The sequence below is a fragment of the Rhodanobacter hydrolyticus genome (assembly GCF_044904645.1).
Genome location: NZ_JADIKK010000007.1, coordinates 461374 through 519044 on the forward strand (window position 1 = coordinate 461374; position 57671 = coordinate 519044).

50 protein-coding genes and 1 riboswitch (2 of these 51 only partly in view) are annotated in these 57671 nt (G+C 64.5%); of the genes, 20 read left to right on the plus strand and 30 right to left on the minus strand.

Annotation, left to right across the window (positions count from 1 at the left end; genetic code table 11):
* The 13 genes from ISP25_RS02130 to cmk form a co-directional block, all read right to left on the minus strand.
* Positions 1-70: the 5' end (the start) of a GNAT family N-acetyltransferase gene (locus ISP25_RS02130; protein WP_404611982.1), read on the minus strand. Its footprint begins 359 nt before the window's first position; only the first 70 of its 429 coding nucleotides appear in the window; the start codon lies at positions 68-70; its stop codon lies beyond the left edge, outside the window.
* Position 71: 1 nt separating this feature from the next.
* On the minus strand, positions 72-413 hold the full coding sequence (locus tag ISP25_RS02135; protein ID WP_404611984.1) for a tRNA-binding protein: 342 nt from the start codon (positions 411-413) through the stop codon (positions 72-74).
* Positions 410-1708, minus strand: coding sequence for an NAD(P)/FAD-dependent oxidoreductase (locus ISP25_RS02140; RefSeq protein ID WP_404611986.1), 1299 nt, complete (start codon positions 1706-1708; stop codon positions 410-412). Before ISP25_RS02140 ends, ISP25_RS02135 begins: the two co-directional genes overlap by 4 nt.
* A gap of 60 nt (positions 1709-1768) precedes the next feature.
* Positions 1769-4186 carry a penicillin-binding protein 1C gene (pbpC, locus tag ISP25_RS02145; RefSeq protein ID WP_404611988.1) on the minus strand — a complete coding sequence of 806 codons (2418 nt, stop codon included), beginning with the start codon at positions 4184-4186 and terminating at the stop codon, positions 1769-1771.
* A gap of 49 nt (positions 4187-4235) precedes the next feature.
* Complete coding sequence (locus tag ISP25_RS02150; protein WP_404611990.1) at positions 4236-10307, minus strand: alpha-2-macroglobulin; 6072 nt, start codon at positions 10305-10307, stop codon at positions 4236-4238.
* Positions 10308-10503: 196 nt separating this feature from the next.
* Complete coding sequence (gene galU, locus ISP25_RS02155; protein WP_192157235.1) at positions 10504-11379, minus strand: UTP--glucose-1-phosphate uridylyltransferase GalU; 876 nt, start codon at positions 11377-11379, stop codon at positions 10504-10506.
* The gene (locus tag ISP25_RS02160) at positions 11380-13275 is read right to left on the minus strand and encodes a polysaccharide biosynthesis protein (RefSeq protein WP_192157233.1); all 1896 of its coding nucleotides are present in this window, start codon (positions 13273-13275) and stop codon (positions 11380-11382) included. It lies immediately after the preceding gene.
* Complete coding sequence (locus ISP25_RS02165; protein WP_404612086.1) at positions 13262-14236, minus strand: MraY family glycosyltransferase; 975 nt, start codon at positions 14234-14236, stop codon at positions 13262-13264. Before ISP25_RS02165 ends, ISP25_RS02160 begins: the two co-directional genes overlap by 14 nt.
* A gap of 53 nt (positions 14237-14289) precedes the next feature.
* A complete protein-coding gene (gene lapB, locus ISP25_RS02170) occupies positions 14290-15459 on the minus strand; it encodes a lipopolysaccharide assembly protein LapB (protein ID WP_404612088.1) in 1170 nt (389 codons plus the stop codon).
* Complete coding sequence (locus ISP25_RS02175; protein WP_192157227.1) at positions 15459-15701, minus strand: lipopolysaccharide assembly protein LapA domain-containing protein; 243 nt, start codon at positions 15699-15701, stop codon at positions 15459-15461. The genes lapB and ISP25_RS02175 overlap by 1 nt, the downstream gene beginning before the upstream one ends.
* 200 nt (positions 15702-15901) lie before the next feature.
* Positions 15902-16204 (minus strand): integration host factor subunit beta, encoded by a 303-nt coding sequence (locus ISP25_RS02180; protein WP_404611993.1) that lies wholly within the window; start codon positions 16202-16204, stop codon positions 15902-15904.
* 79 nt (positions 16205-16283) lie between these two features.
* Entirely contained in the window at positions 16284-17957 is a 1674-nt protein-coding gene (gene rpsA, locus ISP25_RS02185; RefSeq protein WP_192157223.1) for a 30S ribosomal protein S1, read from the minus strand.
* Positions 17958-18126: 169 nt separating this feature from the next.
* Complete coding sequence (cmk, locus tag ISP25_RS02190) at positions 18127-18807, minus strand: (d)CMP kinase (RefSeq protein WP_192157221.1); 681 nt, start codon at positions 18805-18807, stop codon at positions 18127-18129.
* Positions 18808-18906: 99 nt separating this feature from the next.
* Here cmk and ISP25_RS02195 point away from each other — a divergent pair, with 99 nt between their 5' ends.
* From ISP25_RS02195 to ykgO, 4 genes are all read left to right on the plus strand, one after another.
* The gene (locus tag ISP25_RS02195; protein ID WP_192157219.1) at positions 18907-19164 is read left to right on the plus strand and encodes an acyl-CoA-binding protein; all 258 of its coding nucleotides are present in this window, start codon (positions 18907-18909) and stop codon (positions 19162-19164) included.
* Between the two features lie 73 nt (positions 19165-19237).
* Entirely contained in the window at positions 19238-21256 is a 2019-nt protein-coding gene (locus ISP25_RS02200; RefSeq protein ID WP_404611996.1) for an oxidoreductase, read from the plus strand.
* Between the two features lie 294 nt (positions 21257-21550).
* Entirely contained in the window at positions 21551-22465 is a 915-nt protein-coding gene (locus tag ISP25_RS02205) for a LysR substrate-binding domain-containing protein (protein WP_192157215.1), read from the plus strand.
* Positions 22466-22527: 62 nt separating this feature from the next.
* Positions 22528-22653: a type B 50S ribosomal protein L36 gene (ykgO, locus tag ISP25_RS02210; protein ID WP_007080705.1), complete on the plus strand. Its 126-nt coding sequence runs from the start codon at positions 22528-22530 to the stop codon at positions 22651-22653.
* Between the two features lie 170 nt (positions 22654-22823).
* Here ykgO and ISP25_RS02215 read toward each other — a convergent pair whose 3' ends face one another.
* The 5 genes from ISP25_RS02215 to carA all read right to left on the minus strand — a co-directional run bounded on the left by ISP25_RS02215 (position 22824) and on the right by carA (position 29477).
* Positions 22824-23300, minus strand: a complete 477-nt coding sequence (locus ISP25_RS02215; RefSeq protein WP_404611998.1) for a hypothetical protein — start codon at positions 23298-23300, stop codon at positions 22824-22826.
* A 53-nt stretch (positions 23301-23353) separates the two neighbouring features.
* On the minus strand, positions 23354-24559 hold the full coding sequence (locus tag ISP25_RS02220) for an MGDG synthase family glycosyltransferase (RefSeq protein ID WP_404612000.1): 1206 nt from the start codon (positions 24557-24559) through the stop codon (positions 23354-23356).
* A gap of 70 nt (positions 24560-24629) precedes the next feature.
* The gene (gene greA, locus ISP25_RS02225; RefSeq protein ID WP_192157209.1) at positions 24630-25109 is read right to left on the minus strand and encodes a transcription elongation factor GreA; all 480 of its coding nucleotides are present in this window, start codon (positions 25107-25109) and stop codon (positions 24630-24632) included.
* The gene (carB, locus tag ISP25_RS02230; RefSeq protein WP_192157207.1) at positions 25106-28333 is read right to left on the minus strand and encodes a carbamoyl-phosphate synthase large subunit; all 3228 of its coding nucleotides are present in this window, start codon (positions 28331-28333) and stop codon (positions 25106-25108) included. The genes greA and carB overlap by 4 nt, the downstream gene beginning before the upstream one ends.
* Before the next feature lies 1 nt (position 28334).
* A complete protein-coding gene (gene carA / locus ISP25_RS02235; RefSeq protein ID WP_192157205.1) occupies positions 28335-29477 on the minus strand; it encodes a glutamine-hydrolyzing carbamoyl-phosphate synthase small subunit in 1143 nt (380 codons plus the stop codon).
* A 215-nt stretch (positions 29478-29692) separates the two neighbouring features.
* On the opposite strand from carA, the gene ISP25_RS02240 reads away from it, so the two are divergent.
* Positions 29693-30388, plus strand: a complete 696-nt coding sequence (locus tag ISP25_RS02240) for a 2OG-Fe(II) oxygenase family protein (RefSeq protein ID WP_404612003.1) — start codon at positions 29693-29695, stop codon at positions 30386-30388.
* 7 nt (positions 30389-30395) lie between these two features.
* On the opposite strand, the gene ISP25_RS02245 is transcribed toward ISP25_RS02240, so the two are convergent.
* The 7 genes from ISP25_RS02245 to hrcA all read right to left on the minus strand — a co-directional run bounded on the left by ISP25_RS02245 (position 30396) and on the right by hrcA (position 38024).
* Positions 30396-31400, minus strand: coding sequence for a sodium:calcium antiporter (locus tag ISP25_RS02245; RefSeq protein WP_404612005.1), 1005 nt, complete (start codon positions 31398-31400; stop codon positions 30396-30398).
* Positions 31401-31418: 18 nt separating this feature from the next.
* Positions 31419-31608: riboswitch (yybP-ykoY riboswitch) on the minus strand.
* 44 nt (positions 31609-31652) lie between these two features.
* A complete protein-coding gene (gene dapB, locus ISP25_RS02250; RefSeq protein WP_404612007.1) occupies positions 31653-32450 on the minus strand; it encodes a 4-hydroxy-tetrahydrodipicolinate reductase in 798 nt (265 codons plus the stop codon).
* Positions 32451-32495: 45 nt separating this feature from the next.
* A complete protein-coding gene (dnaJ, locus tag ISP25_RS02255) occupies positions 32496-33617 on the minus strand; it encodes a molecular chaperone DnaJ (protein ID WP_192157197.1) in 1122 nt (373 codons plus the stop codon).
* Positions 33614-34192 carry a TMEM175 family protein gene (locus tag ISP25_RS02260; RefSeq protein WP_404612009.1) on the minus strand — a complete coding sequence of 193 codons (579 nt, stop codon included), beginning with the start codon at positions 34190-34192 and terminating at the stop codon, positions 33614-33616. The genes dnaJ and ISP25_RS02260 overlap by 4 nt, the downstream gene beginning before the upstream one ends.
* 124 nt (positions 34193-34316) lie before the next feature.
* Positions 34317-36233: a molecular chaperone DnaK gene (gene dnaK, locus ISP25_RS02265; protein ID WP_404612011.1), complete on the minus strand. Its 1917-nt coding sequence runs from the start codon at positions 36231-36233 to the stop codon at positions 34317-34319.
* A 122-nt stretch (positions 36234-36355) separates the two neighbouring features.
* Positions 36356-36880, minus strand: a complete 525-nt coding sequence (gene grpE, locus ISP25_RS02270) for a nucleotide exchange factor GrpE (RefSeq protein ID WP_192157191.1) — start codon at positions 36878-36880, stop codon at positions 36356-36358.
* Between the two features lie 82 nt (positions 36881-36962).
* Entirely contained in the window at positions 36963-38024 is a 1062-nt protein-coding gene (gene hrcA, locus ISP25_RS02275) for a heat-inducible transcriptional repressor HrcA (RefSeq protein WP_192157189.1), read from the minus strand.
* A 268-nt stretch (positions 38025-38292) separates the two neighbouring features.
* On the opposite strand from hrcA, the gene recN reads away from it, so the two are divergent.
* Complete coding sequence (gene recN / locus ISP25_RS02280; RefSeq protein WP_404612014.1) at positions 38293-39963, plus strand: DNA repair protein RecN; 1671 nt, start codon at positions 38293-38295, stop codon at positions 39961-39963.
* A gap of 47 nt (positions 39964-40010) precedes the next feature.
* On the opposite strand, the gene ISP25_RS02285 is transcribed toward recN, so the two are convergent.
* A complete protein-coding gene (locus ISP25_RS02285) occupies positions 40011-40646 on the minus strand; it encodes a response regulator transcription factor (RefSeq protein ID WP_192157185.1) in 636 nt (211 codons plus the stop codon).
* 68 nt (positions 40647-40714) lie between these two features.
* On the opposite strand from ISP25_RS02285, the gene ISP25_RS02290 reads away from it, so the two are divergent.
* Positions 40715-42316 (plus strand): MASE1 domain-containing sensor histidine kinase, encoded by a 1602-nt coding sequence (locus ISP25_RS02290; RefSeq protein ID WP_404612016.1) that lies wholly within the window; start codon positions 40715-40717, stop codon positions 42314-42316.
* Between the two features lie 277 nt (positions 42317-42593).
* On the opposite strand, the gene fur is transcribed toward ISP25_RS02290, so the two are convergent.
* Positions 42594-43019, minus strand: coding sequence for a ferric iron uptake transcriptional regulator (gene fur, locus ISP25_RS02295; protein ID WP_404612018.1), 426 nt, complete (start codon positions 43017-43019; stop codon positions 42594-42596).
* An 80-nt stretch (positions 43020-43099) separates the two neighbouring features.
* Here fur and ISP25_RS02300 point away from each other — a divergent pair, with 80 nt between their 5' ends.
* Positions 43100-43582, plus strand: a complete 483-nt coding sequence (locus ISP25_RS02300; RefSeq protein ID WP_192157178.1) for an outer membrane protein assembly factor BamE — start codon at positions 43100-43102, stop codon at positions 43580-43582.
* Positions 43583-43601: 19 nt separating this feature from the next.
* Here the strand turns inward: ISP25_RS02300 and ISP25_RS02305 are convergent, their stop codons facing one another.
* Positions 43602-43886 (minus strand): RnfH family protein, encoded by a 285-nt coding sequence (locus ISP25_RS02305; RefSeq protein ID WP_404612020.1) that lies wholly within the window; start codon positions 43884-43886, stop codon positions 43602-43604.
* Positions 43879-44307: an SRPBCC family protein gene (locus ISP25_RS02310; protein WP_192157174.1), complete on the minus strand. Its 429-nt coding sequence runs from the start codon at positions 44305-44307 to the stop codon at positions 43879-43881. The genes ISP25_RS02305 and ISP25_RS02310 overlap by 8 nt, the downstream gene beginning before the upstream one ends.
* Positions 44308-44511: 204 nt before the next feature.
* Between ISP25_RS02310 and smpB the strand changes: the two genes are divergently transcribed.
* The 4 genes from smpB to ISP25_RS02330 all read left to right on the plus strand — a co-directional run bounded on the left by smpB (position 44512) and on the right by ISP25_RS02330 (position 47310).
* On the plus strand, positions 44512-45006 hold the full coding sequence (gene smpB, locus ISP25_RS02315; RefSeq protein ID WP_192106547.1) for an SsrA-binding protein SmpB: 495 nt from the start codon (positions 44512-44514) through the stop codon (positions 45004-45006).
* Between the two features lie 123 nt (positions 45007-45129).
* Complete coding sequence (locus ISP25_RS02320; RefSeq protein WP_404612023.1) at positions 45130-45549, plus strand: YciI family protein; 420 nt, start codon at positions 45130-45132, stop codon at positions 45547-45549.
* Positions 45550-45574: 25 nt separating this feature from the next.
* Positions 45575-45991: a VOC family protein gene (locus ISP25_RS02325; protein WP_404612025.1), complete on the plus strand. Its 417-nt coding sequence runs from the start codon at positions 45575-45577 to the stop codon at positions 45989-45991.
* A 41-nt stretch (positions 45992-46032) separates the two neighbouring features.
* Positions 46033-47310 carry an RNA polymerase sigma factor gene (locus tag ISP25_RS02330; protein WP_404612027.1) on the plus strand — a complete coding sequence of 426 codons (1278 nt, stop codon included), beginning with the start codon at positions 46033-46035 and terminating at the stop codon, positions 47308-47310.
* A gap of 53 nt (positions 47311-47363) precedes the next feature.
* On the opposite strand, the gene ISP25_RS02335 is transcribed toward ISP25_RS02330, so the two are convergent.
* The gene (locus ISP25_RS02335; protein WP_192157165.1) at positions 47364-47567 is read right to left on the minus strand and encodes a hypothetical protein; all 204 of its coding nucleotides are present in this window, start codon (positions 47565-47567) and stop codon (positions 47364-47366) included.
* 283 nt (positions 47568-47850) lie between these two features.
* Here ISP25_RS02335 and ISP25_RS02340 point away from each other — a divergent pair, with 283 nt between their 5' ends.
* The 8 genes from ISP25_RS02340 to ISP25_RS02375 all read left to right on the plus strand — a co-directional run.
* Positions 47851-49935 (plus strand): putative bifunctional diguanylate cyclase/phosphodiesterase, encoded by a 2085-nt coding sequence (locus tag ISP25_RS02340; protein WP_404612090.1) that lies wholly within the window; start codon positions 47851-47853, stop codon positions 49933-49935.
* A 1111-nt stretch (positions 49936-51046) separates the two neighbouring features.
* A complete protein-coding gene (locus ISP25_RS02345; RefSeq protein WP_192157162.1) occupies positions 51047-51481 on the plus strand; it encodes an arsenate reductase/protein-tyrosine-phosphatase family protein in 435 nt (144 codons plus the stop codon).
* Between the two features lie 33 nt (positions 51482-51514).
* Positions 51515-53713, plus strand: a complete 2199-nt coding sequence (locus ISP25_RS02350; protein ID WP_192157161.1) for a polysaccharide biosynthesis tyrosine autokinase — start codon at positions 51515-51517, stop codon at positions 53711-53713.
* A gap of 184 nt (positions 53714-53897) precedes the next feature.
* Positions 53898-54860, plus strand: coding sequence for a Gfo/Idh/MocA family protein (locus ISP25_RS02355; protein WP_404612030.1), 963 nt, complete (start codon positions 53898-53900; stop codon positions 54858-54860).
* Positions 54861-54872: 12 nt separating this feature from the next.
* Positions 54873-55460 (plus strand): UDP-2-acetamido-3-amino-2,3-dideoxy-D-glucuronate N-acetyltransferase, encoded by a 588-nt coding sequence (wbpD, locus tag ISP25_RS02360; protein WP_404612032.1) that lies wholly within the window; start codon positions 54873-54875, stop codon positions 55458-55460.
* Positions 55457-56584: a DegT/DnrJ/EryC1/StrS family aminotransferase gene (locus ISP25_RS02365; RefSeq protein ID WP_404612034.1), complete on the plus strand. Its 1128-nt coding sequence runs from the start codon at positions 55457-55459 to the stop codon at positions 56582-56584. The genes wbpD and ISP25_RS02365 overlap by 4 nt, the downstream gene beginning before the upstream one ends.
* Entirely contained in the window at positions 56560-57051 is a 492-nt protein-coding gene (locus ISP25_RS02370) for an acyltransferase (RefSeq protein WP_192157156.1), read from the plus strand. The genes ISP25_RS02365 and ISP25_RS02370 overlap by 25 nt, the downstream gene beginning before the upstream one ends.
* A 1-nt stretch (position 57052) precedes the next feature.
* Positions 57053-57671: the 5' portion of a hypothetical protein gene (locus ISP25_RS02375; RefSeq protein WP_404612036.1), read on the plus strand. Its footprint extends 599 nt past the window's final position; the window shows 619 of its 1218 coding nt (coding positions 1-619); it begins with the start codon at positions 57053-57055; its stop codon lies beyond the right edge, outside the window.

The window sequence follows — 57671 nt, forward strand, 5'->3', positions numbered from 1 at the left end:
AACCCAATTCGCCGGCCAACCGCGCGATTTCCATAGCGTCATCGACGCGCGCGGTGCGCAGCGCGGCCATCTCAGGCCAGCCGCGTGCCGTTCGGTACCGGGCGTTCGATGGCGGTGAGCACCACGCCATCCGAGGTTGGGAATCCGGTCAGCAGGAACTGCGAACGGAACGGGCCGATCTGTTTCTCAGGGAAGTTGATGATGCCAACGATCTGCCGACCGATCAGGTCCTCGGACTTGTACAACGCCACGATCTGCGCACTGGTCTTCCTTTCGCCGTAGGGCCCGAAATCGGCCCACACTTTCCATGCGGGTTTGCGTGCCTCCGGGAACACCTCGACCTTAGTGACCGTGCCCGCCACGATCAGCACTTTCTCGAAATCCGCCCAGGTTATTTCCGTGGTCTCGCTCATCCTTCCAATCTCGTCTTTAATCCGTCGCGTGCCTGCTGCCACCAATAGTTGAGTTGTGCAGCAAGCAAGCCGAAGGGCTTGTGGGTACTGGCCAAACCGTAGTCGGCAAACTGACGCCAGCCATCGTCGCCCTCGGCGATGGCGGCGGCCAGCAATTCACCGAGCGCGCAAGTGGGCGCCAGGCCGTGGCCGCCGAAAGCTTGCGCCCACCATAACCCCGCATCGTCGCCTTCGCCACGGCCGAGTTGCGGCATCTGGTGGCGCGCATAGCTCATCAGACCCGACCACGCGTATTCGATCTTCGCGCCTTTGAGTTGCGGGAACACCTGCGCCAGGTCGTGCCGGAGAAGGCGCTGCACCGCTTGCGGCGACCGGTTGCGGATGGAGATGCGGCCGCCCCACAGCAAGCGCTTGTCGGGCAGCGGCCGGTAGTAGTCGAAGGCAAAACGGCTGTCGTACACCGCCGCGCGCGTGGCGAGGCATTCGTCGAGCCGTTCACCCAGCGGCTCGGTAGCCATCACATAAGTGGCGATGGGCAGCACGGCGCGGTCGATGGGCTTGTACAAGTCGGCGAGGTAGCCGCCGCAGGCGAGCACCACCTGCTCGGCAAGCAGCTCGCCCTGCGCCGTGCCAAGCAGCCAACGCGAACCTTCGCGCTTGAGTCGCCGCACTTCGCTCTGCTCGTGCACGCGCACACCCTGCCCAGCAGCGGCCGCGGCAAGACCGATGGCGTAGTTGAGCGGGTGCAGGTGCAATGCATTGTGCTCGTACAGGCCGTCGCTGTAGCGGGGACTGCGGACGCGTTCGCGCAGTTGCTCCTGCGGCAGCCAGTCCCAACCTACGCCATAGTGCTCGGACAGCAACTGTTGCCGACGGCGCAGCACCTCGGGATCGCGGAACCAGTTGGCCCAGATCACGCCTTCGTCGACCGCATCGCAGGCAATGGCGTACCGCGCAATGCGTGCGCGAATCCGTTCGACGGCCGCCGTCGTGAGGCCGAACAGCGCACGTGCACGCGTTTCGCCAAGCTGATCAAGCAACGCCTGTTCGCCCAGCGAATACCCGGCGAACACGAAGCCGCCGTTGCGTCCCGATGCTCCGAAGCCGACGCGTTCGCGCTCCAGCAACACCACGTCGCGCACGCCGCGTTCGGCCAGGCCCAGCGCGGTGTTGAGTCCGGCGTAGCCGCCGCCGACAACGGCGACACGTGCTTCCTGTCGCCCTTGCAGCGGCGCATACGCTTCGTATGGCGATGCCGTGGCTGCGTAGTACGACGAAACCGATGGTTGCTTCATGCGCGAGCGCCCCTGTGCGACGGCAAGGCGAGCGAGCATAGCCTATTCATTGCGCCAGCCTCATTGAACCAGGCTCACCTGCAGCGGCCGTTCATCGCTGCGCCCGTGGTCGTCCACCACGCGCACGCGGTAATCGCCTGCGTTGTGCGCTTGCCAGAACAGGCTGCTGCCGGGCCTGCCCTGCCCTACGTAGGCATCGTCCACGAACCAGTACAGTGCGTGCACGTCGGCATCAGCGTTAGCCGTGAACGCAATCGCCGTCCTGTCCCGCTGCCCGAGACGCATCGCATAGGTGCTGGCGCGCAGCGGCGAGGTGATCTGCGGCGGCGAGCCGATCGGGCGTCCTGCATCGACGCAAGCCGGATTCTGCGGCGGCTTTCGCCGCGGGATGCCGGCCTGCGCGAACACCTGCGCAAGATCGGACGGCCAGAACTCGAACACTTCCACGTGGGTGTGCTTGTCTGCGTACGGCGGGCAAGCGGGCAAGCCGGTCGCATCGTCGATCACCAGCGGACGGTGGATGGTGTCCACGCGGATCGGCGACTTGCCGGGAATGAACCACGTCCAGCCGCGCTGCGGACACCATTGGCTGGGCAGGTCACCGCTGGCGAGGCAGATTTCCACGCGCTTGAGATTGGCCGGCATGTGCCGCGACGGTTCCTGCATATGCGGGCGTTCCGCCCGCAGCGCATCGACCACCTGGAAGAACAGCGGCGCAGCGGCGTCCACGCCGACGAAGGCGGGGTTCGCCGAGCCATCGAAATTGCCCACCCACACCACCAGCACGTAGGGACCGAAGCTGCCCGCCGTCCACGCATCGTGGAAGGCCCACGAGGTACCGGTTTTCCAGTACACCGGCAGGCGCGTGTTCTCTGCACCGAAGGCCGCATCGGGACGCGGGTTCTGCCGCAGCATGTCCATCACCATGAGGCTGGATGCATCGCTCAGCAAGCGCGTGCCGCCCACCTGCGGGTCGCTCTCGCGCAGGCGCAACGGCTGCAGCACGCCGCGGTTGGCAAGCATCGCGTAGAGGTCGCCCAGTTCCTGCATGGTCACCTCGCCGCCGCCCAGCACAAGGGCAAGACCGTAGTGCTGTTCGCTGGCGAGGCGGCTGATGCCGGCTTCCCGCAGGAAATCGTAGAGGCTTGGCTGGTGCAGCTGCGAGGCCACCCACACGGCGGGGATGTTGCGGCTGCGGATCAACGCCTGAGTGGCGGTGATCGGTCCGAGGAAATGCCCGTCGAAATTTTCCGGCGTATAGGGACCGAACGAACTGGGTACGTCGCGCAGCACCGTCTGTGGATGCAGCACACCCTGATCGAAACCCAATGCGTAGATGAAGGGCTTGAGTGCGGAGCCTGGCGAGCGCTTCGCGTTCGTGCCGTTGTTCTGCCCTTCGATGCCGGCGTCGAAATAATTGGCCGAGCCCACCATCGCCTTGATGCCCATATCGCGGGTATCGATCAGCAGCGCAGCCGCATTGCGGATGCCGCGCGGGGCATTGCGCTGCACATAGTTGGACAGTTGCTGTTCTAGGCTGTGCTGCAGATCGAGATCGATGGTTGTGACTACGCGCGGCGGCAGGCGCTCGCCGCTCACGCGTTGCGCGGCGATCAACTGGTCCACGGCATGCGGCGCCTCGAATGGCAACCTGGCCAGGGGGTGCAGTGTGAGCGGCAGGTCGAACAGCGGCTTGAACGAGGCATCGCGCGGATGCTCTTGCAGCCAACGCGCATAGAGATCGTTGCGTGCCCGCGCCAAGGCGGGATTGATGAGCACGCCGCCCTTCTGCAGCGGACGCGAAGGCTCCTGCGGAATCACCGCCAGCGTCAGCGCTTCCGGCAGGGTGAGGTCGCTGGGTGGCTTGCCGAAATACACGAGGCTGGCCGCGCCCACGCCTTGCACGTTGCTGCCGTAGGGCGCGTCGTTGAGATAAGCCTCGAGGATCTCGCGCTTGGAATGGAACAACTCGAGCTGCAACGCATGCGCGATCTGGCGCAATTTTCCCGACGGCGTACGCGTATCCAGACCCCAAAGCAGGCGCGCAAGCTGCATGGTGATGGTAGAGCCGCCTTGCGGATGGCGATGCCGCACATAGGTGACCCACCCGCCACGCAGCAGGCCCCATGCGTTGAAGCCCGGATGCCACCAGTACCAGCGATCCTCGTGCAGCAGTACACCTTCTACGAGTTGTGGCGAGACCTGCTTCAACGGCACCCATTGGCGGTATTGCTCGTCGCTGGCAAGCGTTAATCGCAGCAGGTGGCCGCTGTCATCGTAGAACGCAGTGGAACTGGGCAGGCGCTCGCGCAATGGCTGGTGCGGCCATAGGCGGCAAGCCACGAGCACAGCCGCCAGCAGCGCAAAGCCGACCAACCCGTTCTGCCAGCGGATGAGCAGGCGCTTTAGCAAGCGTATGGCGAACACCCGCTCCTCGCCCCACTCGTCGCCTCGCTCCCCGGTGCCGCGGCCATCCATGGCAGCTCTCCGCGTGCCCCGGCAAGGAAGGGGTGTTCACGGTTGTGAATCACGGCTGTACCACGTCGAGCACGGCGCCTCCGGGAGCCTGTGCCTGGATGGCACGGTCGTACATCTGCTCGGCATAAGCCGGAGCGACCTGGAACTTGCCGGCGTTGGTGGCCTTGATGCGATAGACGAACTCACGTACGTCCGGCGTGGCCGTGCCGTAGATCACCACGCGATCCTCGCGAATGTCCGCGTACTCGGGCTGCCAGGTCGATGAGTCAAGACCGATGGGCGAACGCCACGCGGCAGGCTTGGGCGTGTCGCTGCCATCGCTGTTGCTGTTGTCGTCGCCACTGCCGTTGTCGCCGGCCGTATTGCTGTCCGCCTGTACCGCAGGTGGCGGCTGGATCACCGGATCGAACCCGCCCGGCAGCAGATCGACGATGGCCACGTTGCCCACGCCCTCGTCGCCGGTGGCGCGGATCTTGATGTGCACGTCGATTTCCTCGCCCACCGTGATCTTGTCCAGTGCCTTGCCGTCGGTGCCGGTGTACTCGCGCACGATCTCGATGCCGTTCTTGATCGCCTCCTTCGAGCTGCTGCGGTCATAGCCGCCCTGCGTGGCGATGCGCCATGCCGGCAGGCTGCCCTGGTTGGTGAAGCGCAGCGCCTTCGCCACACCGTCCCAACTACCGCCCAGCAACATGCCGCCTTGCACCTGGCCGATGGGCTTGGCGCTGCCGTCGGCCAGCACTTCGGCGATGCCCAGCTTGTCCAGGCCGGCGGCGGTGTCGTGCGCGTAGCTGTCCAGCGCCAGTACGGTCATCGCGGACGACAAGGTGTTGTAGTCGTTGTGCGCGAGCGGCCACGAGACGTTCTCGAACACGCGCGAGGGCAGCGACTTCGCCTCCTGCGGGAAGTGTTTGGCGATCAGGTAAAGCACGCTGGCATCGCGGGTCAGCGGGTCGTAGTAGTAGCCATAGTCGAAGTCCTCGGCGGCCTTGGCGCGGGTGAGCAGCTTGAGCGGCCCTGCCATCAGGCGATTCGCCTCGGCATCCTGCTTGAGCAGCTTGTACGAAGCAGCCAGCCATGCGGCGGCCAGGTCGTTCGTCCAATCCTTCGGATACTGGTCCTGCAGACGCTTCTGCACCGCGGCCAACTCATTGGTGGTGACGTTGCCCTGGCGGGTCAGCAGGTACACGGCGTAGGCACGCTCGCGCAGCTGGTCCAGCGTGTCCATGCTGTCGTTGGCGGCCAGTTGCCTGAGGTACTGGTTGCCGGCGTCGAGCATATCCTGCGGCACCGCCATGCCGCGTTCGCGCGCCTCGATCAGGAAGTTCATCGCGTAATCGGAGACGAACGGTTCGGCATCCGGCGTGGCCGACCAGAGGCCGAAACCGCCAGCACCGTTCTGCCGCGAGTGCAGCACGTCGAGGAAGTTCGCCAGTGCCTGGTCGTTGCTGATGGTCTTGTCGCCGAAGGCCGGCTGCAACGCGTGCGCGAACACTGGCACCACTGGCCACTTCGACACCACCAGCCGCGGCATCGCCGAACTCACGATCTGCTCGCTGCAGTAGTTCTGGTAGTTCACCAGATAGCTGGTGATGCCTTGCGCCAGCACGACTGGCAAGGAGGAGATCGCCGCATCACGCGAGGCGTAGGCGTCGTACAGCGGACGCAGCAGCTTCAGGTCGGCCTGGCTGCCCGATTCCACGCGGCCCACGTCGACCTGGGTGCGATAGGCCGATGCCGGCCGCACCGACACGTCAATGCCCTGCTGTGCCGACTTGCCTCCATAGCTGGCGGCGAAGCCCAGATGGCCGGAACCCAACTTGTCGGTTGCCCTGACGCGGAAGCGCAGCACGCCTTCGCGCATCGAGGCGAGGCTCACGTCCTGCGTGGCCGGCCCCAGCACCTGCAGCTGTGGACCGGTCTGCAGCGTTACTGCCACCGGTACCGCCTTCGTACCGATGTCCGTGAGGTTGTTGGCCACGCCCACGCTCACCTCGGCCTCGTCCCCTGGGGCCATCGTGGTCGGCACGTTGGGCGAAAGCACAAAGTCGCCGCGCACCGTGGTGGCGCCCTCCCACGTACCAATGCGGTCAGGCGACACCGCCACGGCCATCACACGCACGCGGCCATTGAAATAGTCGGGAACCGTGTAGCTGAAGTCCTTCTCGCCATCGACGTCGACGATGCCCGACCAGTAGGCCACCGGCTTGTCGCGCTTGCGCTTGAACGGGTTGAGCTGGCGGCTGATCGCCGCGTCGGCATCGCCACCGGCAGCGGCGGACAGCGCCATCAGCTTCTCGAACTCGGGCAGGATCAGGTCGAGGATCTGCGAGGTCTTCACCTCGAGCATCTTCTTTCGGAAAAAGTACTGCAGCGGATCGCCAAGTTTGTAACGTGCGACCTGCAGGATGCCCTCGTCCACCGCGAACAGCACCACCCTGGCCGGTTGCGCCGCATGCAGCTTGAAGGTCACGGTGTCGCCCGGTTTCACCAGCGCGGGCGTGTCCACCGTCAGTGCATCGCGCCGCGCGTCGAGGTTCACCGAGAACGGCTCCACGCCGTAGGACAGCGGACTCATGAAGACCTCGTCGGAGGACGGGTCGCGCACGAACTGCACGTTGACGTAGCCGTTGCCTTCGAAGTCCTTGGGCAAGGTGATGCTCTGCACCGAACTGGTGGTGTCGGCATGGAACCACGCGTGTGCGTAGACCTTGTCGCGCTCGATGGTGATCAGGCCACTGCCCGCGTACGGCGCGTGCACGGCGATATGGATGGTGTCGCCAGGCTTGTAGTCCTGCTTGTCCAGGCTTAGTTGCAGTTCGGCATTGCGATCCAACGAACGCGACAAATTGGCATTGCCAGCCACCGAATAGCTGACGCGGTTGACCTCCTTGCGGTCGTTGCCACGCAGGATCAGCAGCGCGTAGTCGCCGGGCTTGTCCGTGGCGAGCGCGTAATCCATGCCGCCCGCGGGAATCGCCAGCGGCTTCTCGTCCACCGGGATTTCCTTGAGCTTGGACTCGTACTTGTAGACGCCGGAGTCCTGCTTGGTGAGTATCGAGACGTAGCGTCGCTCGACCAATTGCGCCTTGAGACCGTCCAGCGCGATGGATTTCGCATCGGGGCCGATCGCCACCAGTCGCACCTTGCGCTCTGCATTGCGGCTCACGTAGTCCAGCGCGTCGTCGCTCTTGTAGCCCACCAGCCAGTCGTTGGAGGACACCAGGGTCTGCGTGGCGGCGGCCACGCTGCGGCCGCCGTCCGCTTCGTGCGCTTTGGCGAGGAAGTAGAGCTGGTAGGTGGCGTCGGCGTATTTCTTGAGGTCGAGGTCGAATTCGGCATGGCCCTTGTCGTCGGTCTTGCCGTCGGCAAGGTTCTCCTCATAACCCTCCTTGGCACGGCGGATGTCGTAGAAATGGTAGTCCGTCCAGCTGTGGAACGCCGGCCACGCCGGACGCAGCGTGAGCGAGGCTTCCACGCGGCGATCCGCGGCGGGCGTGCCGAACAGGTTCTGCGCATCGACCAGGCCCTTGAGCTGATCAGGCTTCACCCAACCCTCGGCGACCTGCTGAGAGAGCTTGGCGCTCACCTTCATGCGGTCGGGCAGGAATTCCTTCACCTGCACCGTGGTGCTGCCGATCTGCGTATCGGCCTTACCCCCGCGCACGATGTAGAGGTTCACCGCCCACGTGCCGGTGGGCGCGGTTTCCGCCGGCGTGTAGCTCAATTCGCCGAAGCCGCTGGAGTCCATCGCCAAGGGCTGCTGCTTCACCGTGACGCCGCGCGGGTCGACGATCTCGGCCTGCAGCGGAATACCCGCCACGTTGCGCGCCCATTCCGCAGCGCGCACGATCAGGCCGATGTGAAAGGTATCGCCGGGACGATAGATGCCGCGGTCGGAAAACAGATAACCGCTGAGCTGGCCGGCGTTTGCTGCATTTGCCTCGCCACCGATGTCGAAGCGCGAGAAGTCGAGCTGGCGGTCGGAGCTGCCTACCGGCAGGAAGGAAAGATCCTCGCCCTTGCTCACCACGTAGAGCGCGGGCTTCTTCTCGCGGTCCAACCCCTTGAGGCTGGGGAAATGCACCACGCCTTCGGCGCCGGTGGTCTGCGTGAAGAGCGTCTGCCCGTTTACCGCAAGCACCGACACGCTGGCGCCTGCCACCGGTTGGCCGTTGCCGATGGACTGCACGAACACATCCTGGCTCCCGTCCAGCGCCTGCTTCACCAACATGCCGAGGTCGGTGACCACGATGAGGCGGTTGTCGCTGGGCGAGGCATCATTGTTGCCATCGCCGTTGTCGCCGTCGTTGTTGTCACCTGCGTTGTCTGCAGCGTCGTCGGCTGCCGCTACCGTGGTTGCAGCAGCCGGCGCCGCCGCGGATCGACCGGGTGCAGGCGCCAGGCCCTGCTGCGCGAGCGCGCGTGCCTTCACCGCCTCGGCCGCGCGCTTGGCAGCGGCGGCCGGGTCGTAACTGGAAAGGTGCAGCCAGAACACGCCGCGACGTCCCGGCTTGAGGTATTGACCGAGGTCAACACCCTCGTAATGCGCCTGGCTCGGGCCGCCTTGCGGAAACGAACGCTTGATCTCGTAACGTTCGACGATGTGACCCTCGTCGAAGTCATAAGGCAACTGCGGATGGCTGTAGTCGCCCGAATTGAGGCTGACCAGATGCTGCAACTGGTCGGGCAGCACACGGCCGATCTCCACGCGCATGCCAGGCATGTTGCGCGAGACCACCGAGACGCGCTTGCTGCCACCCAGTGACAGCAGCGAACCGTCCGCCATGAAGCGCAGCAGCTTGGGATAATCCGGCACGGTGAACACGCGCGCCACCGGCCGGCCCAGCACGTAGCCGCCGAAGGACTTCACGTCCTTGCCGATGCGAACGTAGATGCGCTGGCCCGGCGTGGCCTGGTATTTGAAGCTCTGCAATTCCTGATAGTCGTTCTCGGTGGGCACCACGTCGAGCTTGAGCACCTGCGACTTGCGCAGCACGTCCTCGCCGACCTCGGATACATCCCACTCGTAAGGCTTGCCATCGTCGGAAGCCTGCTCACCTGGCTTGTTCGCCGGCAACACCCAGGCCTGGGTCACGTCAGCCACGTCGCTGCTGCGTACCGCGCCGCTGAAGTTGGCCACCATCACCTGTTCGGGTTCGTACTTGTCGTTGTTCACCAGCGTGGGTGAAATATCGTCCACCGTGAGGCTGTAGAGGCCGGGGATGCGCACACTGGCCTTGAGCGGATCCTTGGTGCCCATGCCGCCACGCGTGCTGCGCACGCCGCTGTCGATCGTGACCGCCACCGCGCCGTCGTCGTGCGGCAAGGCCAACGGCTGCGAGTGGATCCATGCATGCAGGCGGGTCTGGTCGTAGGTCACGGTGTACTTCAGCGTGTCGCCGCGCTTGCCATCCTTGTCGGCCAGAGCCAGCGCGATGCGCCGTTCGAATTGCGCGGCATCGATGGGATAGCTGAAGTCCACCGGCACGATCACCTGCTTGGCGGTGGCGTCCTGCGGGTCCTGGTAGAACTCGCCCCGTCCCAGCGTGGCGGTGAAGGGTGCAGTGTCGAACTCGAAGCCGTCATCCGCCATCAAGGCCTGCGGCGCGAAGGTCTTGCGCACGTCGAAGCGCACCTTGTAGTGCTGGCCGACCGGCCAGTCCGCCGCGGGCGTAAAGCGCAAGGTATGGTCGTCCACCCAAGTCCATTGGCCCTTGGTGTCCGGGCTCATGGCAATGCCCTCGGTCACCGGCTTGCCGACGCGCTCGATCGGCGCCGCCGATCCCGAGAACGCGAGCTCCAGCGGATGCACCACGACCGGTTGCTTGCCGTAGTCGGTGAGCGCCGGTGCCTGCACCGTCCAGGTGATCTGCTGCGGCTGCGGCGGACGCGGTCGGCTCTGGTACCAGCGCCAGCCGTACCAGCCACCGCCAGCCAACACGACTGCCGCCAGCAAGGTACCGGCCGAACGCAACGGGTTGCGGCGTACGACATGCATCCAGCCGGGTGCCGACCATTGCACGTTGCCGAGCAGCGGCCGCAAGATCCAGCCAAGGACATGCCCCGCCATGCGCAGCAGGCGCACTGGCAACAGGAGCAGGAAACGCAGCAGATCCATGATGCTTCCCTCGATTCATCCGTCGAATGACGCCGGCCCTTGCGGCCGGTGTCGGGGCTCCTGCCACAGGATCAGGCCCCGCACAGCATGCGAGGCCTGATTGGATGGATTTCCCCATGCGCATCCTGCACCACGAATATGGCAGGACGCAGCCGCGATTCTGGCACGGCCATGCCGCGCCAACCAGCGACGGCGGTCAGAGCGTAGCGGCGATCTCGCGCACCACCGGCGCCAGGCTCGGATCCTGCAGCGCCATGTGCATGGTGGCGCGTACCAGCCCTGCCTTGTTGCCGCAGTCGAAACGCGTGCCCTCGAAGCGGTACGCCAGCACCTTGCCCTGTTCCTTCAGCAAGGTATCGATCGCGTCGGTGAGCTGGATCTCGCCACCCGCGCCCGGCGTGGTCTGCTCCAGCAACTGGAAAATCCGACCCGGCAGCACGTAACGCCCCACCACGGCCAGGTTCGACGGCGCATCGGCCGGCTTGGGCTTTTCAACCATGTGGCGGATCTGCGCGCTGCGCTCGTCGATTCGCGTGGCGTCCACGATGCCGTATTTGTCGGTTTCGTTCTGCGGCACCTCTTCCACCGCGATCACGCCGGCACCTTCGCGTTGGCCCAATTCTGCCATCTGGCGCAGCGCGCCCTTGCCGGCACCGTTCCAGATGAGGTCGTCGGGCAACACCACGCCGAACGGCTCGTCGCCCACCACGGGCTTGGCGCACAGCACGGCATGCCCCAAGCCCAGTGCCTCGGGCTGGGTGACGAAGATCGCGCGCACGTGCTTCGGAAGCGTGCCCTGCACCAGCGCCAGAAGCGCGTCCTTGCCCTTCTCCTGCAACTTGGCCTCCAGTTCGTAGGCTTTGTCGAAGTAGTCGGCGATGGCGTGCTTGTAGCGGTTGGTGACGAAGATCAGCGTATCGGCACCGGCATCGACCGCTTCGTCCACCGCATACTGGATCAATGGCTTGTCCAGCACCGGCAGCATTTCCTTGGCCACCACCTTGGTGGCGGGCAGGAAGCGCGTGCCCAGGCCGGCCACGGGGAAGACCACTTTGCGCAAGGGCTTGCTCACTCACTTCTCTCCTGTTTCGTGGCGGCGGATCGACACCACGTTGTCGGGTTGCGGCGCTTCGCTCCAGCGGAACGACGGCAACAGGCCGGACACGCATCGCCGCAACTCTTCGTCGTTATCTGTTGCGACCATGTCGGCCGCCTTGTGCATCGTGGCTTGCAACAGCTCCCACGGTACTTGGCGATGCTGGGCCAGGAAGATCTTGGCATGCGTGGTGGCGCTGTACTGCTCGAGCGGATGGAACAGTTCCTCGAACAGCTTCTCGCCTGCCCGCAGGCCGGTGAAAACGATGGGCACCTCGCTGCCCGGCTTCTTGCCGGCCAGCCGGATCATCTGCTCGGCAAGATCGCGGATCTTCATCGGCTCGCCCATATCGAGCGCGAAGATCTCGCCGCCCTTGCCGAGGCTGGCCGCCTGCAAGATCAACTGGCAGGCCTCCGGGATGGTCATGAAGTAGCGCGAAACTTCTGGATGGGTCACGGTGACCGGGCCGCCATCGCGGATCTGTTTGCGGAACAACGGCACGACCGAACCAGCCGAATCGAGCACGTTGCCAAAACGCACGGTCATGAAACGCGTGCTGGCATGCGCGTCGAGGTTCTGGCACCAGATTTCGGCAATGCGCTTGCATGCACCCATCACGCTGGTGGGATTGACCGCCTTGTCCGTGGAAATCAGCACGAAGCATTCCACGCCCGCCTCGCACGACAGATCGGCCATGGCACGCGTGCCCAGCACGTTATTGAGGAAGGCTGCGCGCAACTGGTGCTGCAGCATGGGCACATGCTTGTAGGCCGCGGCATGGAACACCACCTGCGGCCGCGCCTCGGCCAGTACCCTGCGCATCTGCACGCAGTCCACGCAACTGGCGAGTACACCCTCGAGCAGCAGTTCCGGATAGTTGGCGCGCAACTCCCGCGTGATCTGGTAGAGGTTGTATTCGCTGTGATCGACGACGACCAGCGACAGCGCTCCCAGGCGCGCCACCTGACGGCACAGTTCCGAGCCGATCGAGCCACCGCCACCGGTGACCAACACACGGCGGCCGCCTATCGTCTCGCGGATCGCCGTCCAATCCAGCTCCACGGCATCACGCCCGAGCAGGTCCTCGATCGCCACTTCCTTGATCTCGCCAGGCTGCGCACGTCCTGCGACCACGTCGTCCAGCCTTGGAACCGTCCGGTACGGTAGATCGGTGGCATCGCACAGACTCACCACACGGCGCATCTCGCCCACCGTGGCGCTGGGCAAGGCGATCAATATCATCTCGACCGCCGCTTCGCGCGCGATGGCAGGCAATTGCTCGAACTGGCCCAGCACCGGATGTCCGTTGATGCTGGCGCCGCGCAATGCGGGACGATCATCGAGAAAGCCGACCACCGCGTAACCGCCGCTGCGGAGCAAGTCGCGCGAAAGCACCTCGCCGGCGTGGTCTGCGCCCAGAATGAGCACACGGCGCGTGGAGTTCAACCCGGATATTCCGCGGCGACTGTCCTTCCAATAGCGGTAGGCAAGCCGAGGCAGCCCCAGCGCCAGCGCCAGCACCACCGGATACAACAGCAACATCGTGCGCGGCACGCCCTGCAAGCGGTTGAACATCGACATCAGCAGCCAGATTGCCGCCGAACCCAGCGCCACGGCGCGCAGGATGTTCCACAAATCGGGCAGGCTGGCGAAGCGCCATACGCCCTTGTACAGGCCGGTCAAGCGGAAGACCAAGCCTTGCGCGAGCAGCACGATCGGCAGCTCGAACCAGCGAAAATGCACGACATCTTCCGGCCGCACCGCGTAACGCAACAACTTGGCGACCCACCAGGCGATCGCGGCCATGGCCAAGTCGTGCAACATGACCGCCACGCGAGGATGGATGAAGCCGACAAGCCTACGCAGCGACATGGCGGTCCTTGGTCGGGTGGCGCCGCAGGCAACGTCGCTTGAGCATCAACCAGAGCGCCGCCGCAGCCAGGTAGGCGACGATGCTAATCGGCAAAGCCAGCCGTGGATGACTCCAAGCCAACCAAGCCATCGGCGCAGCGAACAACAGATTCCATGTCATATAGATCGTCCCTCCCCAGGCATGCGTCAAACCGCGCCTGACCAGCCACTGGTACAGGTGTTCGCGGTGCGCACTGTACCAGCGTCGCCCCCGGAAATAACGCGTCAGCAAGGTCAGGCTGGCATCGGCGACGAAGGCCGAGGACAGGATCAATGCCGGCCACAACAGGCTCGCATCGACCCGCCACAGCATCGCTGTGAACGCGAAAATCAGCAGCCCTACGCTGCCGCTGCCCACATCTCCCATGAAAATACGCGCCGGCGAACGATTGAGGCACCAGAAACCCAGGCTGGCCGTGGCAAGGCAGCTGGCAGCCAGCGCCAACGGCCATTGCCCGGCATTCCACGCCAGCCACGCCAACCCGGCTCCCACGAACATGGCCTGCTGGGCCAGCAGGCCATCGATGCCGTCCATGAAGTTGTGCAGGTTGATGCTCCACACACCGGCCAGCAGCAGTGGCAGCAACCACCACCAGGACATGCCGCTTGCGCCCAACGCAACAGCAAACAGCAGTACGGCCAGCAACTGTGCGCCGAAACGCGGCAGGATCGGCAGGGAGCGATGATCGTCCCACCAGCCTGCCAGCGCCACCAGCAGCAGGGCCGCCAGCAAGGCAGCCACCACTGGCCAAGACCATGGCGCCCAGGTGCCAAGCAAGGTGCCGGGAAGACAGACCAAGTTGGCCAGGACGATACCGATGCCGCCGCCGCGCGGCGTGGGGATGGTGTGGGAACGTCGCTGACCCGGGCGATCCAGCATGCCGCGGCGATGCGCGTAACCAATCGCCACGCGTGCCGACATCCAGGCGATGGCGAAGGAGAGCAGCAACCATCCGATAATCCAAGCCACCGGCGTCACTCGTTGGCAACGCCATGGATGGGTCGGATCGTGCTCCAGCTCTTGCAACTGGGGCATTGCCAGTGGTGCGCCTTGGCGCCGAAGCCACAACGGCTGCAGCGATACATCGCCTGCCCCTCCAGCAATTTCTTGGTGAGATCGCGCAGGATCAAGAAGTTCTCGCGCGCCTCGCCTTCGATCCGATCCATCGTGGCGTCGATCAGCGCCATCAGGCCGCGCACCGAAGGACGCAGGCGCAGTTGCCCGGTCAGGAAGCCTACCGCCTCGCGCTGGCCGTCACGCTGCTGGTACAGCCTGGTCAATGCCAGCACCGGCGAGATGCCGTGGTAGCGCTCCAGCAGCTCGCGCAAGAAGCGTTCGGCGCGATCCATCTGCTGCGAACAGGCGTAGCTGTTCAACAATGGCGGCAGGATTTCCGGCACGAAGGCGATATCCGCGCCGACCGCCGCTTCATAGGCCTGCACTGCTTCGGCATGCTGCCCATCCTCGGCGTGCAAACGCCCGGTCAGCATCCAGGCACGCACGCAATCGGGCTGGCACCGGAAGGCATGCTCCAGGTAATCGCGCGCCTCGATACGCGCGCCGTGCTGACGCGAACGCTCGGCCAATTCGCAATAAAACTGGGCGATCATCGGCGACTCGTCCTCGCCGGTCATCGCCTCCAGACGGCGCGCATGCTCGATCGCCTTGTTCCAGTCGCGCTCGTGCTGGTAGATCGCGATCAGGTGGCGCAACGCCGACGGCGCGTGCGCATCCATCGCCACCAGGTCGTCGAACAGTGCTTCCGCTCGGTCGAGCAAGCCCGCGCGCATGTAATCCTCGCCCAGTTCCAGCAGGGCTACGGTCTTGGTCGGCTCGGACAGGTTCGGCCGCGAAACCAGGTGCTGGTGCAACCGGATCGCGCGATCCACCTCGCCGCGGCGGCGGAACAGGTTGCCCAGCGCGAGATGCGTCTCCACCGTGTCGCGGTTGTATTCGGCTAGGCGCAGAAACACTTCGATGGCCTTGTCCTGCTCCTCATTGAGCAGGTAGTTCAAGCCGCGAAAATAGTCGGACGAGAGCTCATTGACCGCCGCACCGGAACGCCTAGCGCTGGCGAATCGCGACGCCCACCAGCCCAGCCCAAAGGCGAGCACCGCCAACGGCAGCAACACGTACCAGGACATCATGCACGCGCCTGCTTCTTGCCGGCTTTCAGTCGGCGGCGATGCCGCAGGCTCACGCCGAGCCATGCGGTGAGGCCACCCAACAGCCAGCCCAGCACCAACGCGGCCAACAGCGCAGCTCCCTTGGGCATGGACACGCGCGCGAAGGCGAAGTCGTAGTCGACCAGGCCGGCATTGAGTGCGCCCACTACCACGCCGGCGGCAACGAAGAAGATGAGGACGAAGATCACGATCAAGCGCATCCGAGGACTTTACCCCATCGTCCGCACCCGGCACAGCAAGCAGACTGAGGCATGTTGCTGCAATTCAGCCGTAAAGACAGATGGAAAACGCAGTTTCGAAGAACCGTCGTTGGTCTCTTCGATCAAGGGGCATCCCAAAAACAAAAAGGCAGGATCGGCTCGCGCCTACCTGCCTTCATGAACTCACTTGGCGTTCCGCCTCAGCCGGTCGTGGCTTCTTCCAGCCGCAGGTTGACGCGTTCGCGCAGCTCCTTGCCGGGCTTGAAGTGCGGCACATGCTTGCCGGGCAACGCCACGGAATCGCCGGTCTTCGGATTGCGTCCCATGCGAGGCGGCCGGTAATGCAGCGCAAAGCTGCCGAAACCACGCACCTCGATGCGTTCGCCCTGCGACAGCGCCTGGCTCATCTGCTCGACCACGCTTTTGACCGCCAACTCGACATCGGCGAACGCAAGATGGGTCTGGCGCCTGGCCAGCGCCTCGATCAATTCGGATTTGGTCATGTTCCCCCAGTCCGCGAATGTGTTGCTGCGCTGCTGACCCGAGGCGGCTCATGCCGCCCCGGGCCATTCTTGCAACGCCTTAGTCGGCCTTGTTCATCTGCTCCTTGAGCAGAGCGCCGAGCTTGGTGGTGCCACCGGCCGCCGAGGAGTACTCGGCCAGCGCTTCCTGCACGTCTTCCTCGTCCTTTGCACGGATCGACAGCGACAGCTGGCGGCCCTTGCGGTCCATGCCGGTGAACTTGGCCTCGACCTTGTCGCCCACCTTCAGGTGCTGGGTGGCGTCGTCGATGCGCTCCTTGGCGATGTCGTTGGCACGGAGGTAACCCTCCACGCCCTCGCCCAGGTCAATCACCGCACCCTTGGCGTCCACTTCCTTCACCGTGCCGGTGACGATGGTGCCGCGCGGGTTGTTGCCCATGAACTGGCCGAACGGATCCTGCTCCATCTGCTTGATGCCGAGCGAAATGCGCTCGCGCTCCGGATCGACAGCCAGCACCACGGCCTCGATCTCGTCGCCCTTCTTGAAGTTGCGCACGAGGTCTTCGCCGGACATCTGCCAGGAGATATCGGACAGGTGCACCAGGCCGTCGATGCCACCGTCCAGGCCGATGAACACGCCGAAGTCGGTGATCGACTTGATCTGGCCGGAAACCTTGTCGCCCTTCTTGTGCATGGCGGCAAACGCTTCCCACGGGTTCGAGCGGGTCTGCTTGATGCCCAGCGAGATGCGGCGACGCTCTTCATCCACGTCCAGCACCATCACTTCGGTCTCGTCGCCGACCTGCACCACCTTGGCCGGATTGACGTTCTTGTTGGTCCAGTCCATCTCGGACACGTGGACCAGACCTTCGACGCCCGGCTCGATCTCGACGAAGCAGCCGTAGTCGGTGACGTTGGAGACCTTGCCGAACAGGCGCGAACCCACCGGGTAACGACGCGAGATGTTCACCCACGGATCATCGCCCAGCTGCTTCAGGCCCAGCGAGACGCGGTTGCGCTCCTTGTCGAACTTCAGCACGCGCACTTCCAGCTCGTCGCCGACGTTGACGACTTCGCTCGGATGGCGCACGCGCTTCCACGCCATGTCGGTGATGTGCAGCAGGCCGTCGATGCCGCCCAGATCCACGAACGCGCCGTAGTCGGTGAGGTTCTTGACCACGCCCTTGATGATGGCGCCTTCGACCAGACGCTCCAGCAGCTGCTCGCGCTCGGCGGAGAACTCGGTCTCGACGACGGCGCGGCGGCTGACCACCACGTTGTTGCGCTTGCGGTCGAGCTTGATGATCTTGAACTCGAGTTCCTTGCCCTCGAGGTAGGTCGGTTCGCGCACAGGGCGCACGTCGACCAGCGAGCCAGGCAGGAAGGCGCGGACGTCCTTGATGTCGACGGTGAAGCCGCCCTTGACCTTGCCGGAGATCATGCCCTTGATGGTCTCTTCCTTGTCGAACGCCTCTTCGAGGTCGTCCCACACCATCGAACGCTTGGCCTTCTCACGCGACAGCTTGGTTTCGCCGAAGCCGTCCTCGAGCGCTTCGAGGGCCACCTTCACGTGGTCGCCGACATTCACTTCGAGGGTGCCGTCTTCGCTCTTGAACTGCTCGATCGGGACGATGCCTTCGCTCTTCAGGCCCGCGTTGATCACGACGACGTCGTTGCGGATTTCCACCACGATGCCAGTGACGATGGCGCCGGGCTTCAGCTTGGCGATGGCCTGCTGGCTCTGTTCAAACAGTTCGGCAAAACTTTCGGTCATGTTGATTCCAGAATGGGAAAGGACGGTTGCGGCGCTCCGGACTGGAAACGCAACGGCAACGGCCCACCGGTTGGGGTGCCTTCGGAGCGCCCTTGCGGGGCACGCCTCGTCACCATGGCTGAGCCCCGGACGTCATTGACCGGGGAACGAAAACCGCCGCACAACCCGTTCAGGGCTGCACGACAGCAAGAACTTTTGCGACGACCTCGTCGATACCCATGCCGGTGGTGTCCACCAGTACGGCCTCCGGCGCGGGTTTGAGCGGCGCGACCGAACGCGACGCATCGCGATGGTCACGCGCCTCGATCTCGCGCTGCAGACTCGACAGTGTAACGCTGAGCCCCTTTTCCTTCAACTGCTTATAGCGCCTTTTGGCCCTCTCGGCGGCGCTGGCGGTAAGGAACACCTTGAACGGGGCATCGGGGAAGATCACCGTGCCCATGTCACGCCCGTCGGCGACCAGGCCCGGCTGCTTGCGGAAGCCCAACTGCAGCTCCACCAAGGCCTGCCGCACCGGGGCAATCGAGGCGATCGCGGAGGCTGCCGCGCCGGCGGTTTCGGTACGCAGTTCGGCGGTGGCGTCATGGCCGTTGACCAGGATGTGGGTATCGCTGCCATCGGCACTGGCCTGGAAACGGATCTTGGTGGTCTGCGCGCAGCGGGTCACCGCCTCGACATCGGACAGATCCAGACCCGCTGCCCCAGCGGCATAGCCCACCGCCCGGTACAACGCGCCGGAGTCCAACAGCCGCCAGCCCAGATGCTCGGCCACGCGCCGGCTGATCGTGCCCTTGCCAGAGCCCGAGGGACCGTCGATGGTCAACACGGGGACGGCGGCTGTTCGGCTCATGGCAGCTCCTGATCAAACGGGACGGGCATGGTATCGCGCCAGCCCCAGCGGCATCGCGTACCATGGCGAAATTCCGGGCCATTCCCCCGCCGATCCGCCATGAACGATCTCCGCCACGCATTCGAGCAGGCCGCCGAGGCCGTGAAACGGCTGGATTACCGCCCCGACAACGACACCCTGCTCAAGCTGTACGCGCTGTACAAACAGGGTTCGGAGGGCGACGCGCACGGCGACCAGCCCGGGTTCTTCGATTTCGTGGGCACCGCCAAGCACGAGGCATGGGCGCAATTGCGTGGCCTGCCGCAAGACGAGGCAATGCGCCGCTATATCGCACTGGTGGATCAGCTGCAGGCCTGAACCATGCAGGTGCCGCTTGCGTCCGAGTGTGGCAACAGGCACATTCATACGATCGTTTGAACACGGTCGTGCCATGAACTATCCCCATTTGTTCGCCCCGCTCGATCTGGGCCACGTCGTCCTGCCCAACCGCATCCTGATGGGTTCGATGCACACCGGCCTGGAAGACAAGGCGGCCGACTACGACAAGCTGGCCGCCTATTTCGCCGAACGCGCCCGCGGCGGCGTGGGCCTGATGGTCACCGGTGGCATCGCGCCCAGTATCCGCGGCTGGTTGAAGCCGTTCGGCGGCCGCCTCTCGATGCCTTGGCACGTGGCGCGCCATCGCAGACTCACCGACGCCGTGCATGCCGAAGGCGGCCGCATCTGCATGCAGATCCTGCATGCGGGGCGCTATGGCTATCACCCGTTGTCGGTGGCGCCATCGAAGATCAAGTCGCCGATCACCCCCTTCACGCCAAAGGCGCTCTCGGCGCGAGGCGTAGAACGCACCATCCGCGACTTCGTACGGAGCGCCGAGCTTGCCCGCGAGGCGGGATACGACGGCGTCGAGGTGATGGGTTCGGAGGGTTACCTCATCAACCAGTTCATCGCTGCCCGCACCAATAAGCGCAACGACGCATGGGGCGGGGACGCCGAACGGCGCATGCGCCTGCCCGCGGAAATCGTGCGCCGTACGCGCGAGGCGATAGGCCGCGACTTCATCATCATCTACCGGCTGTCGATGCTGGACCTGGTCGAAGGCGGCCAAAGCTGGGATGAGATCGTCACTCTGGCCAAGGCCGTGGAAACCGCCGGCGCCAGCATCATCAATACAGGCATCGGCTGGCATGAAGCGCGCGTGCCAACCATCGTCACCAGCGTGCCGCGAGCCGGCTTTGCGTGGGTGACGAAAAAGCTCAGGGGCGAAGTTTCCATTCCGCTGATCGCCACCAACCGCATCAACATGCCCGAAGTGGCCGAGCGTGTGCTGGCCGAAGGCGACGCGGACATGGTTTCGATGGCACGTCCGCTGCTGGCCGACCCCGAATGGGCGAACAAGGCCAGGGCTGGTCGCAGCGAGCACATCAACACCTGCATCGCCTGCAATCAGGCCTGCCTCGACCACGTGTTCCAGAACAAGCGCGCCAGTTGCCTGGTCAATCCGCGCGCCTGCCACGAAACCGAGCTGGTGGTCGCGCCAACAGAGCAACCAAAGCGCATCGCCGTGGTCGGCGCAGGCCCCGCCGGCATGGCTTGCGCCGCCACACTGGCCGAACGCGGCCATGCGGTTACCCTGTTCGACAAGTCCGCGGAAATCGGTGGCCAGTTCAACTACGCCAAGCGGATTCCCGGCAAGGAAGAGTTCCACGAAACCCTGCGTTACTTTCGCCATCGTCTTGCCGATGCAGGCGTCGAGCTGAAGCTAGGCCAGTTGGCCGATGCCGCCTCGCTCAAGGCAGCCGGCTATAGCGAAGTAGTGATCGCCACTGGCGTGATGCCGCGCAAGGTGCGGTTTCCAGGCAGTGATGACCCGCGCGTCCTCGGCTACCTCGACGTGCTGGCACACAACCGGCCGATCGGGCAAAGCGTGGCGATCATCGGTGCCGGCGGCATCGGCTTCGACATGGCGGAATTCCTGGTCGAACATCAACCCTCCCCCGCCACCGACGTGGAGCGCTGGTCGCGCGAATGGGGCGTGGACATCCGGCAGTCGCACCGTGGCGGCTTGCTGAAACCGCAACCGGAAGCGCCGCTGCGCCAAGTCTGGCTGCTCCAGCGCAGTGAAGGCCGCCCCGGCGCACGACTCAACAAGACCACCGGCTGGGTGCACCGCGCCACATTGAAGGCAAAGCATGTGACCATGCTGGGCCAGGTTGGCTACGAACGTTTCGACGACCAAGGCTTGCACATCACCGTCGATGGCCAGCCGCAACTCCTGCCCGTCGACAACGTGGTGATCTGCGCCGGCCAGGAGCCGGATCGCCGCCTGGCCGACGAACTGGCCAGGATGGGCATGACGGCGCACCTCATTGGCGGTGCCGACGTGGCTGCCGAACTCGATGCGAAGCGGGCCATCGACCAGGGAACACGACTGGCCGGCCAGCTCTGAGCGTAAGCAAAGGCGGTCGCGAGGAAAATTTGAAAGTGCGGCCATGAGTAGCCGCCCGTTAGCTCTTCGCGGTCATGGATCGATCGCGCAAGAACGCCACCCAAAAAAACGCCTCGCAGTGCGACGCATCGAAGAGGCCAGGGAGGGGGATGGCCGTTCGAATCCAGCGTCGCCGCGAGGCGTGGGTCGCCACCATCGGGGGAGGGGGGAGGATGGTGGGACGGGGGCATTTTATGAGCGACACATTCAAGTATCCAATATATATTTGGATCGATATTTATATGCGATCCCTATATGTTTGACTTCCGCCAGCTGCGCTACTTCGTCACGGTCGCCGAGGAATTGAGCTTCACGCGCGCGGCGCTCCGCCTGCACATCTCCCAGCCCCCGCTCTCGCAGCAGATCCAAGCCCTGGAGCGGGACCTCGGCGTCCTGCTGCTGGAACGAAGCAAGCGCAAGGTGGCGCTGACCGAGCCCGGCAAGGTTTTCCTTGAGCAAGCACGCCAGATCCTCGCCCAGGCCGAGCTGGCTCGCACTCGAACCGCTGATGCCGCAGCCGGCCACAGCGGCCAGCTGCGGCTGGCTTACACGTTGTCGGTATCGTTCCACCCCGCCCTGCCCCGTACCTTGCTGCGCCATCGCCAGATGGCGCCAGGCGTGGACGTCCAGTTGCGTGAAATGAACAACGCGCCGCAATTCGCCGCCCTTCTGGCCAACGAGATCGACGTCGGCTTCGTGCGCACCGAACCCCGCCACCTGCAAGACGCCCGCAAACTGCGGCTGCGCATGATCGACCGTGAGCGACTGATGCTCGCCCTGCCATCAAGCCATCCGCTGGCCGCCCGCGACAGGCTGCACATGAGCGAAGTGGCCGGGGCGGCCTTCGTCACGCAGCCACGCGAGATGGCCGCCACCCTGCACGACAAGCTCACCACGCTGGCCAACGCCGCCGGTTTCCAGCCCCGCACGGTGCAGCAGGCCCAACAGGTCAGCGGCCTGCTGGCATTGGTGGCCGCCGGCCTGGGTGTGGCGCTGGTGCCGGCGACGATGCGCGCGGTGCATCTAGCAGGGGTCAGCTACGTGCCGCTGGCCGACCACGGCGCCGAACTCCTGCTGGCCGTCGCCAGCAGAGCCGACGAGGCATCGCCGGTGCTGACGCAATTCCTGTCCACGGTGGACGAATTCGCCCGCGATTCCGGCAACTTGTGACTGACGATTCAGCAGGTTATACTTGCCCGCTGATTTTTTCCGTTTGGTATCAGGAGCTCGCCGTGAAGGTGCTTAACTCGTTGAAGTCCGCCAAGGCGCGGCACCGCGACTGCAAGATCGTGCGTCGTCGCGGCAAGGTGTTCGTGATCTGCAAGAGCAATCCGCGTTTCAAGGCTCGTCAGCGCTGAGCACAGCATGACGTGTCGATAAGAAAGGCCGCGTCGATGCGGCCTTTTTTGTGGCCGCATCCCTGGCAGCCACCTTTCGGCCAGCGCTAGCGCGATGTCAAAAATCGCTCTCGGCGATATTTTTGTTCCCGACTACGAGGCGGGAGCTAGGAAGGCAGACCGCCCGTTCTTCAGGCCTTCAACTTCGGTCGCCGGCACGACAACCAGAACAACACCGCGGATATGGACAACGACACCCAGTAATCACTGGGTGCCGGTCCCCACCAGTGGATATGCCATGGAATATAGCGCGGCGCGAAATGCGCTACGCCATAGGCCGGGTTCAGCACGAACCACAGGAAGTCCTCGGTGATCCAGAACAGCATGATGCAGGCGAACACGCGCGCCTCGGCACGCCAGTTCCAGCGGCCGGCGAAGATCAGCGGAAAATGGAAAAACAGCCCCATGCAGGGAAACAGCCATGCGTGATATCCGGTCATGGGCCGGCCGCCCCAGAAGATATCCAGCAGCCAGTGATGCTCGATGCGCCAGGTCGGCAGGTTCGCCGCCCAGCCGGCGGCGCCTTCGATCTGGATCTCCACGTTTGCGAAGAAGAAAGCCAGCAGCACGGTCCAACCCAAGGTCAGCACCAGCACCAGCGGACGCATGGAAACAGAGTCTTCTCCTGCATGCAGGAATCGTTGATCCATCTGGCGCACGCTCAATGCTCCACTGACCCGGTTACTGGCCGCCGGCCTTCGAGTTCGGCCTGCACGATCTGCAGTACACACTGCGCCGCCTGCGGCTGGCCGAGGCGACGTGCATGCTCGCGCATCCGCGCCAGGCGCTGGGGCTCGGCCAGCAGCTGGCGCACGCGGTATTCGAGCGAAACCAGATCTATCGCTTTCAACGCCGCCCCCTGCTCCAGCACATAGTCCGCGTTGCGCTCTTCCTGGCCCGGGACCGGCGCATACACCACCATCGGCACGCCCATCGCCAGGCACTCTGACGTGGTCAGCCCGCCCGGCTTGGTGATCACCAGGTCCGAGCAGGCCATCAGCTGCGGCACTTCATTGGTGAAGCCGAATGGGAACAGGCGTCCCGGATGTTCCGCGGCAAGCAACTTCAACTTGGCCAGCGCCGCCTCGTTGCGCCCGGCCAGCACGACGAGCTGGAAGTCCCCTTCGAGCCGCATCAGGGTGGCAGCCACCTCATCGAGCTTGCCGACCCCGGCACCGCCGCCCATCAGCATGATCGTCTGCCGCGCCGGGTCCAGGCCGAAGCGCCCGGCGCAGGTCCGGCGGTCCTGCGGCTGGGTGAACGCCGGCATCACCGGAATGCCGGTGGTGTGGATGTGCTCCGTCTCGATATGGTTGGCCTGCATGCGGAAAGCGATCTCATCGCTGGCGGCAAAAAAGCCCGTCATGCGCGGAATCACCCACATGCCATGCAAATCGAAATCGGTGACCTGGACCCACACTGGCACCGTGAAGCGCTCGCGCCGGATCTCGTGCATCAGCATTTCGGCGGGAAGGAAGTGCGTGCAGACGATGGCGTCCGGCGCAAACGCATTGATCGCCTTGCGCAGATCGCCCGTGCCCAGCCGCTCGATGGCCCGCCGCAGCTTCTGCATCGGCCCATTCGGATCGGCCTCCGAACTGCGCTGGTAGAGCAGCCCCCACAGGGTTGGGTAACTGCTTATCAGCGTGATGTAGAAATCGGTATAGAGCTTGCGGAATGCGGACGGCACGTAGTCCATCGCATCCAGGTGCCGGGTCTCGACATGCGGCAGCACCGCTTCGGCGGTCAGGCGCAGGGCCTCGGCGGCCCGCATGTGGCCTGCTCCGGCGGAAACGCTGAGAAACAGGATTTTCTGCTGCGGCATGGGGCGGACCGTTGTCAGGTGACCGTCGGCGGGAGCGGCCACGCCCCCGGTTGGCTTGCCAGGCTGGCCACCTCGGTGGCCAGCCGTTTCGCACAAACCCGCAGCCTAGCATTCAGGAATAGCGCACGCCTGTGATTTCGTAATGCTTGACGCCGTTCGGTGCGGTGAACTCGAAACTGTCACCTTCACTCTTGCCGATCAGGGCGCGCGCGATCGGCGAAGACACTGCGATCAGGCCCTGCTTGATGTCGGCTTCGAGGTCGCCCACGATCTGGTAGGTCACCTCGGCGCCGCTGTCTTCGTCCGCCAGGTCCACGATGGCGCCGAACACCACCTTGCTGCCCGGGTTGAGGCGCGACACGTCGATCACCTCCGCGGTGGAAAGCAGCGCCTCGAGCTGGCCGATGCGGCCTTCGATGAAGCTCTGCAGCTCGCGCGCGGCGTGGTATTCCGCGTTCTCCTTCAGATCGCCGTGCGCACGCGCCTCGGCGATGGCCGCGATGATGCGCGGGCGATCTTCCGACTTCAGCCTGTCCAGCTCGGCGCGCAGGCGTTCCGACCCTGCCTTGGTGATGGGGGCGCGATTGCTCATGCGCTCAATTCCTTGTGAAGTTCCTGCAGGCTGTGCACATCCGCGCTGTTGTGGAAGTCCAGCGAATGGACCAGCGCACGCGCGCCTGCAACGGTGGTGGAGTACGTGACGCGCTGCTGCAGGGCCTCGCGCCGGATCGAGAACGAGTCGGCGATGGCCTGCTTGCCCTCGGTGGTGTTGACGATATAAACGATCTCGCCGTTCTTGATCAGGTCGACGATGTGCGGGCGGCCCTCGGCCACCTTGTTGATGCGCTCGCAGGCCACGCCCTGCTCGGCCAGGTATTTCGCCGTGCCTTCGGTGGCGACCAGGCTGAAGCCCTTCGCCAGCGCCTCGCGCGCCACCGGCAGCAGGCGATCCTTGTCCGCGTCGCGCACCGACACGAACACCTTGCCCTTCGGCGGGGTCTTGATGCCGGCGGCGTCATGGCCGCGGGCAAAGGCTGCGCCAAAGCTGCGGCCCACACCCATCACCTCGCCGGTGGAGCGCATTTCGGGGCCGAGGATGGGATCCACGTTCTGGAACTTCAGGAACGGGAAGATCGCTTCCTTCACGGAGTAGTAGCTCGGAATCACTTCCTTGGTCGCGCCCTGCGCCTTGAGCGAACGTCCAGCCATGGCACGCGCGGCGATCTTGGCGAGCGGCACACCCGTGGCCTTCGATACGAACGGCACCGTGCGCGAGGCGCGCGGGTTCACTTCGAGGATGAACACGGTGTCGCCCTGGATGGCGAACTGGGTATTCATCAGGCCGATGACCTTCAGTTCCTTCGCCATCGCGGTGACCTGGCGACGCATCTCGTCCTGCACCTCCGGTGTCAACGAGTAAGGCGGCAGCGAGCAGGAAGAGTCGCCCGAATGCACGCCCGCTTCCTCGATGTGCTCCATGATGCCGCCGACCAGCACATTGCCTTCGGCGTCGGCGATGATGTCCACGTCCACCTCGACCGCATGATCGAGGAAGCGGTCCAGCAGCACCGGCGAATCGTTGGACACCTGCACCGCGTCGCGGATGTAGCGCGAAAGATCGGCGTCGCTATAGACGATTTCCATCGCGCGGCCGCCGAGCACGTAGCTCGGGCGCACCACCAGCGGATAGCCGATCTCGCGCGCCGAGGCCAGCGCTTCTTCCGGCGTGCGTGCCGTGCGATTCGGCGGCTGCTTCAGGCCGATCTTTTCGATCATCTGCTGGAAGCGCTCGCGGTCTTCCGCCAGATCGATGCTGTCCGGCGACGTGCCGATCACTGGCGCGCCGGCAGCTTCAAGCGCACGTGCAAGCTTCAGCGGCGTCTGGCCACCGTACTGCACGATCACGCCCTTGGGTTTTTCCAGATCCACGATTTCCAGCACGTCCTCGAGCGTGAGCGGCTCGAAATACAGGCGGTCGGAGGTGTCGTAGTCGGTGGAAACGGTTTCCGGATTGCAGTTGACCATGATGGTTTCGAAACCGTCCTCGCGCAGCGCGAGTGCCGCGTGCACGCAGCAGTAGTCGAACTCGATGCCCTGACCGATGCGGTTGGGACCGCCGCCCAGCACGATGATCTTGTCGCGGTTGGTCGGGTTGGCTTCGCACTCTTCCTCGTAGGTCGAGTACATGTAGGCCGTGGTGGTGGCGAATTCAGCCGCGCAGGAATCCACGCGCTTGTAGACCGGACGCACGCCAAGCGTGCGACGCAGATGGCGCATGGCGGCTTCGTTGGTGTCGAGCAATTCGGCCAGGCGAGCGTCGGAGAAGCCCATGCGCTTGAGCTCGCGCATGCGCGGCGCGTCGAGCGCGGTGACGCCCTGCTGCTGCACTTCCTTCTCGGTCAGCACGATGTCTTCGAAGGCGGCGAGGAACCAGGGATCGACCCGGCTGAGGCCATATACGTCTTCCAGGGACAGGCCGGCGCGGAACGCGTCAGCCAGATGGAAGACGCGATCCGGACGCGGCTCGCGCAGCTCGCGCTTGAGCGCGTTGATGCCTTCGTCGGAGGTCAAATCCAGACCGGTCGGGTTGAGGCCCGTCTTGCCGATTTCCAGTCCTCGCAGCGCCTTCTGCAGCGACTCATGGAAAGTGCGACCCATCGCCATCACCTCGCCCACCGACTTCATCTGGGTGGTGAGGCGCGCGTCAGCCGACGGGAACTTCTCGAACGCGAAACGCGGGATCTTGGTGACCACGTAGTCGATGGTCGGCTCGAACGACGCCGGGGTCAGGCCGCCGGTGATGTCGTTCTTGAGTTCGTCCAGCGTGTAGCCCACGGCCAGCTTCGCCGCGATCTTGGCGATCGGGAAGCCGGTGGCCTTGGAGGCGAGCGCGGACGAACGCGACACGCGCGGGTTCATCTCGATGACCACCACGCGGCCGTTCTCGGCATTGATGCCGAACTGCACGTTGGAGCCGCCGGTGTCCACGCCGATCTTGCGCAGCACCGCGATCGAGGCATCGCGCAGGCGCTGGTATTCCTTGTCGGTGAGCGTCTGCGCCGGCGCGACGGTGATCGAGTCGCCGGTGTGCACGCCCATCGGGTCGAGGTTTTCGATCGAGCACACGATGATGCAGTTGTCCGCCTTGTCGCGGACCACTTCCATCTCGAATTCCTTCCAGCCGAGCACGGATTCCTCGACCAGCACTTCGCCCACCGGCGAAAGATCGAGTCCGCGCTTGACGATCTCTTCGAATTCTTCGCGGTTGTACGCGATGCCGCCGCCGGAGCCACCGAGCGTGAAGCTCGGACGGATGATGGTGGGATACCCCACCTTCGCCTGCGTCACCAGCGCCTGCTCGAACGTGCGGACCACCTCGGCCTTCGGGCATTCCAGCCCGATTTCCTTCATGGCGACGCGGAACAGCTCGCGGTCTTCGGCCATGCGGATGGCTTCGCGCGACGCACCGATCAGCTCGACGTTGTACTTCTCCAGCACGCCGTTGTCGGCGAGGTCGAGCGCGCAGTTGAGGCCGGTCTGTCCGCCCATGGTGGGCAGCACCGCATCCGGGCGCTCCTTGGCGATGATGCGCTCCACCGTCTGCCAGTTGATCGGCTCGATGTAGACGGCGTCGGCCGTCTCCGGGTCGGTCATGATCGTGGCGGGGTTGGAGTTCACCAGGATGACGCGGTAACCCTCTTCCTTCAGCGCCTTGCAGGCCTGCGCGCCGGAGTAGTCGAACTCGCAGGCCTGGCCGATGACGATCGGGCCGGCACCGATGATGAGGATGCTCTTGATATCGGTACGCTTGGCCATCTCAGCGGGCCTCCTGCATCAGCTTGTCGGACATCATCTTTGCAAACCTGTCGAAGAGATAACCGATGTCGTGCGGTCCAGGGCTCGCTTCCGGGTGCCCCTGGAAGCAGAAGGCCGGACGGTCGGTGAGCGCGAAGCCCTGCAGCGAACCGTCGAACAACGAGGTGTGGGTGACGCGCACGTTGCCCGGCAGCGTGGCCGGGTCGACGGCAAAGCCGTGGTTCTGCGAGGTGATCAGCACGCGGCCGTCGTCCATGTCCTTCACCGGATGGTTGGCACCGTGGTGGCCGAACTTCATCTTCAGCGTCTTCGCGCCCAGCGCCAGACCCATGATCTGGTGGCCGAGGCAGATGCCGAACAGCGGGATCTTCGCGTCAAGGAAAACCTTGGTGGCGGCGATCGCGTAATCGCAAGCGGCCGGGTCGCCGGGACCGTTGGAGAGGAACACGCCATCGGGCTTCACGGCCAGCACCTCGGCGGCAGGCGTCTGTGCAGGCACCACGGTGATGTCGCAGCCCTGCTCGGCCAGCAGACGCAGGATGTTGTGCTTGGCGCCGAAGTCGTAGGCCACGACCTTGAAGCGCCTGGCTGGCTGGTTGAAGCGGGTGTGGTCGAGGTCGTAGACCCCTTCGTTCCACGGATACGACTGGGTGACACTGACCACCTTGGCCAGGTCCATGCCGTTGAGGCCGGGGAAGGCGCGCGCCTTCGCCAGCGCGGCCTCGGCGTCGATCGTCTCGCCGGCCAGGATGCAACCGCTGAGCGCGCCCTTGTCGCGCAGGATGCGGGTGAGCCGGCGTGTGTCGATGCCGGCGATGGCGACGATGCCGTGGCGCTTCAGGTAATCCGGCAGAGTTTCGCTGCTGCGCCAGTTGCTGGCGCGGCGCGGCACGTCGCGCACGATCAGGCCGGCGGCATGCACGGCAGTGGACTCGGCGTCCTCAGCATTGATGCCGGTATTGCCGATGTGCGGATAGGTAAGAGTGACAAGCTGGCGTGAGTACGAGGGATCGGTGAGGATCTCCTGGTACCCCGTCATGGCGGTGTTGAAAACCACCTCACCGACGGTTTCGCCGGTGGCGCCCACGGCGTGGCCGTGGAACACGCTGCCGTCTTCGAGGGCAAGCAGAGCAGGAATGGGCATGGGGAACCGCCTTTCAGGTGCAGCAAAGTCCGCAAGCCGCGAAAAGCAGGCTTGAGAACCTTGGAGGGGAGGACGTTCGGGCGGGTAACAATGATAGGCGTCAAGGCGCTTGCTGTCCACTTTGGCAGAGGCAGATCTCGCACTCTCGTCAACGTCACAACTCCTCACGACGTTACACTGCCAGGACGTTTTCCCAAGGAAGCTAAGGCCCAACCATGAGTCCGGACGCCCTGCTCGATGCCGCACGTTTCGATCGCCCGGACACGCTGGTGCAGCGAGAGCCGTTCCCCTTCATGGTGGCCCATGGCCAGTTGCCCGATGACGCGCGCGGTGACCTGGGTCGCGATTTCCCACGCTACCCCAGCGCCGGCTTCTTCCCGTGGGATCCGGCCGATTGCGGCCCTACGATCAATGCACTAGTCGAACAACTCACCACGCCAGACTTCGCCACCCTGGTTGGCAAAAAACTGGGCATCGACAATCTCGGCCAATATCCGACCCTGGTGACGCTGTGCCGCCTGCTCAACAAGCGCCACGGCACCATCCACACCGACAGCAAGTCCAAGGTGGCCACTGCCCTGCTCTACCTCAACCCGCAGTGGCCCGACACCAGCGATGGCTGCCTGCGCTTCCTGGGCAAGATCGACGATATCGACTCCACCGTGGCACCCGAGCTGCCGCCGCTGTACGGCGAGTTCGCCGTGTTCAAGCGCTGCGACAACTCCTTCCATGGCCACCTGCCCTACGAGGGCGAGCGCCGGGTGATCCAGGTGGCCTGGCTTACCAGCGAGGAGGAAAAGCTGCGCAAGACCAAGCGCGGCAAGTTCTCTCGCCTGTTCAAGAAGCTGTTCGGCAAGCTGGACACGCAGTACGGCGCCGGCCGCGACCGCAACGCCGCGCACCGGGACTGATCACCCCTCAGCGGGTGAAATGCCAGATCACATAGGCGGCGAACACGCCATACAGCAAACCTACGGGCAACAGCCGGCGCGCGTCCGCGCGACCGCGCCGGAAGAGCCACCATAGGTAAGCAATGGCGGTGGCAGTGAGCGCGCCGGACACGATCAGCGGTGTATCGAACAGCCAGGGCGTGGCAAAGATCGCCAGCGCGCTGGGGATGGTGGCCTGGATCATCATGGCGCCGGAGATGTTGGCCAGCGCCAAACGCTCCTTGCCCTGGCGCACCCAGATCAGCGCATTGAGCGTCTCCGGCAACTCGGTCGCCACCGGGCTCAACACCAGCGCCACCAGATGCGGCGGCCAGGCGAGCAATACGCCGATGGCTTCCAGTTGGCCCACAAACACACGCGAGGCCGCCGCGATCACCACGAGCGCGGCCACCGTTTGCAGCAGCGCCCACGCCAACGAGGGCTCCGCCTGACCCGGGCGCAACTTAAGCGGCTCCAGCTCCTCTTCAACGGGTGCCGTGTCCCCGCTGCGCACTTCGCGCCACACGTAGAGTGCATAGGCCAGCAGGAACACCCCGCCGAACGCAGGCTTGAAGGCAAAAGCCACCAGGCCAAGGCCGACCTTGAGCGCGAAGATCGCCAGGAACCATCCCTGGTCGCGGGCCAGCCGTCGATGATCGACCCGCACCAGCCCGTCAGTGCGTTGCAAGCGCCTGCGATGCAGCCACAACGCGACACCGACCACGGCATAGGCGATGGTGGCCAATACCAGCGGCCCACCCATCGCCGCACCCACGCCGATGTCACGCACTGCAGGCGTCTTGCCGAAGACGACCGCGACGAAGGTGACGGCGCTCTCCGGCAGGGCGGTGCCGAACGCAGCCAGCACGGTACCGGTAGCCGTGGCGCCTAGCTTGAGCCTGCGACCCAGCCATTCGACGCCATTGACGAAGTATTCGCAGGCGAGATAGATCGCGCCCGCCGAGGCAAAGAACAGGATGAGGATAAGCAGCATGGGATGCACAGGCCGGGCGAACAGGTGAACCCATGGCGCAACGACACGCGTTCGCCCGGCCGGGTGAACGCATCGCTGGCCAAAGGTCTCGCCGGGCAAGGCGTCGAAGGCGACGCCTACCGTTCGCACCATGGCGCCGCGAGGGCAACCAAGTCTGTTGATGCGAACGCCTCGGGGAAGAGGCTGGCTACTCCCCAATGACAGGCTGGCGATGCTAGCGACCACCGCTGGACATGGCAAGTTTTTGCGTGGTCAAACCGGCGGAGCGAGCACGTCTTCCAGCCGCCAGTGTCCGGAGGCGCGACCGATCAGCCACCGTGCCGCCTGCAGCGCCCCACGGGCGAAGATCGTGCGGTCGGTCGCACGATGCCCCAGCTCCAGCCGCTCGCCCGGCCCCACCAGCAGCGCCTGATGCTCGCCTACGATGTCGCCTCCGCGCACCACGGCAAAACCGATGCTTCCGGGAACGCGTTCGCCCGTGCGACCTTCGCGGCTGTATACCGCCGCGGCTTCCAGTGTGGTGCTGCGCGCAGCAGCAGCAGCCTGCCCCAGCGCCAGCGCTGTGCCCGAAGGCGCATCCTGCTTGCGCCCATGATGGGCTTCGACGATTTCCAGATCCCATTCCGGCACCGCAGCAGCGGCCTCGCGCAGCAGACGCGTCAGCAGTGCCACGCCCAGGCTGAAGTTCGCCGCGCGCAGCAGCGCGATGCGTGCCCCGGCGGCGTCCAGTCGTGCCAGCAGGGCAGCGTCGAGTCCGGTGGTGCCGCTCACCAGGGGAATGCCGTGCGCGAGACAATGGTCCAGCGCTGCCGCCAGACCGACGGGACCGCTGAAGTCGACCACCACGTCGAGGACAGGCGCGCGCGACCAATCGTGCGCATAGCGCAGGCCCTGCCCCAGCCAGACGGGCTCGCCGTCATGCACCGAGCCCGGCGACACCACCGCATGCGCCAGCTCGTACCGGCCATCGGCATGCAACAGCGACAGCAAGGCCTGGCCCATGCGGCCGGAGGCGCCGCTGATGGCGAGGCGGATCGGCGAACTGGTCATGATGGACATCCCGGCAGAAACGGCAAACGGACGTCCAAAGTTAGCTTACGAAGTCACCTTCGACCAGAACTGTTTCACGCCGTCGAACCAGTTGTGCGCGCGCGGCATGTGTTCTTCGGCCTTGCCGTCGTTGAAGCTGGCTTCGAGCTGCTCGAGCAATTCGCGCTGCTGCTTGGTGAGGCGGACCGGGGTCTCCACCACCACGCGGCAGATCAGGTCCCCGGCGCGGCCGTTGCGCACCGACTTCACGCCACGCCCGCGCAAGCGGAAGCTCTGGCCGGTCTGCGTCTCCGGCGGAATGGTGATCGGCACCTCGCCTTCCAGCGTGGGCACCGGCAGTTCCGCGCCCAGCGCCGCCTGCGAGAAGCGGATCGGCACTTCGCAGTAAAGATCGTTGCCCTCGCGCTGGAAGATCGAATGCTCGCGCACGCGCACTTCCACATAGAGGTCGCCCGCCGGCGTGCCTGCCGGGCCGGCTTCGCCCTGCCCGGTAAGGCGGATGCGGTCGCCGTTGTCCACGCCGGCGGGGATCTTCACCGACAGCGTGCGGGTTTCTTCCAACCGGCCTTCACCGTGGCACTTCTTGCAGGGCTTCTCGATGACCTGGCCGCTGCCGCCGCAATGCGGACAGGCCTGCTGGATCGAAAAGATGCCGTTCTGCATGCGCACGCGGCCGTGACCGTGGCAGGTCTTGCATTGCGTGGTCTTGCCATCGTCCGAGCCGCTGCCGTTGCAGTGGTGGCAGTTGACCTGTGACGGAATCTCGATCTTGCGCTCGATGCCGAACACGGCTTCTTCGAGGTCGAGTTCCATGATGTAGCGCAGGTCTGCGCCGCGTCGCGGCTGACGACTGCGCCCACCGCCGAAGATGTCGCCGAAGATGTCGCCGAAGATGTCGCCCATGTCCCCGAAACCGCCGCCACCGCGGCCGCCCATGCCGCCCTCGAAGGCCGCATGTCCGTACTGGTCGTACATGGCGCGCTTCTGCGCGTCGGAAAGCACCTCGTAGGCCTCCTTGGCCTCCTTGAACTTCTCCTGCGCCGCGGGATCGTCGGGATTGCGGTCGGGGTGGTACTTCATCGCCAGGCGGCGGAAGGATTTCTTCAGCTCGACCTCGGTGACGGTACGTTCGACACTCAGGACTTCGTAGTAATCACGCTTGCTCATTGCTTGATCCGCGATTCGATGCGCCGATCAGGAATGAACCAGATCGCTGCCACCGTGGCATAAAACAGACACGACACCCACGGCGCCACGAAGGCCAGCAGGATGCCACCCAGATACATGGCGACGGCGACCTTGCCTTTCCAGTCGCCACCCACCGCTTGCGCCAACAGCGAGGTCTTGCCGCCGTTGGCGCAGATCAGGCCGTATTGCAGCGGCAGCCAGGCGATGGCGCACATCAGCAACACGAAACCGTAGACCGCCACCGGCAACCGGGCGAACTGGTTTTCGCCCATCCACCCCGTGGTCACCGGCATCAGGGACAACCAAAACAGCAGATGCAGGTTGGCCCACAGCACGCTGCCGTCCACCCGCTTCGCCGCATGCAGGAAATGGTGGTGGTTGTTCCAGTAGATGCCCACGTAGACGAAGCTCAGCACGTAACTGAGGAACACCGGCCATTGCGCGGCCAGCACGTCCCAGCCTGCGCCGTGCGGCACCTTCAGCTCAAGCACCATGATGGTGATGATGATGGCCAGCACACCGTCGCTGAAGGCTTCCAGGCGCCCCTTGTCCATCACCTTCCCCTCGAGAAAGCTTGTGCGCTCATCCATGAACGCGAAAGTCAAACGGGCGCCACCTTGGCCGCACTTTCAAAAACGAGCGCCGCTCGCGCGGCGCCCGTTCCGGTTCTAGGTACGGTTACTTCTTGTCGTCCTTCACTTCGGTGAACTCGGCATCGACCACGTCGTCGGGCTGGGCCGACCCGTGCGGGCCGGGCTGCGCACCCGCATCGGCCGGGCCCTGACCCTGGGCGGCCTCCTGCAGCGCCTGGGCAGCCTGCTCGAGCTTGGAGATCTTCGACTCGATCAGCGCCTTGTCATCGCCGTCCTTGACCTTTTCCAGCTCCGACAGCGCCTCTTCGATGCTGCCGATCTGCGCGCCGACCTTGCCGCCGTGTTCCTTCAGCGCGCTGCGGGTGGCGTGCACGAGCTGATCGGCCTTGTTGCGGGTGCTCACCAGCTCGTGGAACTTCTTGTCTTCTTCCTTGTTCGCTTCGGCGTCGGCCACCATGCGGGCGATCTCCTCCTCGGAGAGGCCCGAACCCGCCTTGATCTCGATCTTCTGCTCCTTGCCGGTCTTCTTGTCCTTGGCCGACACGTGCAGGATGCCGTTGGCGTCGATGTCGAAGGTCACCTCGATCTGCGGCATGCCGCGCGGCGCCGGCTCGATGCCTTGCAGGTCGAACTTGCCCAGCGACTTGTTGGCGTTGGCGCGCTCGCGCTCGCCTTGCAGCACGTGCACGGTCACTGCGGTCTGGTTGTCGTCGGCGGTGGAGAACGTCTGCGCCGCCTTGGTCGGCACGGTGGTGTTCTTCTCGATCAGCTTGGTCATCACGCCGCCCATGGTCTCGATGCCCAGCGACAGCGGGGTGACGTCGAGCAGCAGCACGTCCTTGACCGAACCGCCCAGCACGCCACCCTGGATCGCGGCGCCCACAGCGACGGCCTCATCCGGGTTGACGTCCTTGCGCGGCTCCTTGCCGAAGAAGTCCTTCACCGACTCCTGCACCTTGGGCATGCGGGTCTGACCGCCGACCAGGATCACCTCGTCGATGTCGGACACGCGCAGGCCGGCGTCGTTGAGCGCGGTGCGGCAGGGTTCGATGGTGCGCTTGACCAGGTCTTCCACCAGCGCTTCCAGCTTGGCGCGGGTGAGCTTGATGTTGAGGTGCTTGGGGCCGGAGGCGTCGGCCGTCACGTACGGCAGGTTCACCTCGGTCTGGTGCGACGAGGACAGCTCGATCTTCGCGCGCTCGGCGGCGTCCTTCAGGCGCTGCAGGGCCAGCGGATCCTTGCGCAGGTCGATGCCCTGGTCCTTCTGGAACTCCTCGACCAGGTAGTCGATGACGCGCATGTCGAAGTCTTCGCCACCGAGAAAGGTATCGCCGTTGGTGGCCAGCACTTCGAACTGCTTCTCGCCGTCGACCTCGGCGATCTCAATGATCGACACGTCGAAGGTACCGCCGCCCAGGTCGTACACCGCAATCTTGCGATCGCCGCCCTTCTTGTCCAGGCCGTAAGCCAGCGCGGCCGCGGTCGGCTCGTTGATGATGCGCTTCACTTCCAGACCGGCGATGCGGCCGGCGTCCTTGGTGGCCTGGCGCTGGCTGTCGTTGAAGTAGGCGGGCACCGTGATGACAGCCTCGGTGACCGGCTCGCCGAGATAGTCCTCGGCGGTCTTCTTCATCTTCATCAGCACCTTCGCGGAGACTTCCGGCGGCGCCATCTTCTTGCCGTCGGCGGTCGCCACCCAGGCATCACCGTTGTCGTTGGCGACAATGGCGTAGGGCACGATGTGGATGTCCTTCTGCACTTCGGCGTCGGTGAACTTGCGGCCGATCAGGCGCTTCACCGCATAGAAGGTGTTCTTGGGGTTGGTCACGCCCTGGCGCTTGGCCGGCGCGCCGACCAGCACCTCGCCGTCCTTGCTGAAGGCGACGATGGACGGCGTGGTGCGATCGCCTTCCGAATTCTCGATGACCTTGGTGGTGCTGCCGTCCATCACGGACACGCAGGAATTGGTGGTACCCAGGTCGATGCCGATGATCTTGCCCATGTGTTAGCTCCCGAATCTCGTATGCGGCCCCATGGCCGCGCAATGGTTTTCCAGATGGGGCCCGCGTACGGCGAATCAATACCGACGGAGCTCCGGATGTGTCGCGTCCGGTGACGCGTTGTTCAGTCCTTCGCCACGGCCACCAGGGCGGGGCGCAGCAGGCGATCGTTCAACACATAGCCCTTCTGCAGCACGCTGACCACGGTGCCGGCCTCCGCGCCAGGCGACTCGACCATGCTCACTGCATGGTGGCGTTCGGGGTCGAGCGGCTGACCCAGCGGATCGACCTGTGCCAGGCCATGGTTCTCGCCCACCTTGAGCAGGGACTTCAGGGTGAGGCCGAGACCCTGGCGCATCGCCGCCACATCGGCGGTTTCCACCGCCAGGCCGCCTTCCAGGCCATCGAATACCGGCAGCAGCTCGTTCAGCAGCTTCTCGTTGGCGAAGCGGCGGGCCTGTTCCAGATCGCGGTGCAGACGGCGGCGCTGGTTTTCCAGTTCGGCCTTCTCCCGCAGCACGGACTCGCGCTGCTCGATCTTTTCCGCCTCCAGTTCGGCCACGCGAGCCTTTAGCGCTTCCACGTCGGCACTGTTCGCCGCGCTGACGGCATCGGCGTCCGGTGCCGGGTGCTGGTCGTTGTTCTGCATGAGTGACTCCAAACCTCGTCCGTGGCCGGCCATCTGCGCCGACCCATCCAAAAAATGCGGGCAAACCCGCTCCCGTGGCGACTTATGAGGCCGTCGCGGCTCGATTCAAGGCATCGCTGAGCAGCCCGGCGGTGGCCTGCACCACCGGGATCACCCGCTCATAGGCCATGCGCGTGGGGCCGATCACGCCCACCGCGCCCAGCACCCGCCCCGGCGTGCCATAGCTGGCGGTAACCACGCTGCAACCGTCGAGCGCGGCGAAACCGGATTCCTCGCCGATGAACAGCCGCACGCCGGGCGCCCGCGCGCACGACTCCATCAACTGCAGCAGCCCGTTCTTCTGCTGGAACGCTTCGAACAGCTCGCGCAGTCGTTGCAGGTCGGCCAGCTCGGCGCAAGCCATCAGGTTGGTCTGCCCGCTGACCAGCACGTCGTCGCCGTCGGCGTGTGGCGCGAACGAGGCCGTGGCCAGCTCGGTGGCATTCGCCACCAGCCGGTTCAGCTCGCTGCCTGCGGCACGCAGTTCGGCCAGCAGGTGGGCGCGGATATCGTCCACGCGCAGGCCGACGAAATGGGTATTGATGTAGTTCGCCGCCTGCTCCAGCTCGCGACCCTCCAACGGTTTGGCCAATTGCACCACGCGGTTCTGCACCTGGTTGTCGGAAAACACCAGGATCACCAGCACCCGTGCGTCCGGCAGCGGCACGAAATCGAGGTGGCGCAGCGGGAAATCCACCTGTCGCGGTACGGTCACCACGCCGGCGAAACGGGTCATCGCCGACAACAGGGCCGAGGCATTGCCCAACAGGTCGCGTGTGGTGGTCTGCCCCGGCGGCAATTCACGCTGCAGGCGAGCCATTTCCTCGTGCGGCAACGGCTGCAATTCGATCAGGCTGTCCACGAACAGGCGCAGGCCGCGCGGCGTGGGAATACGCCCCGCCGAAGTATGCGGCGAGGCGACCAGGCCAGCCTCCTCGAGGTCGGCCATGATGTTGCGGATGGTCGCCGGGCTCACGTCCAGACCCGACGATCGCGACAGCGTGCGCGACCCCACCGGCTCGCCATCGACCAGATACTGCGCGATCAGGCTGCGCAGCAGGCGCCGGGTGCGTGCATCGAGTTCATGGGAGTGGAGACGGGACATGCGCAGTAGCAATCGGTGAGACGACCAAGAGATAGGGTCTGCGCGCCTGTCATGCAAGCGCCGCGGCATTGTAGCGGGAGGCATGGAGCCTGCGGGGCCGAAGCCGTCTGTGGCGAAAGGGCTGCTGCGCGAGCCTCGCTTTTCGACAGTTCACCAGGAACGTGGCGGAAAGATGGATCGCGCGGCGGTCTTTGCGGCCCTTGCGGCATCTGCCGCGCAGGCTCCTATTACAATCGCCCGATCCCATACGGACTGCCGTCAGCCCGCCATGCTCATCTCGCTCCATGTCCGCCAATTCGCCGTCGTTGAACAGGCCGAAGTCGATTTCGGCGCCGGCCTCACCGTGGTCAGCGGCGAAACCGGCGCCGGCAAGTCGCTGCTGGTGGATGCGCTGCTGCTGCTCGCCGGCGCCCGCGCCGACAGCGGGATGGTGCGCGCCGGCAGCGACCGCGCGGAACTGTCCGCCGAATTCGATCTTGCCGCCCTGCCCGAGGCCCGCGCATGGCTGGCGCAGGAAGAGCTGGACGATGGCGAAGCCTGCCAGTTGCGGCGGGTGATCCGCGCCGAAGGCAGCTCGCGCGCATGGATCAACGGCCGTCCCGCCAGCGCCGGCCAGCTTTCCGAACTCGCCACCCTGCTGGTGGAAATCCATGGCCAGCACGAGCATCAGGCCCTGCTTTCGCGCGCGCACCAGCTCGCCCTGCTCGACGCCTGCGCCGGCCACGGCTCGCTGGCCGGCCAGGTGCGCGAGCTGGCCACGCAATGGCGCGACCTGGGTGCGCGTATCCGTCGCCTCAGCGGTGGCGCGGATCGCGAACAGCGGCTGGAACTGTTGCGCCACGAGCTGGCCGAACTGGAGCAATGGACGCTACCGTCCGCCGAGCTGGCCGAACTCGAAGCCAGCCACAAGCGCCTAGCCAACGCCGGTCGGCTTGCCGAAGGCGCCGCCGGCGTGGTCGAGCTGCTGGACGGCGACAGCGAATTCGCGCTGCGCCGCGCCCTGGGTCGCGCCCATGCCGAGCTGGGCAGGCTGGCCACGCTGGACGAAGCGCTGAATCCCGCGCTGGAGCTGCTGGACAACGCCATGATCCAGTTGGGCGAAGCCGCCGACACGCTGGGCCGCTACGCGCAGGACGTCGATCTCGACCCCGAGCGCTTCGCCGAAGTCGACGCTCACCTCGCCCGTCTGCATGAACTCGGCCGCCGTCACCGCCTCCCCATCGCGGAATTGCACGACAAGGCCACGGCGTTGCGCACCGAACTGGCCGAGCTGGAAGGCGCCGGCGAAGCACTGGAACAACTCGCCGTCCAGCGGGAGCGCGCCCGCACTGACTACGTGCAGGCAGCAGACAAGCTAAGCAAGTCACGTCGCAAAGCGGCAGACAAGCTGGGCAAGGAAGTCGGCGCATTGATGGCTGAGCTGGGCATGGCCGGCGGCGTGCTCGTGGTTGAACTGGAACCTGTCGAAGGCGAGGAGCCCGACCCGCAAGGCCGCGAACGCTGCGAACTGCTGGTCAGCACCAATCCCGGACAGCCGCCGCGGGCGCTGCGCAAGGTGGCTTCCGGCGGTGAACTGGCACGCATCAGCCTCGCCATCGAAGTCGCCACGCTGGGCAACGACAGCGTGGGCACCATGGTGTTCGACGAAGTGGACAGCGGCATTGGCGGCGCAGTGGCCGAGGTGGTGGGCCAGAAGCTGCGTGCACTGGGTGGCCAGCGCCAGGTGTTGTGTGTCACTCACCTGCCCCAGGTCGCCGCGCAGGGCCACGCGCACCTGTTCGTGAGCAAACACAGCGACGACGGCCACACCCGTACGCAGATCCAGCGGCTGGGCGCCGATGGCCGACGCGACGAACTGGCCCGCATGCTGGGCGGGGTGGAGATCACCCGCGAAACGCGGGCTCACGCGAAGCAGATGCTGGAACGCGCGCAGGCCTGAGAGCACGAAACTCGTGACGCTAGCCGCCGGGAAACGCTTAGCAGGCTCTAACCGCTGGCGGGCAGCAGCCCACGCTCGCTGGCCATGCGATACAACTCCAGTTCCGAACCGGCATTGAGCTTGCCCATCACGCTGGCGCGGTGGATGTAGACAGTCTTCTGGCCAATGCCCAGCTCGGCCGCCACCTGCTTGGGCGTGCGCCCGCAGGCCAGCAGCAGGAACACCTCGTGTTCGCGGGTGGTCAGGCGATGCAGCGGATCGAGCGCGGATTCCGGCTGCTCCGCACGGCGCTGGCGCAGGTCGGAACTCAGGAACTGCTCGCCCTGCATCACCGCGCGCAGGCCCGCCACCAGTTCCTCCGGCGCCACGCCCTTGGTTACGTAGCCGCTGGCACCGCGGCGCAAGGCTTCGGACACGTAGGGTTCGCCATCGTGCATGCTCAACACCACGATGCGCGTGCCGGGCGACACGCTGCCCAGGTGTTCGATCAAGGGAAGGCCGCTGCCGTCGGGCAACGACAGGTCCAGCGCCACCAGGTCGGGCCGGTGCTGCGCCACTGCCTCCACCGCGTCGTCTGCGCAGCGGCACTCACCCACCACCTGGAGATCGGGCTCCAGCCCGATCAGCCGCTTGAAACCTTCACGCACGATGGCGTGGTCGTCGACCAGGACAATGCTGTACATGGCCCTACTGTATATGGACCGGCGCCGGTCTGCGCCGGCACTGCCAAACGCCCGTGTACCATCCGCGGATGCGCCTGAAACCCTTCCGCCCACTGCACTCCGGCCCGCTGCTGGGGGCGATCTACGTCCTGCTGTGGCTGCTGCTGTGGCCGACGGAGCAACCCTATTGGGCACTGCCCTACGGTTTGCGCTTCGGCGCGTTGTTGCTGCTGCCCGTGCGTCGCTGGGGCTGGCTGCTGGGCGCCGAACTGATCGCCTCGGCCGGCATGAGCATGCACGATGGACTGCCGATGGGCTGGAGCGGCTTTTTCCTCGGCGACCTGCCCGAACCGCTGGTAACCGCGGCCAGCCTGTGGCTGCTGCGCAGGCTGAATCCGCATGCCGGCACCAGCCTGCACAACCCACAGGAAACGGCCCGCCTGCTGCTGGCCGCGATGCTCGTGGTGCTCGCCACCACGGCGGTGGACATCGGCCTGCTCACGGTGATCCACACGGCCGCGGCCGAAGACGCGCTGATCCACATGTTGGGCAACGAATTGCTGGGCGGCTATCTGGGCGTGCTGCTGATGGTGCCGGTGATGGTGCTGCTGCTGCGCGCCCCTCCCAGCCGCCATGCGTTGGCGGAATTGGCCCTGGACGGCCTGCAGGTGATGCTGCCGGCCATGGCCATCCTGCTGCTGCTTTCCGAACAGGCCACGTCGCAACCGCAGTTCGCCCGTGCGCTATCGCTGGCCCCCGTGCTGTTCTTTGCATTCCGCCATGGCTGGCGCGGCGCCAGTCTGGCCATCACCATCTCCAGTTTCGGGATGACGGTGCTGGATCAGCGCCTCGGCCACGCCCCTTCGGCGGCCGGCTATCTGTTCCTGGCCGTGGCCGGCACCGGAACGCTGATGCTGGGCTCAGCCACGGATGCTCTGCGTCGCAGCAAGCTGCAGGTAGCCGAGCAGAATACCCACCTGGCGGCAGTCAACCGACGGCTGGACCAACTGGCGCGGCAACTGCGAGCCGCTGCGCGCGGCAATCTGCAGGCGGAGGAAAACCAGCGCCGCCACATGGCCGCCGAGCTGCACGACGAGCTGGGCCAGAACATCACCGCGATCCAGACCCACGTGAAACTGGTGCAGGCGCGCCTGCAACAGGCCGGACTGGAAGATATCGGCACCTCGATCAACAGCATCCTCGCGCACATGCGTCGCGCCCTGCATCGCTTGCTGGACGACCTGCGTCCTGCAGTGCTGGACGAGTTCGGCCTGCTGCGCGCGCTGGACGAAGGTCCGATCCGCGACCTGCTGAAGGCTGCGGGCATCCACTATGTCACCGACCTGCATGGCGACCCGCGCCTGCTCGACGACGACACCCGCACCGCGATCTATCGACTGGCGCAGGAAAGCGCCACCAATGCAGTGAAGCACGCCAGGGCCAGCGAATTCCGCCTGCGCCTGCGCATCGGCGAACGCCACGGCGCGATACTCGCCCTACTCGACTTGCGCGACGACGGCATCGGATTGCCCGAGCGGCCGCCACGAGGTGGCCGCGGCCTGCAAGGCATGCGCGACCGTGTCACCTCGCTGGGAGGCCTGTTCCAGTTGCGCCCGGCACCGCGCGGCGTGCATCTGCGCGTATTGCTGCGCAGCAATAACGACTTGCCCGTCACATTTCGGCCTGTCTAGGAATTTTTCCGATACACAGGACGTGAAGGCTTCGTTAGCATCGATCCATCGATGTGGGGGAGCCGCCATCGTGAGATGGCGTACCGGAGTCCTCGTGGGGACGGTGACTCCGGAGAGACGGCAGGAGGCCGTCTGGTCGTTACCTTGGACACAGGCCTGGACGAGCAACTCGCCATGCCGAAACCCAGAAGGTACGAGGCAATCGCGAGGTGGACAGGAGTCCTCCCTCGCGATTTTTTTGTGCCCAAGAAATGCCCGGATGCCCGGATGGCGGTGATCAGCCCTTGCGCGTACCGCGGCTCTTGGGACGAACGTACAGCACTAGGCTGTGATCCTCGATCACATAACCATGGCGCGCCGCGACCTCGCGTTGCAGACGCTCGATCTCTTCGCTGACGAACTCGATCACCTTTCCGCTGTCCACATCGATCATGTGGTCATGGTGCTTGCCGCGATCGAGTTCGTAGACGGCCTGCCCGCCTTCGAAGTTGTGCTTGACGACAATGCCGGCTGCCTCGAACTGGGTCAGCACGCGGTACACCGTCGCCAGGCCGATGTCTTCCTGATGGGCGAGCAGCTTCTTGTAGACGTCCTCGGCAGTGAGGTGGTTGCCCTCCTCCTCGTCGAAGATCTGCAGAATGCGCATGCGCGGATGGGTCACTTTGAGACCGACCCGACGCAGTTCCTGAGTTTCCTGTTCCATCGTTTGCCACCTCACGCCGGCGCGGCGATGCCGAACCGGTAGTGTATCATCCGCTCTTCCACGATCTGGACGTTTCACGCATGCAAAAGCTGATCACCCTGCCGGTTGTCGCGTTGTTGGCGCTTGCCGTTTCCGGCTGCCACCTGGTCTACACGCAGGACGTGCGCCAGGGCAACCTGCTCGACAAGACCATCGACCAGAAGGCGGTGGATCAGCTCAAGCCCGGCCTGACCAAGCGCCAGGTGATGCTGTTGGTCGGCACGCCTTCGGTCGCCTCCCCGTTCAACCAGAGCCGCTGGGACTACGTGTCCACCTATTCGCACCGCGGCGGCCCGATGCAGGTCAGTACCATGACCCTGTACTTCAATGACGACATCCTGGCGCGCATCGAGGGCAGCCCTTACCTCGAAAACAACAAAAACCTGCTCAAGGAAAGCAAGAAGTACAACGTCGATTACCCGGTCAACGACACCAAGGGCGACAAGGACACCAGCGGCAAGGACAGCAAGGATTCCGGCGGCGGTTCGGACTCCGGCAACGACTCCGGCAGCAGCAACAACTAAACTGCGGGTAGCGCCTGCGTCAGCCTTGGCCGGCACGGCGCCGGCGCGAGGCCATGGGGTCAAGGGTCAGCGGCCGGTAAATTTCCACCCGGTCGCCGTCGCGTAGCACATGATCGGCGTCTATCCTGCACGAGAAGATGCCCAATCGCAGCGGCTCCGCCACCTCGGCAGGAAGCGACGGCAAAAAACCTGCCGCCACGACTGCCTGCATAGCAGTGCTTCCATCCGGCAACGAAACGCGGCTGCGCCGTATGTGCTGCGCGCAGGCATGCACTACTTCCACCGTTATGGTCGGCTCAGCCATGCAGGTGGTCCGCGGCAACGCAGAAATCGTCCACCATGCGGTTGGCGAGTCCCTGGAAACCCAGCTTGAGCACGCTGCCGCCGATGCCGGCGTATTCGAAATCTAGCGCCAGCGCCACCTTGCAGCCGTCGTCTCCCAGCGCGGTGAAACTCCAGTGACCGTCCAGCGAACGGAACGGGCCGTCGACCAGATGGATGTCGATGCGATGCGGCCGCTCGGCAGTGTTGCGGGTGGTGAAGCTGTGCCGCAAGCCCATGAAATGCAGGTCGAGGCGCGCCACCAGTACATTGTCGCTGCGCTCGACCACCGCGGATGCCGAGCACCACGGGAAACGCTTTGGGTATGCTTCCACACCATCGACCAGATCGAACATCTGTTCCGGGGAATGGCGTACCAGCGCGCTGCGGCGTATCTCGATCACGGTAGCCTCTATCCTGGTGCATTCATGCTTGAATGCGAGAATCAAACGAGCGCCCATCTATGGGCGCATTCGGTGGTTACTGCATTCTTCCGTGAATGCGAAGATCAAACGGGCATCCATCCATGGATGCACTTCTAAAAGAAGCGCTGCCCCTGAAAGGCACGCAGGCAATGCGGCCGCCCAGAGGCCCGAAGTTTAGCGGACATGGCCAAGAGCAAGGACAAGGACACCACCAAGGGCACGGGCACCATCGCGCTCAACAAGCGCGCGCGGTTCGAGTACCACATCGACCAGCGCTATGAGGCCGGCATCGCCCTGCAAGGCTGGGAGCTGAAAGCGCTGCGCGCGGGTCGGATCAACTTCGGCGACGGCTATGCCATCGTCATTAAGGGCGAAATCTTCCTGGTCGGCGCCTCGATCCCCCCCCTGATCAGCGCTTCCACCCACGTCATCGCCGAAGACCGCCGCACGCGCAAGCTGCTCCTGCACCGCAAGGAGATCGACCAGTTGATCGGCGCAGTGGAGCGCAAGGGCTACACGCTGGTGCCCACCGCGATGTACTGGAAGAACGGCAAGGTGAAGGTGGAAGTCGGCCTGGCCCGCGGCAAGCAGGAACACGACAAGCGCGACACCGAGAAGCAGCGCGACTGGCAGATCGAAAAACAGCGCACGATGCGCTCGCACAATCGGGCGTCCTGACCGCGTTCTGCCTGTTCGGCTTGCGGGCATCGCAAAAAAACTTCGTGCAAGGTGTCGATCCGGCACCCCGCCGTTCGTCGCACCTTTGAAGGCGGATTCATCCCGGCCACAGGAGGCGAACCGATGCGCTGCATAGTGATCGTGAAGGCGACCAAAGACACCGAGGCCGGCCTGATGCCGAGCACCGATCGGCTCGCCGCGATGGGCCAATTCAACGAAGAATTGGTGAAGGCAGGCGTGATGCTGGCCGGAGAAGGCCTGCATCCCAGTTCGCGCGGCGCCCGCGTGCGTTTCGACGGCGCACAACGCACCGTGATCGATGGCCCGTTCACCGAATCCAAGGAACTGATCGCCGGCTTCTGGCTATGGCAGGTGAAGTCGATGGCCGAAGCCATCGAATGGCTGAAACGCGCGCCGTTCGACACCGGCGCCGAAGTCGAGATCCGCCCGGTATTCGAGGCCGAAGACTTCGGCGACAAGTTCACGGATGCCTTGCGCGAGCAGGAAGCAAACCTGCGCGCGCAGATCGGCAACCGCCCATAAACCCCGCCCTGCAAGGAGTACCGCCATGCAATTCGTCGCCTACCTCAACTACGACGGCAATGCCGAGGCCGCCTTCGATTTCTATGCCAGCTGCTTCGGCGGCAAGGTCACCATGCGGGCACGCTATGGCGACGCGCCGCCTGAAATGCCCATGCCTGCGGAGATGCGCGACAAGATGATGCACGTGCGGCTGGAAGTCGGCGACCAGGTGCTGATGGCCTCGGACGCGATGGCGCCGCAATGTCCCTATACGCCGATCAAGGGCTGCTCGGTGTCGATCCAGCTCGACTCGCCGGAACAGGCCGAGCGGATTTTCCACGCGCTGGCCGAAGGTGGCACGGTGCAGATGCCGATCCAGCAGACCTTCTGGGCCGCGCGCTTCGGCTCGCTGGTGGACCGCTACGGCGTGCCGTGGATGATCAACTGCCCGCCCGCTGCATGATGCCTTGCTCCCACGGAGCGATGATGGTCTGATCGGTCGCCATGACGGCGACCGACATCCCCCGCAGCATCGAAGCCATCTGGCGCATCGAATCGGCGCGCATCATCGCCGGCCTCACCCGCATGCTGCGCGACGTGGGCCTGGCGGAGGAACTGGCGCAGGACGCGTTGGTGACTGCGCTGGAACAATGGCCGCAGACCGGCGTGCCGGACAATCCCGGCGCGTGGTTGATGACCACGGCGAAACACCGCGCGATCGACCGCCTGCGCCGTCATCAGCTGATGGAGCGCAAGCACGAGGAAATCGCCCGCGAACTGGAGGCCGAACAGGCCGATGCTATGCCCCGCTTCGACGCCATGCTGGACGACGATATCGGCGACGACCTGCTGCGGCTGATCTTCACCGCCTGCCATCCCGCGCTGCCTGCCGATTCGCGCGTGGCGCTCACCCTGCGCCTGCTGGGCGGCCTCAGCACGCCCGAGATCGCCCGCGCCTTCCTGCAGCCGGAGCCCACCATCGCCCAGCGCATCGTGCGCGCGAAGCGCACGCTGGCCGAGAAACAGGTGCCGTTCGAGGTTCCGCGTGGCGAAGAGCTCGCCGAACGCCTGGACGCGGTGCTGGGCGTGATCTACCTGATCTTCAATGAGGGCTACACCGCCACCGCCGGCGACGACTGGATGCGGCCCGCGCTGTGCGAGGAAGCCCTGCGGCTGGGCCGCATCCTCGCCGGACTGATGCCGCAGCAGGCCTCCGTGTTCGGCCTGCTCGCACTGATGGAACTGCAGGCCTCGCGTACGCATGCGCGCAGCGCACCGGACGGAACGCCGATCCTGTTGCTGGAACAGAACCGCGCGCGCTGGGATCGGCTGCTGATCCAGCGTGGCCTAGCCGCGCTGGATCGCGCGCAACGGCTGGGCGACCACGAAGAGCCGTACACCCTGCAGGCAGCAATCGCCGCTTGCCACGCCCGCGCCAATACCGCGGAGCAAACCGACTGGCACCGCATCGCGGCGCTGTACGCCACACTGGCCGGCGTCACGCCATCGCCCGTGGTGGAACTCAACCGCGCAGTGGCCGTGGCGATGGCCAGCGGGCCAGCAGCAGGCCTTGCGCTGGTCGATACGCTACGCGACGAACCGGCACTGGCGAACTATCACCTGTTGCCGGCAGTGCGCGGCGATCTGCTGCAGAAGCTCGATCGCCACGGTGAGGCCCGCACGGAGTTCGAACATGCCGCGGCGCTCACCCGCAACGCCCGCGAACGCGAACTGTTGCAAGCACGCGCCAAAACCTGTGCGCAGCACACCACCACCGGTTGACGGCGCGAAAAGCGGGGCCACCCGATAGGCGGCCCCGTCAGCGTGAACGGAACTCAGGACTGGCTGTCGTCAGCCGGCGCGGCATCCGCCTCGTCTTCCTTCTTGCCTACCATTTCTTCCAGCGCACCGGCGCCCTTGAATCCGGCGATGGCCGCAATGCCCTTCGTCAGCAGGCCCGCATTCGGATCGAGCTTCTCGGCGCCTTCGACTGCCGCCACGGCACCGGCAACTTCACCCAAGGTATCGAGGATTCCCATGACGTTCTCCGCTTTGGAATGGAGCGGCCAGCATGCGACTAGTCGATTACCGGTGAATGAATCCTGGCGCAAGTTTCTTCGTCGCGAATTTGCGGGATCCGCCGCCCACAGGCGGTCACGAGCCGCAAACGCGCGGCTCCAGGTAGCGTCAAAGCCTTGTGCGGTCAAGATCCGGGCCTGCAGGCCGATAGAAACCCGACGCCCAAACCTTGCAAAGCCACGCTACGATCAGGCCACCTTCGTGCGACATGCAAGGCCTAAGGACTCAAGGGTTCGTTGAATGCTGGCCAGTTCGTACAACCCGTTGCTCGTCGTGTGTTCCCTGCTCGTGGCGATCTTCGCCTCCTACACGGCACTGGGCATGGCCGGCCGCATCACCACGGCACGTGACTCCGGCGCGCGCTGGTGGCTGTTTGCTGGCGCCTGCGCGATGGGATTGGGCATCTGGTCGATGCATTTCGTCGGCATGCTGGCTTTCAGCCTGCCGATTCCGCTGGGCTATGACCCGCTGATCACCCTGCTGTCGTTGCTGATCGCCATTGCCTCTTCCGCATTCGCCTTGTGGCTGGTTTGCCGGCAAACGCTGCCTTGGACGCACCTGGTCGGCGGCGCCCTGCTGATGGGGCCGGCCATTGCCGGCATGCATTACACGGGCATGGCAGCGATGCGCATGAGCCCGGGCATCCAGTACGACGCGTGGCTGTTCGCCCTGTCGGTGGCGATCGCCATCATGGCAGCGGGTGCAGCGCTGTGGATCGCCTTCCAATTGCGCAAGGACTCATCGCACGTATGGCGGAAACGGCTCGGCGCGGCCGTCGTCATGGGCCTCGCCATCGTCGGCATGCATTACACCGGCATGAGCGCCGCGCAATTCCCGCTGGGCAGCATCTGCGGGGCAGCACATCATGGCGTGAACACGAACTGGCTGGCCGTCGTCGTCATCGTCGTCACCCTGGCAGTACTGGCGGCGACGCTCACCGTCTCCGCGTTCGACGTGCGCATGGAGTCGCGCACGGCCGTGCTGGTCAGCTCGCTCGCCGAGGCGAACGAGGAACTCACCTATCTCGCCCTGCACGACAGCCAGACCAAGTTGCCGAACCGCGTGTTGCTGCACGATCGCCTCGAACATGAAATCCTGATCGCCGATCGCGACAAGAGCCGTTTCGCGCTCATGTTCCTGGACCTCGACGGCTTCAAGGCCGTCAACGACGTGTTTGGACATCGCTCCGGCGACATGCTGCTGGTCGAAGTTGCCCAGCGCATACGCGCCAACGTGGGCAACGAGGATACCGTCGCCCGCATCGGCGGCGACGAATTCGTATTGCTGGCCCGTATCGAAGAACCGACGGATGCTGCCCGTATCGCCGAGACCCTAATGAAGGCGATCGGCGAGCCCATCTTCATCGCCAAGCACGAGCTGCATGTGACTTCCAGCATCGGCATCGTCCTCTACCCTGGCGACGGCGCCACCCAGCAGGAGCTGATGACCAATGCCGACGCGGCGATGTACCACGCGAAGGCGTCGGGACAAAAAGGCTATGCTTTTTTCGAAACCTCGATGAACTCCGATGCGCACGAACAGATGCAGATCGCGCGGGAACTGCGCGTAGCCTCGGCACGCGGTGAACTGACGCTGCACTATCAGCCGAAATTCGACGCGCCGAACGGTCCCGTCATCGGCGCAGAGGCCTTGCTGCGATGGTCGCATCCCACGCTCGGGATGATCCTGCCCGGCCACTTCATTCCCATCGCGGAGAAAACCGGCCTGATCGTGCCGATTGGTGAATGGGTGCTCGACGAAGCATGTCGGCAAATGCGCGCGTGGCATGACGCCGGGCATCCGCAATGGACGATTGCGGTGAACCTGTCGGCAGTGCAGTTCGGCCACGATGGACTTATCGAGCTGGTGCGCGGCACGCTGGCGCGCCATGCGCTCGCCCCGCGCTTTCTGACGCTGGAAATCACCGAGTCCACCGCCATGTCCGATGTCGAGGCAAGCCTGGCGACGCTGCAGCAGCTGAAGGACATGGGGGTGAACATCTCCATCGACGACTTCGGCACCGGCTACTCCAGCCTGCTCTACCTGAAACGTCTGCCGGCCACCGAACTGAAGATAGACAAGGGCTTCGTGCGCGACCTTGCCATCGGCACCGAGGACGCCGCCATCGTGTCGGCCATCGTCGCGCTGGGGCAGACGCTCAACCTCAAGATTGTCGCCGAAGGCGTTGAAACCGCCGCGCAGAAAGCGTTCCTCACCCGCATCGGTTGCGACAGCCTGCAAGGCTTCATGCTTGGCGAACCGATGCCGGCCAAGGAATTCATTGAAGCGGTAGCGCAGGATCCGGCTTCCACCGAGGCTCCGAAGTAAAGCGCCCGACTCGATTCTCCCGCAACGCGCTGTGCTGCGAGCCCGCCAGCCGCGATCCGGTCACGGAGCAGCTCCCGCACGTCGAGACCCAGTGGAGGCGCTGAAGGCATGCCGCCGCACACCCTTTCCCACGCGACCAACGATTAAGGAGTATGGTCGCCGTATCCCTCTCGCCACGAGTCGCCCCAATGAGCAAATCGCCTCCGGTTCTGACGGTCGCAGCCATCCACTCCGTGTATTCCAGCAAGAAGATCGGTTCCGTCGTAGAGCACGCAACGAAGTTCCAATCGACAAAACGCTTCGCGCGCGATCCCGAACACACTGGCCAAGCACCGGTGAACCCCAAAGATCCAAAGGGCACCCGCCACCGTTGACAAGGGCGGTTGGCCGCTGCGTCCCAGCACTCACACGCTGACCGTGTAGCACCCCGGCAAACTGACGCAGCATGGGACGGTTGCCGTTGCCGCTGCGAGCCATAGCCTTTCGAAGTTGTGAAGGCCTCAGCCGCGGCACGACTCCAAAGCCTGACGGCCATCGAGAGATGGCCCACGCATTGCATGTGTTGCCAAGCTCGCGCCTCGCGAAGGTGGATCCCTGTCGCCGTCCCGCGGACGGCCCGATGCGCACGCATCGATCGACCGGATTCCCGACCATAGATTCAGACAAGGTTCGATCCACGGTCTCTACGATCCAGAACGCATGACGTGAAGTTCCGCATTCATGCCGCTGTACACGCGATGCAGGCGCCAATTCAGTGCCCGCAACTGATTCAACGCAACCGGCCGGATCATTTGGCTGCTGTTCACTGACAAGCAATCCGGACGTGCAATGATCGATGCTCTTATTTCGTTCAATGACGACAAACGAACTCCGGAATCCGTTCGACACGTCGACATATTCGTGTGACGACGGATGCGAATAATAAGCAGGCATACACCCTGCGTGTCGCCGCTTTTCGGTCTCTTTTTGAGACTCGCGATTTACATTCAAAACAGGGCCACGAAACTCACACAATATTGTGGGTTTTCCTGAAATTTGACAGGAGGCCGTACCGCCATTTCTAGCATCCTTGGATCGACGCTGACTTAGGATTCGGGAGTATGACGGCGCTGTGTTTGAGCGGATATTGATTGTCTGCATGGGTAATGTTTGCCGCAGTCCCACGGCAGAATACCTGTTTCGACAGCGCACGAGATCACGCCACGTTGCATTCAGCAGCGCGGGGCTCTATGCGCCTGCCGGAAGACCCATGGATGCGACTTCCCTGCAATTGCTCGCCGAAAGCGGCATTGACGGCACGTTGCATCGTGCCCGCCAGTTGACACCCGCCATGCTGCACGAGGCTGATTTGGTGCTTGGCATGGAAAAGAGTCATGTCGCAGCGATGATCCAACTTGCCCCCGAAATTCGCGGCAAGGTTTATCTGCTAGATAAATGGTTGAATGAAAACGATATACCCGACCCTTATCGCCAAGAGCGCATTGCATTCGAATACGTACACGAAATGATCACAAAAGGAGTGGATAGCTGGCAGCTTTATCTGTGATCCCTGTTCTCATGTCACGAGATGGTAATCCATATGACCGGCACCCTGGCCCCTCTGCAACGCGATAACGAAATCGATCTGAGCGAATTGCTTGGCACGCTTCGCGACAACAAGTGGCTTATCTGCCGCATTACCGTGATTTTTGTCGTACTCGGCATCATCTATGCTGTAGTTGCAACACCGATCTATCAAGCCACGTCGACAGCGCAGGTGGAACAGAAGGTTCCGGATCTGCCCGGCTTGAGCGCACTCAGCCAGACGCTGGGGGCGGAAGATCCCGAAGCAAGCACCCAATCGGCCTTGATCACTTCGCGCATGGTGGTCGGCGCAGTGGTCGACAAGCTCAAGCTCGCGGTCGAAAGCAGCCCGGAACGCTTTCCCCTGTTCGGCAATTTCATCGCCCACCTCTACGCCTCGCACAATGCCGGCAAGGTGGCGACGCCCTGGTTCGGAATGACCGGCTACGACTGGGGCGGCTCGAAGCTGGACATTTTCCAACTGGACGTACCCGACAATCTCCTGGACAAGCCGCTGACCCTGATCGCAGGCGAGAACGGCGGCTACATCCTGGTCGACGAGAAGGGAAACCTTCTGGTCACTGGCCATACGGGGGAATCCTCCACTGGCCAGGGCATAACCATCCAGGTCAAGACCCTGGTTGCCAATGAAGGCACCCACTTCCGCGTGTTCCGCCATCGCCGGCTGACGGTGACCAACCGGCTTCGCAAGGCCATCAAGGTCAACGAAGAGAGCAAGGATTCGGGCATCCTCGACATGACCTACGCCAACACCGATCCGGTGTTGGCGGCGAATGTGCTGCGGGAGGTGGGCGAGCTCTACGTGCGCCAGGACGTGGATCGCAATTCCGCGGAGGCGGCGAACAGCCTGGAGTTCGTGCGTGAGCAGCTCCCCAAGGTCCGCAGTCAGCTTGAAACGGCCACAGCGGCGCTTAACGCATACCAGCTCCGCGCTCGCTCGGTCGACATCAGCATGCAAACCCAAAGCCTGCTGGACCAGGAGGTCTCCATCCAGACCAACATCCAGCAGTTGCGCCTGCAGCAGGCGGACATGCAGCGCCAGTACACACCCGAGCATCCGGCCTACAAGGCCCTGATGAAACAGATAGGCCAGCTGGAGGCGCAGAAAGGCGGGATAGACAAGCAGGTCGGCAACCTGCCGAATACCCAGCAGGAGCTGTTGAAACTGACCCGCGATGTGCAGGTGAGCAACGACACCTACACCGGCCTGCTCAACCAGGCCCAGCAACTCGACATCGCCCGCGCGGGCACGGTCGGCAATGTACGGATCATCGACAGCGCGGCGGTGGACGTCACACAGCCGATATGGCCGAAGAAGACCATCGTGGTGCTCGGCAGCGCGTTCCTCGGTGGCTTCGTGGCGCTCTTGTGCGTCTTCATACGGCAGGCGCTCAACCGTGGCATCGAAGATCCGGCCGTCATCGAAAACATCGGCCTGCCCGTGTATGCCTCCATCCCGGTCAGCCTGCGGGAGCAGGCATTGCACGACAAGCGCGTCCGCGGATACGGCAAGCAACGCCTGCTGGTCATGGACGCGCCGGCTGACATGGCCACCGAGGCCTTGCGGAGCTTGCGCACCAGCCTGCATTTCGCCCGCCTTGAGGCGAAAAACAACGTGCTGATGATCACCGGTTCCAGTCCGGATGTCGGCAAGACGTTCGTCTCCGCCAACCTCGCCACCCTGGTCGCCCAGGGCAACCAGCGCGTGTTGCTGATCGACGGCGACATGCGCATGGGGTCGCTGCACAGAATCGTGGGCTGCCAGGCCGGGGTCGGCCTTTCCGAATTGATCTCGGGCCAGACCGACCTGGAAGCGGCAATACAACCGGTCGCTCCGTCCTCGCACCTGCACTTCATCGGCCGCGGCAAGATTCCGCCGAACCCTTCCGAGCTGTTGATGAACTCCCGTTTCTCCACGCTGCTCGACCACGTGAAGAAGGTGTACGACCTAGTCATCATCGACACTCCGCCGATCCTGGCGGTGACCGATGCGGCCATCATCGGCCACCATGCAGGCACCGCCCTGATGGTGGTGCGCTTCGGGCTCAACCAGGTGCGCGAAGTCGCCTTGGCACGGCAACGCTTCGAGCAGAACAACATCCACCTCCGGGGCGCCATCTTCAACGCCGTGGAGAAGCGCAGCAGCGGCTACTACTCCTACGCCTACTACGGCGTCGGCAAGGCGACCGCATGAGAAAAGCCCGCCTCGAAGCGACGACAACCGATGTCAGGTACGGCCAGCCGCGCAGGCGCACAGCGACACAGGGTCGGGCGCGCTGCAACTGCGCATGGCGACCGCCGCAAACCCGCCGCCCGTGGACAGAAGCATCCATCGCACATGGGCCGGCAGAGACCGCGCAGCCCCAGGACCCGTTTTCATGACCACTCCGTCGAAGAACTTCGCCCTTATCGGTGCAGCCGGCTACATCGCTCCCCGCCACATGCAGGCCATCAAGGCCACCGGCAACCGGCTACTGGCCGCCTTCGATCCGAACGATTCGGTCGGCGTCATCGACAGCCACTTCCCCGATGCCGATTTCTTCACCGAGTTCGAACGCTTCGACAGGCACGTCGATCTGCGCCGGCGCGCCGGCGATGGCGGCCAGATCGATTACGTCTCCATCTGTTCGCCGAATTACCTGCATGACTCGCACATGCGCTTCGCCTTGCGTTCCGGCGCACATGCGATCTGCGAGAAGCCGCTGGTACTCAATCCGTGGAACATCGATGGTCTGCGGGAAATTGAGCGAGAGACCGGCAAGCGCGTCAATACGATCCTGCAATTGCGCCTGCACCCGGCGATCATCGCCCTGCGCAACCGGGTCCGGCATGGACGACGCGACACCAAGCACGAAGTGGACCTTGCCTACGTCACCTCGCGCGGCCACTGGTATCTGCAAAGCTGGAAAGGCGATCAGAAGAAGTCCGGCGGCATAGCCACCAACATCGGCGTGCACTTCTTCGACATGCTGCACTACATCTTCGGCGCGTTGCAGGCCAACGTCGTGCACCTGCGCAGCGACACGAAGGCGGCGGGCTACCTGGAATACGAAAACGCCCGCGTGCGCTGGTTCCTGTCGGTGGACGTCGAAGACGTGCCCATTCCGGTGCGCGAAAGCGGGCAACGCACCTATCGATCGATCACGGTGGACGGCGAGGAGATCGAGTTCTCTGGCGGCTTTGCGGACCTGCATAACCGCAGCTACGAAGAAATCCTTGCAGGCCGTGGTTTCGGCCTCGATGAAAACCGCGTCGCCATCGAAACCGTGTCGACGATCCGCACCAGCGGCATCGTTTCCGCGGCGAACGACGGCCACCCTTCTCTGCAACGGCGAGCCTGAAGAGCGAACAGCATGGACCACTACCAGCACCCTTCTGCCATCGTCGACGAAGGCGCCCGGATCGGCGCGGGCTGCCGCGTATGGCATTTCGTGCACGTCTGCGGCGGCGCCCGCATCGGCAGGGACGTCTCGCTCGGCCAGAACGTATTCGTCGGCAACAAGGTAGTTATCGGAGACCACTGCAAGATCCAGAACAACGTGTCGGTATACGACAACGTGACGCTCGAGGAAGGCGTCTTCTGCGGTCCGAGCATGGTCTTCACCAATGTCTACAACCCACGCTCGCTCATCGGGCGCAAGGACGAATACCGCGACACCCTGGTCAAACGGGGCGCCACGCTGGGTGCGAACTGCACCATCGTCTGCGGCATCACCATCGGCGAGTTCGCCTTTGTAGGCGCCGGAGCGGTCGTCAACCGGAACGTGCCCGCGTATGCCCTGATGGTAGGCGTGCCGGCACGGCAAGTCGGGTGGATGAGCGAGTTCGGCGAGCAGCTCCCCCTGCCGCCGGACGGACGTGGCGAAGCCATCTGCGCGCACACCGGCGCACGTTATGTGCTGAGAGGGCGGGTGCTGCACAAGGAGGAGCCCGCCGCGTGATCGACTTCATCGACCTCAAGGCCCAGCAGGACCGCATCAAGGATCGCCTCGATGCCGGCATCGCCCGCGTGCTGGCACATGGCCAGTACATCCTCGGGCCGGAAGTGACCGAACTGGAAGTGAAACTTGCCGCCTTCGTGGGCGCCAGGCACTGCATCAGCTGCGCAAACGGAACGGACGCGTTGCAGATCGCGCAGATGGCGTTGGGCGTCGGCGCCGGCGATGAGGTCATCATGCCCGGCTTCACCTACATCGCCACCGCGGAGACGGTTGCGCTGCTGGGCGCGCGGCCGGTCTACGTGGACATCGACCCGCGTACCTACAACCTCGATCCAACCGGGCTCGAAGCGGCGATCACCCCGCGGACGCGCGCGATCATTCCCGTTTCGCTTTACGGGCAGTGCGCGGATTTCGACGCCATCAACACGATCGCGAACAAGCATGGCATCCCGGTGATCGAAGACGCCGCGCAGAGTTTCGGCGCGCTCTACAAAGGTCGTCATTCGTGCAACCTGAGCACCGTCGCCTGCACCAGCTTCTTCCCCAGCAAGCCGTTGGGTTGCTACGGCGACGGCGGCGCACTTTTCACCAACGACGACCGACTTGCCCTAGTGATGCGGCAGATCGCGCGTCACGGCCAGGATCGCCGCTACCACCACATCCGCGTCGGCGTGAACAGCCGGCTGGATACGCTGCAAGCGGCCATCCTGCTGGCCAAGCTGGAAGTATTCGAAGACGAAATCGGCATGCGGCAACAGGTCGCAGCCCATTACGATGCGCTGATCGCGCGAGCCGGCATCGCCGCTCCGCCCCATGTCGAGCCGCACAACTCCAGCGTCTACGCCCAATACACCATCTGCGTGGACGAACGCGAATCACTGCAGGCGCAACTGAAGGACGCGGGCGTTCCCACCGCGGTGCATTACCCGATTCCGATCAACAGACAACCGGCGGTCGCGGACGCCGGCGCGCGCCTGCCGGTGGGCGACGACGTGGCCGCACGGGTGCTCAGCTTGCCCATGCACCCGTATCTGACGGAACCGCAGGCAAACCTGGTCGTGGGAAAGCTCGTCGCGGCATCGATGAAACAGGTCCGGACATGCTCGATCTCCTTGCCAGGTTGATAAGCGGCTCGGTCGATTGGGCCCAGCGCAGGAGCCACGCCCGACGGATGCGCGGGTACGGCGGCATATCGCCGCGCGCCACGATCGGCCTGGGCTCGAAACTGATCGGCCCCAAGCAAAATTTCCTGGTCGGCGAGATGAGTTATCTCAACCAGGCGCATCTCTCGTGCGGACCGCATTCCAGGGTCGTCATCGGCCGCAGCTGCGCCATCGGCTACAACGTGTCGATCAAGGCGATCACCCATTCGCTGGGCAAGCCGACCAACAACGCAGCGGGCCCGATCATCCATCTGGAGCGCGACATCGTCATCGGCGACGACTGCTGGATCGGCGACAACGTCTATATCCGTGAAGGCGTCACGCTGGGCAACAACGTGATCGTCGGCGCCAATTCCGTGGTCACGCGATCGGTACCGGACAACCGGGTGATTGCCGGCGTCCCTGCGCGAGTCATCAAGGAGCTGTGACATGCATGCAGCGTTCACCCCACCCGCGCCCCCGCTCGAGCCTGGCGATATCAGTGGCAGCTTTCCGGACGAGCAAACGCAAACCGTGGTCGCGGAAAAGGCGGAATCGGCACGCATGAAGAAAATCATCTTCGGCAAATGCTATGCGTTTTCCGGCGATGCGGACCTGGAAATTCTGCTCGCGGAAACCCTAAATCTGTACGCGGACGCCGGCAGCCGGAGGCCCGACGTAAACATCCGCATCGGCAAGACCATGCCCGCGCACAAGCCCTTCGCGATCAACCCGAAGGCCCACGAGACATTCGCGCACGGGATGCTGACCTCGTTCCCCGCGGTCGACGTCTACTGGAAACGCGACGACGGCGAGTCCCTGGAGGTGGACGTCGTCATCAAGGCGCGGCACGGCATCCGGCGCATGCTGCACAACCTGCTGTCGATGGAGTACTCGCGCAAGGTCGAGGACTTCGAGCAGATGTTGCATGAGTTCGTGCTCGCGCCCTCATCCTATTTCTTCAAGGATGTGGCGCTGATCCACGCCGCGTCCGTGACGATAGGCGGAAAAGCCTGCCTGCTCGCCGGCACCAGCGGGGTCGGCAAGTCTTCGCTCGTGCTTGCGCTGA

What these genes read in the sequence shown, in the direction of transcription:
- recN (WP_404612014.1), top strand. Translation starts at nt 38,293, where the DNA reads ATGCTCATCTCGCTCCATGTCCGCCAATTCGCCGTCGTTGAACAGGCC.
- ISP25_RS02215 (WP_404611998.1), bottom strand. Translation starts at nt 23,300, where the DNA reads ATGCGTCCGCTGGTGCTGGTGCTGACCTTGGGTTGGACCGTGCTGCTG.
- pbpC (WP_404611988.1), bottom strand. Translation starts at nt 4,186, where the DNA reads ATGGATGGCCGCGGCACCGGGGAGCGAGGCGACGAGTGGGGCGAGGAG.
- ISP25_RS02285 (WP_192157185.1), bottom strand. Translation starts at nt 40,646, where the DNA reads ATGTACAGCATTGTCCTGGTCGACGACCACGCCATCGTGCGTGAAGGT.
- ISP25_RS02350 (WP_192157161.1), top strand. Translation starts at nt 51,515, where the DNA reads ATGACCGGCACCCTGGCCCCTCTGCAACGCGATAACGAAATCGATCTG.
- ISP25_RS02165 (WP_404612086.1), bottom strand. Translation starts at nt 14,236, where the DNA reads ATGTCGGCACGCGTGGCGATTGGTTACGCGCATCGCCGCGGCATGCTG.
- ISP25_RS02355 (WP_404612030.1), top strand. Translation starts at nt 53,898, where the DNA reads ATGACCACTCCGTCGAAGAACTTCGCCCTTATCGGTGCAGCCGGCTAC.
- wbpD (WP_404612032.1), top strand. Translation starts at nt 54,873, where the DNA reads ATGGACCACTACCAGCACCCTTCTGCCATCGTCGACGAAGGCGCCCGG.
- carB (WP_192157207.1), bottom strand. Translation starts at nt 28,333, where the DNA reads ATGGCCAAGCGTACCGATATCAAGAGCATCCTCATCATCGGTGCCGGC.
- ISP25_RS02305 (WP_404612020.1), bottom strand. Translation starts at nt 43,886, where the DNA reads ATGGCTGAGCCGACCATAACGGTGGAAGTAGTGCATGCCTGCGCGCAG.
- ISP25_RS02370 (WP_192157156.1), top strand. Translation starts at nt 56,560, where the DNA reads ATGCTCGATCTCCTTGCCAGGTTGATAAGCGGCTCGGTCGATTGGGCC.
- fur (WP_404612018.1), bottom strand. Translation starts at nt 43,019, where the DNA reads ATGGAACAGGAAACTCAGGAACTGCGTCGGGTCGGTCTCAAAGTGACC.
- rpsA (WP_192157223.1), bottom strand. Translation starts at nt 17,957, where the DNA reads ATGACCGAAAGTTTTGCCGAACTGTTTGAACAGAGCCAGCAGGCCATC.
- greA (WP_192157209.1), bottom strand. Translation starts at nt 25,109, where the DNA reads ATGAGCAATCGCGCCCCCATCACCAAGGCAGGGTCGGAACGCCTGCGC.
- grpE (WP_192157191.1), bottom strand. Translation starts at nt 36,880, where the DNA reads ATGCAGAACAACGACCAGCACCCGGCACCGGACGCCGATGCCGTCAGC.
- dnaJ (WP_192157197.1), bottom strand. Translation starts at nt 33,617, where the DNA reads ATGAGCAAGCGTGATTACTACGAAGTCCTGAGTGTCGAACGTACCGTC.
- smpB (WP_192106547.1), top strand. Translation starts at nt 44,512, where the DNA reads ATGGCCAAGAGCAAGGACAAGGACACCACCAAGGGCACGGGCACCATC.
- ISP25_RS02320 (WP_404612023.1), top strand. Translation starts at nt 45,130, where the DNA reads ATGCGCTGCATAGTGATCGTGAAGGCGACCAAAGACACCGAGGCCGGC.
- ISP25_RS02325 (WP_404612025.1), top strand. Translation starts at nt 45,575, where the DNA reads ATGCAATTCGTCGCCTACCTCAACTACGACGGCAATGCCGAGGCCGCC.
- ISP25_RS02140 (WP_404611986.1), bottom strand. Translation starts at nt 1,708, where the DNA reads ATGAAGCAACCATCGGTTTCGTCGTACTACGCAGCCACGGCATCGCCA.
- ISP25_RS02300 (WP_192157178.1), top strand. Translation starts at nt 43,100, where the DNA reads ATGCAAAAGCTGATCACCCTGCCGGTTGTCGCGTTGTTGGCGCTTGCC.
- ISP25_RS02175 (WP_192157227.1), bottom strand. Translation starts at nt 15,701, where the DNA reads ATGCGCTTGATCGTGATCTTCGTCCTCATCTTCTTCGTTGCCGCCGGC.
- cmk (WP_192157221.1), bottom strand. Translation starts at nt 18,807, where the DNA reads ATGAGCCGAACAGCCGCCGTCCCCGTGTTGACCATCGACGGTCCCTCG.
- ISP25_RS02150 (WP_404611990.1), bottom strand. Translation starts at nt 10,307, where the DNA reads ATGGATCTGCTGCGTTTCCTGCTCCTGTTGCCAGTGCGCCTGCTGCGC.
- ISP25_RS02180 (WP_404611993.1), bottom strand. Translation starts at nt 16,204, where the DNA reads ATGACCAAATCCGAATTGATCGAGGCGCTGGCCAGGCGCCAGACCCAT.
- ISP25_RS02135 (WP_404611984.1), bottom strand. Translation starts at nt 413, where the DNA reads ATGAGCGAGACCACGGAAATAACCTGGGCGGATTTCGAGAAAGTGCTG.
- hrcA (WP_192157189.1), bottom strand. Translation starts at nt 38,024, where the DNA reads ATGTCCCGTCTCCACTCCCATGAACTCGATGCACGCACCCGGCGCCTG.
- ISP25_RS02205 (WP_192157215.1), top strand. Translation starts at nt 21,551, where the DNA reads ATGTTTGACTTCCGCCAGCTGCGCTACTTCGTCACGGTCGCCGAGGAA.
- ISP25_RS02200 (WP_404611996.1), top strand. Translation starts at nt 19,238, where the DNA reads ATGAACTATCCCCATTTGTTCGCCCCGCTCGATCTGGGCCACGTCGTC.
- ISP25_RS02290 (WP_404612016.1), top strand. Translation starts at nt 40,715, where the DNA reads ATGCGCCTGAAACCCTTCCGCCCACTGCACTCCGGCCCGCTGCTGGGG.
- dnaK (WP_404612011.1), bottom strand. Translation starts at nt 36,233, where the DNA reads ATGGGCAAGATCATCGGCATCGACCTGGGTACCACCAATTCCTGCGTG.
- ISP25_RS02195 (WP_192157219.1), top strand. Translation starts at nt 18,907, where the DNA reads ATGAACGATCTCCGCCACGCATTCGAGCAGGCCGCCGAGGCCGTGAAA.
- ISP25_RS02245 (WP_404612005.1), bottom strand. Translation starts at nt 31,400, where the DNA reads ATGCTGCTTATCCTCATCCTGTTCTTTGCCTCGGCGGGCGCGATCTAT.
- dapB (WP_404612007.1), bottom strand. Translation starts at nt 32,450, where the DNA reads ATGACCAGTTCGCCGATCCGCCTCGCCATCAGCGGCGCCTCCGGCCGC.
- carA (WP_192157205.1), bottom strand. Translation starts at nt 29,477, where the DNA reads ATGCCCATTCCTGCTCTGCTTGCCCTCGAAGACGGCAGCGTGTTCCAC.
- ISP25_RS02260 (WP_404612009.1), bottom strand. Translation starts at nt 34,192, where the DNA reads ATGGACAAGGGGCGCCTGGAAGCCTTCAGCGACGGTGTGCTGGCCATC.
- lapB (WP_404612088.1), bottom strand. Translation starts at nt 15,459, where the DNA reads ATGTCCTGGTACGTGTTGCTGCCGTTGGCGGTGCTCGCCTTTGGGCTG.
- ISP25_RS02335 (WP_192157165.1), bottom strand. Translation starts at nt 47,567, where the DNA reads ATGGGAATCCTCGATACCTTGGGTGAAGTTGCCGGTGCCGTGGCGGCA.
- ISP25_RS02330 (WP_404612027.1), top strand. Translation starts at nt 46,033, where the DNA reads ATGACGGCGACCGACATCCCCCGCAGCATCGAAGCCATCTGGCGCATC.
- ISP25_RS02240 (WP_404612003.1), top strand. Translation starts at nt 29,693, where the DNA reads ATGAGTCCGGACGCCCTGCTCGATGCCGCACGTTTCGATCGCCCGGAC.
- ISP25_RS02160 (WP_192157233.1), bottom strand. Translation starts at nt 13,275, where the DNA reads ATGTCGCTGCGTAGGCTTGTCGGCTTCATCCATCCTCGCGTGGCGGTC.